Origin of the sequence: Burkholderia sp. BKH01 (assembly GCF_025685725.1) — a bacterium.
Taxonomy (GTDB): Bacteria; Pseudomonadota; Gammaproteobacteria; order Burkholderiales; family Burkholderiaceae; genus Burkholderia; species Burkholderia pyrrocinia_C.
This window is the reverse complement of the sequence record NZ_JAOTQT010000005.1, coordinates 166,896-223,777: the sequence shown is the minus strand read 5'-3', so window position 1 is coordinate 223,777 and position 56,882 is coordinate 166,896. Positions and strand designations below refer to the sequence as shown.

Genomic DNA, 56,882 nt, shown 5'->3' with positions numbered 1-56,882 from the left:
AGAACACGACCATCGACGCGGTGCGCGCCGCATTTGTCGCGCGTCAGCCGATGGGGCGCGTCGGTACGGCGGACGAGATTGCCGCGCTGGCAACCTATCTGGCATCCGACGAGTCCGCATTTACCACCGGCGCCATTCACCTGATCGACGGCGGCTGGTCAAACTGACCGTGTCAAACTGACCGCGCCTTCCTCCCTACTTTCCGTTCAGACAACCCCATGAAACTGCTGAGATTTGGCGACAAACACCATGAAAAACCGGGCCTGCTCGATGCGCAGGGCCACATCCGCGACTTGTCCGGCGTGATCGACGACATCGCCGGCGACGCGCTGTCGCCGGCCTCGCTCGCGCGGCTGCGCGACATTCCGCCGTCGTCGCTGCCGCTCGTCGAAGGCACGCCGCGGCTCGGCGCGTGCGTCGGCCGCGTCGGCAAGTTCATCTGCATCGGGCTCAACTATTCCGATCACGCGGCCGAATCGGGGATGGAAGTGCCGAAGGAGCCGGTCGTGTTCGGCAAGTGGACGAGCGCGATCTCGGGGCCGAACGACGACATCGAGATTCCGCGCGGCTCGGAGAAGACCGACTGGGAAGTCGAGCTCGGCGTGGTGATCGGCCAGGGCGGCCGCTATATCGACGAAGCCGACGCGCTGTCGCACGTCGCGGGCTACTGCGTCGTGAACGACGTGTCGGAGCGCGAATACCAGCTCGAACGCGGCGGCACGTGGGACAAGGGCAAGGGCAACGATACGTTCGGGCCGCTCGGCCCGTGGCTCGTGACGGCCGATGAAGTGCCCGATCCGCACGCACTGCGGCTGTGGCTCGATGTCGATGGCCACCGCTACCAGAACGGCTCGACCGCGACGATGGTGTTCCGCGTGCCGCACCTGATCAGCTACCTGAGCCGCTTCATGAGCCTGCAGCCGGGCGACGTGATTTCCACCGGCACGCCGCCGGGCGTCGGCCTCGGGCAGAAGCCGCCCGTCTACCTCCGCGCCGGGCAGGTGATCACGCTCGGCATCGACGGGCTCGGCGAGCAGCGCCAGCGCACCGTGCAGGCCTGATTTCCTTTAACGGACGGTTCGTCATGCCTATCATTCGATCGATGCGCGTCCTCGACGTGCGCTTTCCGACCTCGCGCCAGCTCGACGGCTCCGATGCGATGAATCCGGACCCCGATTATTCGGCGGCCTATGTCGTGCTCGAAACCGACCGCGACGGGCTCGAAGGTCATGGGCTCACGTTCACCATCGGGCGCGGCAACGAAATCTGCTGCGCGGCGATCGACGCAATGCGCCACCTCGTCGTCGGCCTCGACCTCGACTGGATTCGCGAGGACATGGGCCGCTTCTGGCGGCACGTCACGTCGGACAGCCAGTTGCGCTGGATCGGCCCCGACAAGGGCGCGATCCACCTGGCGACGGGCGCCGTCGTCAACGCGGTGTGGGATCTGTGGGCGAAGGCGGTGGGCAAGCCGCTGTGGCGGCTCGTCGCCGACATGAGCCCGGAGGAACTGGTGCGCGCGATCGACTTCCGCTACCTGACCGACTGCCTGACGCCGGACGAAGCGCTCGACCTGCTGCGCCGGCAGGCGCCGGGCAAGGCCGCGCGGATCGCGACGCTGGAGCGCGACGGCTACCCGTGCTACACGACGTCGGCCGGCTGGCTCGGCTACAGCGACGACAAGCTGCGCCGGCTGTGCCGCGAAGCGGTGGAAGCGGGGTTCGACTACGTGAAGCTGAAGGTCGGCGCGAACCTCGAGGACGACATCCGCCGCGTGACGATCGCGCGTGAGGTAATCGGCCCGGATCGCAAGCTGATGATCGACGCGAACCAGGTGTGGGAAGTCGACGAGGCGATCGACTGGGTGCGCGAGCTCGCGTTCGCGCGGCCGTGGTTCATCGAGGAGCCGACGAGCCCCGACGACGTCGAAGGGCATCGCAAGATCCGCAAGGCGATCGCGCCCGTGCAGGTCGCGACCGGCGAGATGTGCCAGAACCGCGTGCTGTTCAAGCAGTTCATCGCGCGCGGCGCGATCGACGTCGTGCAGATCGACGCGTGCCGGCTCGGCGGCGTGAACGAGATTCTCGCGGTGATGCTGATGGCCGCGAAGTACGGGCTGCCCGTGTGCCCGCATGCGGGCGGCGTCGGGCTGTGCGAATACGTGCAGCACCTGTCGATGATCGACTACGTGTGCATTTCCGGCACGAAGGAAGGGCGCGTGACCGAATACGTCGATCACCTGCACGAGCATTTTGTCGAGCCGTGCGTGGTGCGCGGCGCGGCGTACATGCCGCCGACGGCACCCGGTTTCTCGATCGAGATGAAGCCAGAATCGCTGGAGCAGTACCTGTTCCGCGGCTGAAGCACGGCGACGCACGACGCACGTTGTACGACGCGCGTCGTGCGCGGCGAAAACATGAACGACGGAGACGCGAAGTGGATTTGAACCTGCAAGACAAGGTCGTGATCGTGACCGGCGGTGCATCGGGCATCGGCGCCGCGATCTCGATGCGGCTCGCCGGCGAAGGCGCGATTCCGGTGGTGTTCGCGCGCCACACGCCCGACGACGCGTTCTGGCGCGAGCTTGTACAGAAGCAGCCGCGCGCCGTGTGCGTGTCGGTCGAGCTGCAGGACGATACGCAATGCCGCGATGCGGTCGCGCAGACCATCGCGCGCTTCGGCCGCATCGACGGCCTCGTCAACAACGCGGGCATCAACGACGGCATCGGCCTCGACGCCGGGCGCGACGCATTCGTCGCGTCGCTCGAGCGCAACCTGATCCACTACTACGTGATGGCGCACTACTGCGTGCCGCACCTGAAGGCGACGCGCGGCGCGATCGTCAACATCTCGTCGAAGACGGCCGTCACCGGGCAGGGCAACACGAGCGGCTATTGCGCGTCGAAGGGCGCGCAGCTCGCGTTGACGCGCGAATGGGCCGTCGCGTTGCGCGACGACGGCGTGCGCGTGAACGCGGTGATCCCGGCCGAAGTGATGACGCCGCTTTACAGGAACTGGCTCGCCGGCTTCGACGATCCCGATGCGAAGCTCGCCGAAATCGCCGGCAAGGTGCCGCTCGGCAAGCGCTTCACGACGGCCGACGAGATCGCCGACACGACCGTGTTCCTGCTGTCGGATCGCGCATCGCACACGACGGGCCAGTGGCTGTTCGTCGATGGCGGTTATACGCATCTCGACCGCGCGATCGGCTGAATGCACCGGAACCCCGACCCCATGCAACCCGACCCGAACCTGAACGCCGCGCCGCCGCTGATTGCGTTGAGCGGCATCGGCAAACGCTTTCCGGGCGTGCAGGCGCTCGACGACTGCCGTTTCGACCTGCATGCCGGCGAAGTGCATGCACTGATGGGCGAGAACGGCGCCGGCAAATCGACGCTGATGAAGATCCTCGCGGGCGTGTACCAGCGCGACGACGGCGAGATCCGGATGGATGGCCGCGCGGTGGAGATCGCCGATCCGCGCACTGCGCAGGCGCTCGGGATCGGAATCATCCATCAGGAACTGAACCTGATGAACCATCTGAGCGTCGCGCAGAACATCTTCATCGGCCGCGAGCCGCGCGGCCGCTTCGGCGTGTTCGTCGACGAAGACAAACTGAATCGCGACGCGGCCGCGATCTTCCAGCGGATGCGACTCGATCTCGACCCGCGTACGCCGGTCGGCAGGCTGACGGTCGCGAAGCAGCAGATGGTCGAGATCGCGAAGGCGCTGTCGTTCGACTCGCGCGTGCTGATCATGGACGAGCCGACCGCCGCGCTCAACAACGCGGAGATCGCCGAGCTGTTCCGCATCATCCGCGACCTGCGCGCGCACGGCGTCGGCATCGTCTACATCTCGCACAAGATGGACGAGCTGCGCCAGATCGCCGATCGCGTGACCGTGATGCGCGACGGCAAGTACGTCGCGACCGTGCCGATGGCGGAAACGTCGATGGACGCGATCATCGCGATGATGGTCGGCCGCCAGCTCGATACGGAGCACCGCACGCCGCCCGACACGTCCGCGAACGACGTTGCGCTCGAAGTGCGCGGGTTGTCGCGCGGCCGCGCGATCCGCGACGTCGGTTTCACGCTGCGGCGCGGCGAGATACTCGGCTTCGCGGGGCTGATGGGCGCGGGCCGCACCGAGGTCGCGCGCGCGGTGTTCGGCGCGGACCCGGTCGACGCGGGCGAGATCCGCGTGCACGGCAAGACCGTGACGATCCGCACGCCGGCCGACGCGGTCGCGCACGGGATCGGCTACCTGTCCGAGGATCGCAAGCACTTCGGGCTCGCGGTCGGGATGGACGTGCAGAACAACATCGCGCTGTCGAGCATGCGCCGTTTCGTGCGCCGCGGCGTGTTCCTCGATGCACGCGAAATGCGCGACACCGCGCAGGCGTACGTGCGGCAGCTCGCGATCCGCACGCCGTCGGTCGCGCAGCCCGCGCGGCTGCTGTCGGGCGGCAACCAGCAGAAGATCGTCATTGCGAAGTGGCTGCTGCGCGACTGCGACATCCTGTTCTTCGACGAGCCGACGCGCGGCATCGACGTCGGCGCGAAAAGCGAGATCTACAAGCTGCTCGACGCGCTCGCCGCCGACGGCAAGGCGATCGTGATGATCTCGTCGGAACTGCCCGAGGTGCTGCGCATGAGCCACCGGATTCTCGTGATGTGCGAAGGCCGCGTCACCGGCGAATTGCGCGCGGCCGACGCCACGCAGGAAAAGATCATGCAGCTCGCGACGCAACGCGAGTCGACCGTATTGTCCTGATTCAGACGCCTACCCGATCATGTCCAACGATACGCATCCCGTTCCGCCCCTCGCTTCCGGCGATTCGCCGGCCGGCGCATCCGGCTTCCGCGCCCGCTTCTTCAACCCGGCCGCGCGGCAGAAGCTGCTCGCGTTCGCGAGCCTCGTGCTGCTGATCGTGTTCTTCAGCATCGCGTCGCCGAACTTCCTCGAAGTCGACAACCTCGTCACGATCCTGCAGGCCACCGCCGTGAACGGCGTGCTGGCCGTCGCCTGCACCTACGTGATCATCACGTCGGGCATCGACCTGTCGGTCGGCACGCTGATGACGTTCTGCGCGGTGATGGCCGGCGTCGTGCTGACGAAGTGGGGGATGCCGCTGCCGCTCGGGATCCTGGCCGCGCTGCTGATCGGCGCGCTGTCCGGCTGCGTGTCGGGCTTCGTGATCGCGAAGATGAAGGTGCCGCCGTTCATCGCGACGCTCGGCATGATGATGCTGCTGAAGGGGCTGTCGCTCGTGATCTCGGGCACGCGGCCGATCTACTTCAACGACACGCCGGGCTTCACGTCGATCGCGCAGGATTCGCTGATCGGCAACCTGATTCCCGCGCTGCCGATTCCGAACGCGGTGCTGATCCTGTTTCTCGTTGCGGTCGGCGCATCGATCGTGCTGAACCGGACGATCTTCGGCCGCTACACGTTCGCGCTCGGTAGCAACGAGGAAGCGCTGCGGCTGTCCGGCGTGAACGTCGACGCGTGGAAGATCGCGGTTTACACGTTCAGCGGCGCGGTGTGCGGGATCGCGGGGCTCCTGATCGCGTCGCGGCTGAATTCCGCGCAGCCCGCGCTCGGGCAGGGCTACGAGCTCGATGCGATCGCGGCCGTCGTGATCGGCGGCACGTCGCTGTCGGGCGGCGCGGGCAGCATCGTCGGCACCATCATCGGCGCGTTCATCATGAGCGTGCTGACCAACGGCCTGCGCATCATGTCGGTCGCGCAGGAGTGGCAGACGGTCGTGACGGGCGTGATCATCATCCTCGCCGTCTACGTCGACATCCTGCGCCGGCGGCGCCGTTGACGTGCGCATGCATCCGCTTCACCGCCGGCATGGCCGGCATCCCAGCAGATACCAACCAAGGAGACGCGAAGTGATCAGGAGCAAGGTGTTGAACGCGATCGTCGGGCTGACGTTCGCAGTGGGCGTCACGGCCGGCGCGCAGGCGCAGGAAACCTATATCCCGTTGATCTCGAAGGGCTTCCAGCACCAGTTCTGGCAGGCCGTGAAATCGGGCGCGATGCAGGCCGCGAAGGACTACAAGGTGAAGGTGACGTTCGAAGGCCCCGAGACCGAGGCGATGGTCGACAAGCAGATCGACATGCTGTCCGCCGCGATCGCGAAGAAGCCGGCCGCGCTCGGCTTCGCGGCGCTCGACAGCAAGGCCGCGCTGCCGCTGCTGAAGAAGGCGCAGGCCGAGAAGATCCCGGTGATCGCGTTCGACTCGGGCGTCGACAGCGACATCCCGGTGACGACGGCCTCGACCAACAACAAGGCCGCCGCGTCGCTCGCCGCCGACAAGCTCGCCGCGCTGATCGGTGGCGAAGGCGAAGTAGCCGTGGTCGCGCACGACCAGACGAGCCGCACCGGCATCGACCGCCGCGACGGTTTTCTCGAACGGATGAAGGCGGCGCACCCGAAAGTGAAGGTCGTGACCGTGCAGTACGGCGAAGGCGATCAGTTGAAATCGACCGAGGTGACGAAGTCGATCCTGCAGGCGTATCCGAAGCTCAAGGGGCTGTTCGGCACCAACGAAGGCTCGGCGATCGGCGTGGTCAACGGCGTGCGTGAGATGAAGCGCAAGGTCGTGATCGTCGGCTACGATTCCGGCAAGCAGCAGAAGGACGCGATCCGCAGCGGGCTGATGGCCGGCGCGATCACGCAGAACCCGGTCGGGATCGGCTACAAGACGGTCGAAGCGGCCGTGAAGGCGATCAAGGGCGAGAAGCTGCCGAAGGTCATCGATACCGGTTTCTATTGGTACGACAAGACCAATATCGACGATCCGAAGGTCGCGGCGGCGTTGTACGACTGATTGGCGTGTCATGGCGTCGCCGCACGCGGCGGGTAGCGTGTGCGGCGGACGCGGCGGCGAGTGACGGCATGTGACGGCATGTGACGGCGGAGCACGAGGACACCATGGGCGCAGTGCGTATCGATTCCCATCAGCACTTCTGGCGTTATCGCGCGGCCGACTATCCGTGGATCGGCGCCGGGATGGGGGTGCTCGCCCGCGACTACCTGCCCGACGCGCTGTGGCCGCTGATGCACGCGCAGGCGCTCGGCGCGTCGATCGCGGTGCAGGCGCGCGCCGGGCGTGATGAGACGGTGTTCCTGCTCGATCTCGCGCACGACGATGCGCGCATCGCGGCGGTGGTCGGCTGGGAGGATCTCGGCGCGCCGCAGCTTGCCGACCGTATCGCCGAATGGCGCAGCCCGAAGCTGCGCGGCTTTCGTCACCAGGTGCAGGACGAAGCCGACGTGGGTGCATTTGTCGCGGATGCCGGTTTCAATCGCGGCGTCGCGTGGCTGCAGGCGAACGGCTATGTATACGACGTGCTCGTGTTCGAGCGCCAGTTGCCCGACGTGCGCGCGTTCTGCGCGCGGCACGACGCGCACTGGCTCGTGCTCGACCACGTCGGCAAACCCGCGCTGGCCGAGTTCGAGCGCGACGAAACCGCGCTGCCGCGCTGGCGCGCGGCGCTGCGCGAACTGGGCGCGATGCCGCATGTCGCGTGCAAGCTGTCGGGGCTCGTGACCGAAGCCGACTGGCGGCGCGGCCTGCGCGCGCAGGACATCCGGCATATCGAGCAGTGCCTCGATGCGGCGCTCGACGCGTTCGGGCCTCAGCGGCTGATGTTCGGGTCGGACTGGCCCGTGTGCCTGCTTGCCGCGTCGTATGACGAAGTGGCGTCGATCGTCGAGCGCTGGGCCGAATCGCGGCTGTCGGCCGCCGAGCGCAACGCGCTGTGGGGCGGCACGGCCGCGCAGTGTTACGGGGTGCCGGCGTGAGTGCGCGGCTTCGTCGGACGAATGCCGGCGGGCACCGTGGCATATCGATGGTTGCAGCCGCATCGATGCGCAGGCCGGCGCACGGGCCCCGGCATATAAAATAGGCGCGAACGGTCTGCGCGATTCGTCGGACCGAAACCGATTACCAGCGTCAAACGTATGTCCATCCAGCCGATTCAGAACCGCCGCCTCTACCAGCAGATCGCCGACAAGCTCAGTGCGATGATCGAGTCCGGCGATTTTCCGCCGGGCAGCTATCTGCCGCCCGAGCGCGAACTGGCCGAACAGTTCGGCGTGTCGCGCACGTCGGTGCGCGAAGCGCTGATCGCGCTCGAAGTGAGCGGGCTCGTCAGCGTGCGCGTCGGCGATGGCGTGAAGGTGCGCCACCCCGAAACGGCTGCCGCACCCGAACCCGATGCGAATGCCGCGCCGTTCACGATCGTCGAGATCGATCCCGAACTCGGCATTGCGCTCGACCTCGACACCGAAATCCCGCCGTTCGCGCTGCTGCAGGCGCGCCGGCTGATCGAGCCGGAAGCCGCGTCGCTTGCCGCGAAGCACGGCTCGGACGAGCAGATCGAAGGGATCCACGAAGCGTTCCTGCGCAATCAGGACGACAACCGCAGCGGCTCGCTCACGCATCCGGGCGACCGGCTGTTCCATATCCGCATCGCGGAAGCGAGCGACAACCCCGCGTATGCGCTGATGATCAAGCAGTTGCTCGCGCACAAGTACGACCTGATGTTCCAGCGGCTGCAGTCGCTGTACATGCCGAACGACATGCCGCACCGGTCGGAACTGGAGCACCGCGCAATCCTCGACGCGATCCGCGCGCGCGACCCGGAGGCCGCGCGCCGCGCGATGGCCGACCATCTCGACGAAGTGATCCGTATCTTCGGCCGCGCGCTCGACTGAGCGCGTGCGGGCCCGTGGCCTTCGCCGCTGCGCGCGCGTGATGGCGGAACGGTGGCTCATCGCCGTTTACGATTTCGGCCCCGAGCATTGCACCGAGGTCGCGCGTCTGTCGGGTGCAGCGATCCGCCAATCGATCAGGCGGATAGTGATCGATTGGCGACAGTGACGATTCATCGACGTCCGTGGTGCGTTATCGATCAGCGGTGCACCCACCTGTCGGAACGCGCTGTCGGAAATTCGAGTCGATAGCTGATCCGGACAGGCAAAAGTCATCAAATTTCTTTGTCCGGTCTCCGCCGGTACCGCTCAAATCCGGGGCGTACCTATGAAAAATATCTCCCGTTCATTTTCTGAATTTCACAACTTTTCTGAACGATTCGTGGTTTCATATAAATGATGGATTTTTATCTGTAAAGCACTTCATTGGTTAATAAAATAATGATGAAGGGGCATTCGGTAGCCTGGCGCACACACGCAAAAATAATTTTGTCCTAAATATGAATGTGAGCGGAGTAAATGCCAAGCAGGTTCTGATGCGACGGCATTTCGGTGTGGCGATTTCGCTGCCGCGGCAAGTCGAATGCGGCGGGAGTCTGTCGTTGCGATGACGATGCCGCCTTATTTCGTTTGAGTGTCGACCTATCTTTGATCGATTGAATGTGATCTCGTTATGCGGCGTCGATCATTCGGAGGAAATCGATCGTATCCGGATGGAAATGATGCGCGACCGATCGCTGTCCAATAAATGGAGGTGGTGCCGTGCGAAAGTACGAACAAAACTCATCGACAGTCAGTAACTCGCGGAGGTCATTTCTCATTTGGGTTCCTGCTTCGCTGTTGATGACGGCTTGCGGCGGAGACGACAGCGGATCGAATCCGGCGTCTTCGAAAAAAATCATGGCCGCGCTGTCAGGGCCTGCCGGAACGACGTGGAGCGGGATGGGCAAGGGCGGGATTTTCATTCAATCGCCGTACTCGACATCGGGCAATTTCGAACTTCTCGCCGGCGACGAATATGGCATGTTGCACTGCCTGACACGCGAGAGCGGCAATGGTGCTCAATGGATGGTCGCTGTCGGCGACGGCATCGGATCCAAGAGCAGCATCACCGGGTATTGCCAAACGTACAGCACGAATTACACGAATGTCGAGGCTGCGGTAGTCGATGCCGGCGCGGTCAAGACATACTTCCGGGGGCAGGGCGCGCCCTGGACGGCTCACAAGACGATATCGATCGGCGATGCGCAAGGATTCCCTGCCTACCTTCAATCGAATCGAGGTGGCGCGCTGCAGCTGGAGCTGGTGGTGGGCATGAGCCGCGGCGGCATGGCTCATTATTGGAGAGACGACAAAGACAATTTCACTTGGAAGCTGTCGAATATTTTCGGCAGCGGTCAGGTGAAGGGCGTTGCCGTCATTCAGGGCAATTACATCGGGCCCGACAACAACGCGAATCTCGAACTGGTCGCGTGGGTGGACGATCGTCTGGAATCCTGGTGCTGCGAGGGGCGTGCCTGGAGAAAGCTCGGCAATATCGCCGGCGGAGGTATCGCGGGGGTGCCCGCGCTGCGCCAGAGCAACTACGGAACCAAAGGGAACTTTGAGGTGCTCGTGCCGATCGCCGGCGGCGGCATCGCCCACTATTGGCGCGAGAACGATTCCGGTGGCATCCCGTGGCATTTTGCCGGGACTGTCGGCACGGGGTCCTATGTTGCAGCCGGATTGCTCCAGTCCCAGAACGGCACAAAAGGAGACTTCGAGGCGGTCGGGCTGCGCGCCACCGGTAAAGCAGACATTTTCAGGCGCGGCGACAATCTCGTATGGGAAAACAGCGCGACCGTAGCGCCGTTTTCGGAGGGGGCGGCGGCTGACATTGGCGCATCGTCTCACATAGTCGACGTCAACGTCACCGGTATCAATTCGGTGCTGTTGAAGAGCGGAAGCGTGCTGATGTTCGGCTTCTACAAGGGTGGCTCGGGGAACCAGACCATTCCGGCCTGCATCTGGAATCCGGTCAACGACCAAACGACGGACATCCCGTCCTTCCGCAACAATTTCTGTGCAGGGCAAACGACGATGCCCGACGGGAGAGTGCTGATTGTGGGCGGCCACATCGGGGATACCTTGAAGGATGTCGTGATGTTCGATCCCGGCACCAACACCGCGACGCTCATCGCTTCGATGGCGAAGGGGCGCTGGTACCCGTCGACCACCACGTTGCCTGACGGGCGGGTATTCATCATCAGCGGAACGGAGACCGCGGGCTGGAACACCTCGGTCAACGACACCTGGCAGCTGTATTCCGCCGACGGACTGACATCGCCTGAACCCGTGGTCTCACCGTTCTCGCCTTATTATCCGGCATCGCAGACGCAGATCGACCTGTACCCGTTTCTCTTTACGCTGCCGAACGGGAAGCTGCTCGTGCACGCGAGAAATACGACCCGCTTTCTCGACGTCGGCACCAAGGTGTGGAGTGAGACGCTCCACAAAACCGTCTCCGACAACAGCCGCACCTATCCGTTCATGGGGGGGACGGCCGTGCTTCCGTTGAAGCCGTCGGAGAATTACAGGGTCAGGGTGATTGTGGCCGGTGGCGGAGACAACTCGTCCCAGATCGCTATCGGCAACGATAGCCAATACGACAACAGCTTGCCCGGCATGACCAGTTGCGAATTGCTCGATCTCGGAGAGGCTGCGCCCGCCTGGAGAGCCGTTGGGTCTCTCAATGAGGGGCGGGTGATGTGCGACCTCATCACGCTGCCGGACGGCAAGCTGTTCGTGGTCGGCGGGAACAAAACCGGCAAGGCCGACTACGGACGCGGGCCGACCTATCGGCCCGAGCTCTACGATCCGGCGACGGAAACGTGGACATTGCTCGCGTCCACGAGAATCGCCCGCGGCTATCACTCCACCGCGCTGCTTCTCCCCGACGGACGGGTCGCCATTACAGGAAAGGACGGTGATTTTCAAGGCTCGGGGTTGCAGTACGCCGAGACGCGCGTCGAGATCTTTTCTCCGCCTTATCTTTTCAAAGGGCCTCGACCGGTCATCCAGTCATCGCCCACGTCGATCCACTATGGGAGCGGCTTTAGCGTCAGTTTGTCGAGCGATACCCAGTTGGCGGACGTCGGCTCGATCGTGATCGTTGCTTGCGGCTCCGCAACGCATCAGATCAATTTCTCGCATCGCGTCGTGGAGCTCATCTTCGCCGCGTCGGGCAGTTCGCTTACCGTCACTGCCCCCCCGAACGCGAACGTCGCTCCGCCCGGTTACTACATGTTGTTCGTGATGAGCAAGCTTGGCGTACCCAGCGTGTCGGCGATCTTGCACGTTGCCGCCAGTTCGACGCAGTCTGCCGCCGCGGCACCTGAAGCGTTGACCAGGCAGCCGCGCATGGCGGCTGTTTCCATCGAACAGGCCGGCGCCGCGCCCCGGTGTGTACCGCTGACCGTTGCGGAAAATCGGAAGATCGGCGGTTTGGGCTGAAGGGAAATTGCGATGAACAAAGAAAATGCGAAACGGCGTAGATTGTTAGGTATCCTGCTTTCTATCGCCATGGCAGGGAGGCTGGGCGGCGTGCACGCGTCCACGCCTTTCTATTCCATGTCATTGAGCAGCAACGAATGGAACAAAGGGTTCCGTCTGGCGGATCTGCATGGCCAAACGAGGACGCCGCAGGATTATCGTGGCAACGTACTGTTGCTCTTCTTCGGTTTCCTCAGTTGCCCAAGCATTTGCTCGACGACGATGCTTGAGCTGAGGCGTGCGAAGGAGCTGGTCGGGGCACAAGGCGATAAGGTCAAGATTGTCTTCGTCACGCTGGATCCGGAACGCGACACGTCGGCGGCCATGACCCGCTGGCTTGCCAGCTTCGGTAAGGACAACATCGGATTGCGCGACAGCGAGGAGAATGTCCGGAAGGCTGCGGCTGCATTGAGCCTCGAATACCACCGAGTCGAAGGAGATTTCCACGGATCCTATACTATCGATCACGGGGTTCAGACATATGCTTTCGACCCGCAGGGACGATTGCGACTGATTATCCGAGCCGGCATCGAACCAGAGTACGTGGCAAAGGATATTGTTCAATTGCTTGCCGGTCGTTAGCAAGGCGCAGAGCGATTCAGGCCGCGGCCGCGTGCGATGAAAGTCGCCGTGAGTGCCCACAACCGCTTGATAGTGCACGACGCCGCGACGTGCCTGCGCAGTCGTCGTGGAACGTGCGCGGTTCCGATGGCGGTAACGGGTTCGGTGCGCCGTGCACGCCATGTGCGGCATCGAACGGGCGAGTGCCGCTGCCGCGGCGCGTGCTCAGAAGCGGTCGGCGCGATACGGCGCCGGATCGGTGAAGGGTGTCTCGCCCGTCATCATCTCGGCCAGCAGGCGGCCGGTGACGGGGCCGAGCGTCAGCCCGTGATGGTTGTGCCCGAACGAGAACCACAGCCCGCGATGCGCGGGCGCGGGGCCGATCACCGGGCGCATGTCGGGCGTGCACGGCCGGAAGCCGAGCCACGGCTGCGGGTCGAGCCGCTCGCCGAAGCCGAACACGGGCCGCGCGACGCGTTCCGCGCGTTCGAGCTGCACGCCGGTCGGCGGCACGCCGCGCCGCGCGATCTCGACACCGGTGGTCAGCCGCAGCCCGCGCCGCATCGGCGCGATCACGTAGCCGTATTCGCGATCGACGATCGGCGCCGACGGCACGCCGCGTGCCGACGGCGCGTAGTGCATGTGATAGCCGCGCTTCTCGCGCAGCGGAATCTTGTAGCCGAACTTGCCGAACACCGTGTCGGACCACGGGCCGAGCGCGACGACGACGGCCGGCGCGGCGGCCATGCCGTCCTGCGTGCTGACCTGCCAGCCGGGCGACAACGCGTCGAGGCTCGCGGCGTCGCCGGTCAGCAGCGTGCCGCCGCCTTGCACGAAGAGCTGCGCGTACGCTTTGACGAGCGCGGACGGATCGACGACGCTTTTCGGATCGAGCCAATGCAGCGCGCCGCAGAAGCCGGGCGCGAGGCTTGGTTCGTGCGCGAGCAGCGCGGCGGCATCCAGCGGCGTGATGCCGAGCCCGTGGCGGCGCGCGGTGAGGCCGGCTTCGGCCACGCCGCGTTCGAACGCGGCCGGCGTGCGAAACGCTTCGAGCCAGCCGCTCGCGCGCACGAGTTCCCCGGCGCCGGCCCGCGCGATCAGCGCGTCGTGCTCGACGAGGCAGCGTTCGATCAGCGGCAGCATGTCGCGCGAGGCTGCTGCGTGACGCAGCGGCGCCGATTCCCACCAGAACCGCGCGAGCCACGGCGCGAACGCGGGCAGCGACGCGCTGTGCCAGTAGAGATCGGTCGAGCGGTTCAGCGCATAGCGCATCAGCGTGAACGGGCTGCGCGGGAACGGATACGGTTCGACCGACGAGCGCTCGATCAGCCCCGCGTTGCCGAAGCTCGTGCCTTCGCCGGGCGCGCCGCGATCGACGAGGGCGACCTTGCGGCCGCGATCCTGCAGGTGCAGCGCGGCGGAGACGCCGACGATGCCGGCGCCGAGAACGATTACGTCGAAATCCATCGGTGGTGGTGAAAGACGGTTAGCGGTGCGCTCGCCCGCAGTGCGGTGTGCGCGCCCAGGTTGGAGATCGTTCGAACCGCAAGCATACTCGCGGCGGCGTGGCTTACCAAGGGCAGGGCGCTACGCGACGGGACACGAGCGGGCGTTGCGTGGCGCCTGAGGATCGGCCCGGCGCAGCGGAACGGGAGATTGCACCGGGGCCGGCGTTCCTCGGTGGCGCGCGATGATCGTGCGGTCGAAACAGGCCGGCGCGGCGGAGGTGAAGCGTTTCCGCGTGAACGGCAATGTCTGGATCGCGGCGAACGAGGTGCCGACCGGCGTAGACATGCCGACGGCGTGGCGTGAATTGCTGACCGCACTTGCCCGTGCGCTTGCCGGTCGGCTGATGCGGATGTGGAGATGGGCCGGCGTCGTCGATCGTTTGCCGGCTGTCGCGCAGTTCTTCCGCAACACGCTCATGCGTGCGGCCGTCTTCGAGCGTGACGGTGGCGATACCGTGCTGCTTTATCCCTATTCGATAGCGCGCGACGAGTTGAATGTCTTCATCGGTTATCCGCCGACAGGCGGTAACGCTTGGCACCCCGAATGTGCCACAAAACGATCTGGCGTACCGCCTGAGAGCGTATGAAGTTTGAGCCGGCCGCGCGCCCAATCCGCTGATCAATTTGCCGACGTCGACACGCGATCGGCGTCGCGTACCACGTTCGCCCGCATCGTCGCGCACGGCGTCGATTCCGCATACTTTCCGACGTTTCTCGCGGGTGTTTCCCACTGGTTGATCGCGCGGCTTTGTACCTAAGATGAAGGAATCATGCGCGTGATACGGTGTCATGCACGCGCATGACTGAAGGCAGAGGGCAACGCCGGGGGGCAACGCCAGCGGATGTTTCCATCATGGATGCGAGAGTGTGCGCGGCGGCTGCCGGTCTTGCGACTGCAACGACGCCAACGGGCGCGGCGGCAATCGCCGCGCGGACGACGCCCGTCCGGCCCGGCCGGGCCGCGTCGCTGCGCGATGCGCTGATCGCAATCGTTTGCGCGCTGGGCGTGGTGCCCGCCATGCTGGCCGGGGCTCCTCTCGACGCGGACGATCCGCCCGACACCATGCGCATCGTCGCCACCGCGAGCCCCGCCGATCCCGCCATTTCGTCACACGACTCCGCCGTGCGTCAGGTCGTGCTCGGCATCATCAGCTTCACGCGCTGGCCGACGACACCCGTGCGCCTGCATCTGTGCGTGACGGGCCGGCCCGACTACGCGCGCGGCCTGACCGACACGCTGCAGGCCGGCTCGACGCTGCTCGACGTGCAGCGCGTCCGTTTCGACGATCCGTCGCTCGGCATGGCCTGCGATGTGGTTTATCTAGGCACCCTGAGCGACGATGAGAGAACGCGAGTGAGAACCGCGGTGGCCGGCCATCCGGTGCTGACGATCGCGGAACACGATCCGTCCTGCACCGCAGGCAGCATGTTCTGCCTCAACATCGACAGCGAGCGCATCTCGTTCGACATCAATCTCGACGCCGTGGCGCGCAGCGGTGTGCGCGTGCATCCGAACGTGCTCAATCTCGCGCGACGGCCGGGGGCGCCATGACACGGCTCGCGCCTCACTTTTCCCCCTCGCGCGCGTCGCGCCCGACGCTGCAAAGCGTATTGCGCCGTGCGCACCTGCGCCTCGCGTTCGTTGCCGTCGCGATGGCCGCCGTGTCGTTGATCGTCGTCGCCGTGATCGCATTGCGTGCGTATGCCGGCAACAACCTGAACCTGCTGGCGCGCTCGCTCGGTTATACGGTCGAGGCGGCACTCGTGTTCGGCGATCGCGTTGCGGCGAACGAGGCGATCGGGATGATCGCCAGCGACGAGGACGTGGCGCAAGTGGTGGTCACGGACAGCAAGGGCCAGCCGTTCGCGACGTGGCAGTTGCCTGCCGGAAACGGGGTCGCCCGGCTCGAGCGCGCCGTCGCCGACCTTGCGCTGCCCGGACCCGTGACGGTTCCGGTGATGCACGACGGCATCATCGTCGGCCACGTCATCGTGCGCGGCCGCGGGCACCAGTTCTTCGGCTTCCTGCTAGGCGGCGTCGGCGGCATTCTCGGTTGCCTGGCGGTCAGCGTGTTCGGCGCGTATGTCAGCTCGAAGCGTCTGCTGCGCAACATCGTTTCGCCGCTGCGCGCGCTGGCCGGCGTTGCGCACGCCGTGCGGCGCGAGCGCGCATTCGCGCAGCGGGTCGAGCCCGCCGCGATCGCCGAGTTGAACGAGCTCGGCGACGACTTCAATGCGTTGCTCGACGAATTCGAAGACTGGCAGAACACGCTGCGCGATGAAAACGCGTCGCTCGAACACAAGGCGACGCACGATGCGCTCACGGGCCTGCCCAACCGCGTGCAGTTCGAGTCGCGCCTCGCGCTTGCGCTCTGCGAAGCCGCGGTGACGGGGCAGCGGGTCGGCATCCTGTATCTCGACTGCGACCGCTTCAAGGAGATCAACGATTGCCTCGGCCATGACGCCGGCGACGCGGTGCTGATCGGCATCGCGGCGCGGCTGCGCACGCAGGTGCGCGAGGCCGATCTGGTCGCCCGCCTGGGCGGCGATGAATTTGCGGTGATGCTGGGGGCGGTGCGCGATGCGGGCAGCGTCTGTCGTGTCGCTGACGAGATATTGTCCGGCATGGCGCCGTCGATCGAGCTGTCCGACGGCCGCATGGTGGCCACCATGATGAGTGCCGGCATTGCGTTGTATCCCGACCATGCGTCGGACGCGAGCGGCCTGTTGCGCGCCGCGGATGCAGCGATGTACCGGGCCAAGCGCGCTCGGCCGGGGTCGTGGCAGTTGGCCGAAGGAGTCGCAGGACCGGTTTGATTGATCGCTTCGCGCTGCGGGCGAGGTCGCAGCAGCGGATTACAAAAAGTGCGCCCAACGCGGGCGCACTCGAAGGGGATGCGAAATGGACAACTCATTTCCTGTGAGCATGGGGCGGATGTGCGTCGCGAGCGCGCTGCTGCTGTGTGTGCTGCTGGGGGGCTGCAAGACGCCGCCGCTTCATCGTGGGCTGACGCAGACGCAGGTCACGACGCTCAAGTCGGCCGGTTTTCAGGAGACCGAACAGGGTTTCGAGTTCGGCTCGGCCGGGCCGATCCTGTTCGATTTCGACCGCTATAACCTCAAGCCGGATGTGCGGCGGATCGTCGAAAGGATCGGGCGCACGCTCCGGTCTGTGGGGATCAATGGGGTGAGGGTCTATGGGTACTCGGATCAGGAGGGAGCGGACGATTACGACTTCGAGTTGTCCAGGCGGCGGGCTGAGATTGTGGCGATCGAGCTTGTCGACGTCGGGCTGGATGCGCAGCGCATTGCGGTCGTCGGAAAAGGGAAGAACGATCCGGTGGGGGATAACCGGACGCCGGCCGGGCGGGCGCAGAATCGGCGGGCGGCGATTGTTGTTTCGCCCCGGTGAGGGGGAGGGGCGTCGCGCACTGGTACGTAACGATGACGCGGGCGTCGCACGTCGACAAGCAAGCCGCTCAGCCCGTTTCCTTCCTGCGCGATTGCGCAATTTCATGGCGACCTGACCAGCAAACAGACTGCGCCCCGTTTCATCCCCCGCGGCGCCAAACTGATCGCACCGGCCGGTCGCGAAGTATTTCGCATGACGGATGAAGTCGAGATTGTGCCGTTGACCGTCGCGGCGGTGCGTTACACGACGTCGGCGATTGCGCCGCGCGATGCGGCGTTGCTGTCCGACACGACCGGCTTGCTGACCGTCACGTTTGAGCTGACCTCGCCTGAAGCCACGTTCGCGATCGTGCCGGACAGGTTGCGTCTGCACTTCACCGGCGCGCGAGATCGTCGCGGCACTCACGGACGCTGTCCTGCTGTTTGCCGTACGCGGTTTCGCCGAGGCCGACGAATCCGGCCGCTGGAAGCGGCTTCCGGGCGCGGTATTCACGGCCGTGGGCCTCGAGCCGGCCGACGCGCTGCTCGATATGCCGCGTGACGATGCGCTCGGGCCGTTTCACCATGCTGATGGAGTGCTGCGCCGTCCCGGAGCGCTTCGATTTTGTCGAGCTGGATATGCGACCGCTCAAGCCGATCGCGGGCATCGCAAACTGGCGATCCGGCTGTCCTGTACCCAGGGCGATCTGTCCGCGATGCGGGAGTGCGAGCTGGCCTTGCGCGCGGGCGATCCGGTCGGGACGATCGCGCTGCTGAACCGGCCGACCCGGAGCCGGCCGCTGGCTTTCCGCTACGGCGAACTGTGCGATGTGTTGTCCTTGCTTGTGCCGCAGGTGATTCGTCTCGACAAAGGCGGTCTGGATCAACTGACGCAGCTCTGCGCCCGCTGGGCGGAATGCTCGGTCGACGCCGGGCGGCGCTTCGATGCGCTCGTCTCGTTGTTGACCGCACGGGTTCGCCGCTGGATGCCCGGCAAGCCGGCGTCGGCGATCGTGCAGGGGCTCGAAGTGCGGTTGGTGGTCGATGAACAGCGTTTCGCCGGGTTCAGTCTTGGCGGATTCGCGCACGTGATGGATCGGTTCTTCGCCCCCTACATTCCTGTCACCAACTTCGTGCAGATTGTGCTGTTCTCGGCGCAAACCGGCGCGCCGCTGCGCCGTGGCCAACCCTGCCCCGGCGTCCAACCGTTGGTCTAGTTTTTGATTTTCGGGGCTCGAACGAAAACGTTTGCGGGCGCCTTTCGCGCGGTCGGAATTTGTCCTACATTAACGGGGCTTTGGGCCGGCTAGCCGGCCCACGGAACCTGAGATCACAAGCAAGGAACAAGAATGAGTTTCGCTCCGAACGGGGGTATTCCCAATGGTTTGGGCGGTAGCGCGCTCGGCTCCTTGAGCGCACTCGGTGGCCTGGCAGGCCCGGTCGCCTCGAGTGTTGCCGGAAGCGTCGGGCCGCTCGCGGGCCTGGCCGGGCACGTCGATACCGTCCAGCGTGCGCTGCAGCTCGCGCAGACCGGCTTCTCGCTGATGGACAAGACGCCCGGCGCGGTTGCCGAAGCGATCAACGGCGCCGCCAACCCCGCGCGCCTGACCCAGCTCAATCGCTACGTCACGCTCGACACGCCGCTCGGCCCGGACGTGCTGCTGGTCAGCGCCGCCGTCGTCGACGAATACGTGAACCGGTTGCCGGAAATCCACCTCGACCTGCTGTCGCATCGCCACGACCTTCGCCCCGACGACCTGATCGGCCAGCAGGTCAAGATCCGGTTCGATCAGCAGGCGCGCTTGTCGACGCTCGAACGCGTCGTTGCGTCGGGTGCCGGCGAGAACGACCGTTACTTCGACGGCTACGTCGCGTCGTTCGACCGGGCCGGCAATCCTGGAAATGTCACGCAGTACCACCTGACGGCCGTGCCGTGGTTCTGGTTCCTGACGCGCTCGACCGACTGCCGGATTTTCCAGAACAAGACCGCGCAGGACATCCTCACCGAGATTTTCCAGGAGCACGGATTTTCCGATTTCGTGTTCGACATCCGGACGAGCCAGAAACCGCTCGAATACGTGGTGATGTACCAGGAGTCCTACTACAACTTCTGCGCGCGGTTGATGGAGCAGGAAGGGCTGGTCTGGACGCACCGCTACGAGAAGGACAAGCACATGCTTGTGATCGGCGACACGAATTTGCTGTTCCGCCCGATCGATGGGCTGGCAACTGTGCCGTTCGCTGCCACCGAGGCGAGCGAGGACAGCGGCATCGACCAGTTGCACGAAGGTCGGCGCTTCGGTGTCGGCAAGGTCACGTTCCGCGACTTCAATCATCAGAATCCGTCGTCGCCGCTGATGCTGGTGGAAGCCGGCCCGCAGAACCTCAAGCACGCGCGGCTCGACTCGACCGAGCGGTTCGAGCACCAGTCGCTGTACGACCACGGCGACGACGGCAACCGCTATGCGCGTTTTGCGATGGAGGCCGAGGAGGCGCAGGCCCATCGCTATACCGGCGGCGGCTACGCGTGGCGCATGACCACCGCCGGCGCCGTCAACGTGGCGAATCACCCGGTCCTCGAGAACAACCAGGAATACGTGATCCTGCACGTGCGTCACGAGGCGGTGAACGACTACACGCAGCACAGCGCAAAACTGCCGTACCGCAACAGCTTCGCGTTGCTGCCGAAGAAGATTCCGTATCGTGCGCCGCGCGGGACGCCGAAACCGGTGATTCATGGCACGCAGTCGGCGATCGTCGTCGGTCCCAAGGGCGAGGAAATCTACACCAACGGGAGCGCCGTGAAGGTGCATTTTCCGTGGGACCGGCGCGGCAAGAAGGATGGCTCCGACTCGATGTGGGTGCGCGTGTCGCAGCCGTGGGCGGGCGACGGTTGGGGGGCGGCTGCGATTCCGCGGATCAAACAGGAAGTGCTTGTCGCGTTCAATCAGGGCGATCCGGATAACCCCGTGATCGTTGGCCGTGTGTTCAACGGCGAGCAAGGCAACCCGTACCACGGGGCCGCCGGCCAGACGATGGGGATCAAGAGCCAGACGCACAAGGGGCAGGGGTCGAACGAGTTGCTGATGAGCGACGTCAATGGTGCGCAGATGCTCTACATGCATGCGCAGAAGGACATGCATACCGTTGTCGAGGACGCGCAGTGGACTCAAGTTCTCAAAGGCGACCGGACCGTCGAGGTCGGGAAGGGAAACCACACGACGGCTATCGCAGTCGGCAATCTGTCAGACGTTGTAGTGCAGGGAAATACGCTGCATCAGACTCCGCAGGGTGTGCATACGCTCGAAGCCAAAGAACTCTGGATCAAGATCGGCGGCGATGGCGGTACGCGAATCCACATGACGGCCGACTCGATCGACATCTATAAGGGCGAGTCAGTGATTCACCTTGACGACAGCAACATCAATATCCAGGCATCCCGGACCGACATCAACCCGAAGAACGGCTAACACCCATCAGGAAAACAAAGCATGTACCAGATGCAAGAAGGCACGTTGGCGCTCCCGGTGGAGTGGCAGGACAAGACGATGAACGTATTCGTGTCGGCAGCGACCGGCACGGAAGGCGTGAGTTTCGTGATCACGCGCGAGCGGCTGCCGTGGGGCATGAGGTTCAATGAATACGTGGCAAGCGAGATTAGGAAGGTGGCAAAGCAGGTGCCGGACTATGCCGAGGTGGCCAATGAAGATGCCAACGTGTCCGGGCGTGCCGCACACGTGCATGAGTTTACTTGGACGAACAATCAGGCGCCGATTCACCAGCGGCTGACGATGGTGGAGTACGGGCAGGTGGTGCTTATGCTGACCTTCACCGCGCCCGGTACGCTGAGCGATACCCAGCGCGAACAAATCCAGGCTGTGATCCAGAGCCTTCAGTTGCGCGATCCGATCTGAGGCCGCAATGTCGGACACGCCGAATTACAACGAGCCGAGCGGTAGCGCACAAGAGCGTCTCGATCAGATCGCCAAGCTGGAGGACGGTGAAGCTGCCAAAGCGACCGAGCAGCCGTTTTACGAGAACCTCAACTATGGGATGCTCGGTGCCGACGCAGGTCTGACTACGCTTGAGGGGACGGCCGCCGGGTTGAGTGCGGCGGGTACGGCGTTGGCGGGTGGCGCAACCGGCGGGGCGGCATTGGGCGCGGGTGCGATCGCTGCCGGTACGGCGATGCTGCCGCTGGCGATTGCAGTCGGTGGAGCTTGGGCGCTCGACAAAGTCGGCGTTACGGGCTGGCTCTCAAAGGAATTCACGCAGGTCGGTGATGCACTGGGCCTGACAATCGGCCGTGGCGATCCGCACCCCGCATGCATCGGTGATCGGATCGCGCACTCGTCGGGCTTTATGGGGATCCTCGCCGGCATTGCCGTAGGAGTTGCGATTGGCGTGGCAGTGGCAGCGACCGTGGCGACAGGTGGACTCGCCGGTGCGTTGATCGTCGGGGCGTGCATGGCGGGCGGCCTGACTCTGGGAGGTGCGCTGGCGTCGGCCAGCCAAAGTATGGGCAGCAACTGTGGCGAGATCGTCACCGGCTCGGGCAATGTGTATTTTGAAGGTAAAAAGGTTGCGCGCGTAACGGACCTGGTGAAATGCGATCACCATTCCGGCGTGCCGCAGGCACTCGTCGACGGTAGCAAAACCGTCTTTGTCAACGGCCTGCCGCTGGTGCGGATCGGCCACGAGACTCACTGTAGCGGCAAGGTCAACTCTGGGCGCAACAGCATCTGGATCGACAAGACGACGGGGCAGTATGGTCCGAAGAACCCGGAGTTGTCGGCGACTCAGGAGTTTCTGGCGGGTTTGCTCGGTGGGATCGTAGGTGGCGGAGTCGGGAAATTTGCCGGCAAGGGGTTGCGCGAAAAATTCAAGCCCGAGCCAACCCGATCCGCTGAACAAACGGGCATCAAGGATGAAAGTCGGCCGAAGTGCAAGGATCCGATCGATCCGGTATCCGGAGAAATGCTGGAGATCCGCACGGACCTCGCCATTCCCGGAATCCTGCCACTTGAGTTCAATCGACGCTATCGAACTCGATCGGACGATCACGGACTGCTTGGTCACCGTTGGTCGGACAACTGGTCGCAGCACCTGACATTCGACGGCGGCCGCTTCGTGAGATTCCACGACGGCGCAGGTCTTGTGACCGGTTTCGACGCGCCGGACATGGCGCTCGACGGCGTCAACTTGCGCGAGCCGCGTTATCGGCTGGTCGGAAGTCGACTCGAACCGCGCATCTTTGACCGCGATACGCGGCAACTGCGCATTTTCTCGCCTCTCGTCACGGGCCGTTCTTCTCGCCTCGAGCGGATCGAGGACCTCGACGGCAACGCGGTAGCCTTCTCATACGATCTCACGGGCCGTTTGAGCAACCTGACCCATAGTGATGGCTATCGGCTCGAAGTTGCCTATCACGAGCGCGACCGGCGACCGGAACGAATCGTTCTTCACGATGCGGACGGCGGCGTTCGAACGCTCGTGGACTACGGCTACCAGAACGGCATGCTTACCCATGTGGCGAGCTTCCAGTTTGGGCAGTTCCATTACGCGTACGATGAGCGCGGCTGGATGACCCAATGGCGGGATACGGACCAGACCGATGTCCGATATCGGTACGACACCGCCGGGCGCGTCGTCGAGACAGGCACCCGTCAGGACTATCACACCGGCCGGTTCGCCTACGAAGACGGCCGCACGCGCGTGATCGATGTCGACGGCGAATGGATCTACGACTATAACGACGAAGGTCTCGTCACGGCGGAAACCGATTCGCTTGGCCATTGCGTTGTCTCCGAATGGGAGCTCGGCCGCTTGATGGCACGGATCGATCCGCTTGGGCGCAAGACTGATTACCGCTATGACGATCTCGGTCAACTGGTTTCGGTCACGGAAAGCTCGGGGCGTACGATCGGCTTCGAATACGACGACGCGCAGCTTCTCACCTCGGTGGGCTTGCCGCACGGCGACCGGATCAAGCTTGAGTACGATCATCTGCGCCGGTTGATTGCGCGCACCGAGCCGGATGGCACCAAGACGACCTACCGCTACGGCCCGAATGGCGAACTGTTGCGCATCGTCGCAGGCGAGCGCGAAACCCGCCTCGACTACGACGACCGGTTGCGACTGACCGACATCGAATTGCCGACCGGTGCGCGTTTCCGGCGCAAGATCGACGTGCTGGGCCGGGTGCTGGAGGAAACGTCGCCCGACGGGCATGTGACACGCTTCGATTATGCCGACGGTCCTGGCAATCCGCGAGGCCTGCTGAGCGCGATCACGCGCCCCGATGGCTCAGTGTCACGCGTGCGATACAACAGTGAGGGCCTGCCGGTCGAGTGGACCGATCCGATTGGGCGCACGATCCAGCGAACCTATGGCCCGTTCGATCTGCTCACGGCGTCGATCGACGCGGCTGGCCATGCCACGCGTTTCGAGTACGACCATGCGACCCGGTTGACGAAGGTGATCAACGCACTGGGCGAGTCCTACACATACTGCTACGACGCGGCCGGGCGTCTTGCGGCCGAAATCGATTGGGGCGGCCGCACAACGCAATACGAGCGGGACGCTGGCGATCGCCTGCTCGTGAAAACGCTGCCGGATGGTGGACAGTGGCGTTACACGTACGATGGTTTCGACCGGCTCGTCGAGGTCGATGCCGGAGACGTGAAGCTCGCTTATCGGTACGACGTGGTCGGACGACTGGAATCGGCCGAGGTGCGAGGTGAGCGCTCTCATGTGACGCGCTTTGCCTACGATAGGAACGGACGCGTAATCGGCGAGGATCAGCACGGCGACCTGTTGCGGCACATCTACGACGCTGATGGACAGCGGCGCCTGAGGATGACGCCACGGCGTGAGACGGTCTACGCATACGATGCGTTGGGTGCCCTGACGCAGGTGGGCGGGCTAACGATCCAGCGCGACGGCCTGGGACGCGAAATCGGTCGGCAAGCGGGGGAGTTCGTTGCGCAGCAGCACTACGATGTGCTCGGTCGTATTCGCCGACAGATCGCAGGCCCTACCGCAGCGTTCGATGCTTTGCAAACCGACCCAGCCCGTGCGCTCGAGCAATTGACGCGGCAGGTCTATCACTACGACGCGGCCGGACAACTGGAGCGAGTCGACTCCAACGCAGATACGCTCACGTACCGGCGTGACGCACGTGGCCAGATCGTCTCTGCGGAAAGTCTGCTGCAGGCTGCTGAGCACTTTCGCTACGACGCGGCGATGAATATTGCCGCGCATGGGCGGCAAGCTCCGGTGGATGCTCACCATTACGGCCGAGGCGGCTTGCCGGAACGGATCGGCTATGCACGCTATCGGTACGACGCACGTGGCCGCACGATCGAGAAGACGGTCGAACAACCGGGGTTTCGGCCGAAGACGTGGCAATACACATGGGATGGCCTCAACCGGATCGTAAAGGTCGTGACCCCCGAACGAGGCGTCTGGCGGTATCGCTACGATGCCTTCAATCGCCGGGTCGAGAAACAGCAGATCGGCAGCCATGAAACCGTGAAGTTCCTGTGGGACGGTCCGACGCTGGCTGAGCGCTGGATCGAGCAGCGGGACGGTACGACGGGACAGGTGGTGACCTGGCATATAGAGCCTCGAAGCTTCTCGCCACTGGCACAGGAGACAAATGATGGTCTCTACCCTATCCTGACTGATCAGGTCGGCCAGGCGAAGGCGGTATTCGACATACGCGGCAAGACGGTCTTCAAAGCCTCTCATACGCTCTGGGGGAAAGTGTTGCCGGTACGAGGCGCCGCTAACGATGGTGATGTCGTGCCGATCGATGCGACGTTGAGGTTTCCGGGACAATGGTGCGACGAGGAAACGGGCCTGCACTACAACCTCCATCGCTATTACGATCCGGACTCGGCGCAGTACCTGAGCATTGACCCGCTCGGACTTGCAGGCGGATTCCGTACCCAGGGCTATGTTCATGAACCAAGCGAGTGGGTTGATCCGTTCGGATTACAGCAATGCCCGGAACGGGAGGTCAATGGGACGAAGATATACGGCAAGGGGCAAAAGGATGGAACGCCGGGACACGACCAGTTCTCGGAAGTGATCGCTAACAAGCTCGCGATGAGTGGGAAATTCAAGGAAATCTATCTGAACCGGTCGTACAATTTTGCTACGGATAATGCCGTTTCAGCACGACGCCCCGACATTATGGCGGTAGACGTCAATGGTAAAGTGCATGCTATCGAAATGGCATCCCGAACCGATATGGGCTCAAAACTGCGAACGCTAACATCGCGAAACTATGACGCGATGCAAAATCTTCCTCCAAGTGAGCGAGGTGACATCCTTGTATTTGAGCATCCGTATGACGCGCAGGCGATAAAGACTGATCTGGATAATTTGATATCAGGAATCTGAGAAGATATGAACGCAGGAATCGTAATTTACGGGACCGATCCGACTCAGGCCGCATCCGCTCTGTCAATGGCTGAAAACCTCTTTCTTCGATTTGGTGGGGAGGCAACGAGGGCGGTTTTTTTGGAATTTGTCGTCCAGAACGGCGAGCGATTTATTGACGATCGTGAAGCGTCTCTTGCTGAATTAAGGGGAAAAATTTCGACCGGAGAAGTCACTGCATTTCAGGTGCGTAACGACGAAGAAAAGGATGGTGCTCCGGCTATTTCATTTGGTTACAATGTTCCGGAGTACGGGGGGCTATCTTTTATTGATGTTCAGGTGGGTAAATCAATTTACGAAATAAATAAGGAAATAGAGGGATTTCTGGAAAATATCGCGATGCATATGCGTTTTAAGTATGCTATCGCTTACGATGCGGAAAATTCATCGCTCGCATATAAGTATTCGACTGGTGTCAATTTAATTAGAATTTTTACCTTTGAGAATACGTCTCTTTTCACCAGAGAGCTCCCTGGTAGGGTGCCGGGATCGGCGAGCTATGAAGGAACGAAACTCAGGATGATTTATCCTTTGAATGTTCTCAATGAGACGCACCTTGAAATTCGTGTCAACGATCTTTCATTGAAGGAATGGATCGGGTCTGATTCATCTCGAGGATCACTGACAAGTATTCCAAACAATATGTGGCTCTGGTCGGTCGAGAAGGCGGACCTGCTCGAAGTAAACAACGCGTGCGGAGAGGCAGGAATATTGCTGGCCTGGCAAAAAGCACCGGCGAATAGGCCAGCGCGAAAACTGCCGTGACCTCGTTTCCTGAACTACGCTAGTCGTAAGCGACTCGCTGGTTTTACATTCGTACGCGTGAAGAGAATGAGGTGATGGCGTGGGGAAGTCGAGGTGTAAGCGTCCGGTGAAGTTTGCAATTTACCACTCCGGGTAAGGCATGAGGTCGATTAAGGAAATCATCGATAGCATAAGATCCGACAGCAGATGCCAAGTGTTGCCAGTGGGCGGAAGTCTGCCACCCCTGCCAAGCTCTGACATGGCATATCCGAATGATCTTGTGGAATTCTATAGTCTCTGCGGTGGTGTAATTTTGTTTAGGGCGGGAAAGGATAATGTCTCATTCAAGATATTGCCTGCCGACGAAGTGCTGCAGACCAATATGCTTATTGTGGGGCGGCCGTGGGAGGGTGATATTTCTTTTTCCTGGTATGCCATCTGCAAAACGGATGGCGGGGATTACATATCTATAGATACGTCCAGGGAGAGGAATGGACGATGTTGTGATAGCAATTTCGAAATTCACGGCGTAGCTGGAAGCTGTCCAGTTGTAGCGCTGAGCTTTGCGGAGTTGCTCGGAGAGCTTTATAGAAGTTCAGGGGTTGATATTTTTTGGAAGGCGAAAAATTACGGTGATGCCTATGCATGACGCTGTAATAATCGACCAAATGGATTGACGTTCTGACTTGGCTGGATTTGATCTCTTAGGCTTGCAGGGATGTAAACCGATGGGAAAGAAGATCGGGTCTCGGGACTATGTCTATCGCGCAACGACGTGGCGCGCTGTCGAAATTTCTGAAAACAAGGCAGTATCAGTGTCTATAAAGGTGCAGGAATTTACATGTCGACAGACTACGTCGGGACGAATCAAGGCGTGCTGATGGACCGTGGCCAGGTTTTCAACATTGGGGAGCGCCAGACGTATTGTTGAAGATTCAGACATCGAAGCTATCTTCGGCAACCGTTCCGAGATCGCTTGGAGGAAAGCTGCCGGTTGGATGGGAGCTTGAGTCATCGTTCTACCCAGCGGACGGAGCCGGCGGACAGAATCGGTTCATGGGAACAACAAAATCGTGGTCTGACGACTGGATTGTTCCGGTCGGCAAATGGGTGTGAACGTCATGGATCAAGATGTTCAGAATATACTCCGCCGCTATCGCGATCAAGATATCGATTTGCAACAACTTCGCGCGTGGTTAGACAAAGAAGGAGTGCGTGTCGAGGCACAAATTCCACGAGGTCAATTACTGAAGATAAGACGAGGAAGCGAAGCTCAGAGTAATGGAGTGATCGCTCAGTTACTGCCGGCGTGCGCACGCTGCCGCAGTATCGGTTCGCCCAAGCAGTTCGTGTCACGCGTGGAATATCAGCAATATTCACAGCGCCGTGATGCCGCTGTTGCCAATGGATTTCTCGCGGAAATTTCTCCGCCGGTTTTCGATTTCGAGAGGGCAGGGTCGGTTGGTTCCACAATGTACTATCGCTGCACCCATTGCAATTCGATCTGGGCATTCGTCGAGCCGGAGAAGGCGGAAAACGGCTCATGGAATAGGATTATTTAGAGGTAGATTAAAATGGCTGCTTGATCCGTCTCAAGATACTCCAGCAGACGAGGGAGTATCCGAGTTTGAGAAATGCTTCGTGAATATCGCCCCGACGTTCGAAGCGAATGGGAAGACGGCGGAAGTTGTGTGGCCATGCGTGAGTACGTTTCACACCCCAGCGGAAATTTCCCAGACCGCTGCCGTGCTTTGTCCGACGCTTGGCAAGCCCCGGATTTGTGCCGCGCTCGCGAAGCTGCTGGGGATGCGCCTCCGAGTCCTAGCCACGGTCTGCGTAGATGACCGTGGATTGCTGAAGCGGCGGCTGGCCACGTACGCCGCGAATGGATGAAATGACGTCAAGCAGAGGCAGTAACTGGTGACGTCATTGCGATTCATGTTGATGAGGATTGCGCCGACAGGAATGCCGTTGGCGTCTTCGAGGATGTGGTGCTTAGAACTTGGGTGCGCGCGGTCCTCGGGTTCGGATCTGTTGGTCGCGAGTGACCGCTAGGGCCATAACCTGCCGTTTGGCGGTCAAAGAATCCTGACGTTGCATCGACGGGTTGAATCCGCACCCCAGAACCGCCATTCGCGGTCGCGTACCAATCGTGCGCCGGGATGAACGCACCAACGAGATTGGGAACCTTACCACGACAGAACGATTGCCAATTCAAACTCGGATTCAACCGGGGCCGTTATCCAAGATTGAAATGGCCCGAAGAAATCAGGCAGGTCAGGGAAATTGATGGCAAATTCTAGACTGACGATACGTCCTCCTCGCGCCCGAGTACTGAGGCTGGCACATTTCAGCCTTCAGAAGATCCGGGGATGCCGCGTCGCCATCGGCGCTTCGGGCATGTGCACTTCGAGGTTACGCCTTGAAGGATCGCGGTAGCGCCAATCCGTGCTTCCGGAACAGGCGGGCGAGATAGGACGGTGAATCGAGACCGACCGCTGCCGCCGCCATAACGACCGTCATGCCGGGTGATTGCAATAGCTGCGTGGCGTGATGCACACGCTGCCGCGATTGATAGTCGACGATGGATTCGCCAGTGACGTCGCGAAACAGGCGCGTCAACGTGCGCCGTGACAGACCGAACTCGTAGGCAATGCGATCGAGTCCCATCGATTGATCGAGTGTCGCGTCGAGAAATCCCCGAATGTCTTTCACGAGTTCACGGCGCGCGTCGATGGGTGTCAACGGCAGATGGCCCGCGATCAGTCCCGCTTCGACGCACGTGGCCGCCAACGTCTTGTTAGTCAGTTCCCGCCGATAGGCTGCGAGTTCGCCGACGTCGTGCTGACCGGTGTCGGTGGCGAGACGCATCGCGTTGAGCAGCGCCAACGGCGCGGACCGGATGGCAATCTTCGCGCACGACAGGCTTCTTTGCGCCTTGCGCTCGCAGAACGCGACGAAATCACTCGCCACATAGACGGCAACGTGTTCCTGCTCCTTCCGATAGCCGTGCGTATCGTGCAGGCGCTGCGGCGGCACCACGACAAACGACTTGGGCGCCAGGCGCAAGGGCGAGGCGTTCGATTCGACGTTCAGGATCAGTTGGCCGGTGCGCGGCAGCAAGAACATGTACTCGTCATGTTCGTGGGGCTGCGTGCGGTAATCGCCGATCGAAACCTGCCGAACATCGGCAATGCGATTTTCGGACAAGTGGGTATTGGCGGTCGGATAGTGCTTCACGAATTTACCCTTGGGCGCTCCATGCGGTGGGTAGCGACTGGCCATAGCGGGCCTTGTGGACCGCTGTATCAATGGGATGTCCCAGTATAGCGGTACAACCTTCCGTGCACGTAGCCGGGCACTCACGCAGCCAGCCAAGCCCGGTTCTCAGGGAAAACACGGGTGTGCGCGGACTCCCGCGCGGTGGGCCGGACGCCCGATTGGCCCGGTTGTGTGCTTGTCGTGGCCCAATAGGCGGCGAAACTTTGGTTCCCGTTCGGCATGCTGGCGTCACTTACACGCTGGAGCCAGTTCATGTCGGTCGAGAATGTCCCGTCCTTGTTGCCTCATTCCCCCAATGCCACATCCCGGTTACCCCCGCACGGTGGCATGCATTTCGTGCGCGTCTTTCCCGCAGGGCAGGGCGGCGGCAACCCCGCGCCCGTCGTACTGGATGCGGATTCGCTGTCGGCGGACGAGATGATGGCGATCGCCGCGCGCTACGGTCACGAAAGCGCATTCGTGTGCGCACCGCGTGATACGGGCAGCACGTATCGTCTGCGCTTCTTCGTCCCCCGGCACGAGATGGAGATGTGCGGTCATGCGACGCTCGGCGCATTGTGGCTTCTGCGGCGGCTTGGCCGCTGGACATCCCGCGTCGCGACGCTCGAGACATCGAGCGGCATCGTCGACGCTCGCTTTGACGAAAGCACGCAATCCATCGAAGTGAGCCAGCCCAAAGGCATCGTGCAATCGATCGAAGACGCGCGGCTGCACGCCGCGATATGCGATGTGCTGCGCATCGATGCTGACGATCTGGATGCTCTCGGCATCGTCAACGCCACGACGAGCCGGACCAAGACGCTGATACCGATTCGCTCGGTGCAGCGACTTCATGCACTGACGCCGTCCTTCGAAAAGGTGCAGGCGCTATGTGACCAGCTCGAATCGACGGGCCTTTATCCGTTTGCGGTCGAGCGTACACAACCTCTCGAGGTGCACGCGCGCCAGTTTCCGCGCTCGTCCGGGTATCCGGAAGATGCGGCGACGGGTATCGCCGCGGCCGCGACCCTCTACGGTGCGTTGCACTACGGCCTGCTCGCGCACGGCGCGTCGGGCATGACCGTGCATCAAGGGTACGCGATGGGCAAGCCGTCCAGCATCCGGGTCGAAATGCGAGACCCCGACAACGCCGACGCGGGCTGCTGGATCAGCGGCGCAGTCGAAAGCATGATGCTGGAGCCGCAGCAATGAAGATCTTTACCAACGACCAGATCGCGGCAGTGCTCGACGTGCGCCTCGCATCGGACGCCATTCGCGATGCTTATCTCGACCTGCAGAACGGCACAGCGGCCGTTCAGCCTCGCGCACGCATCGGCTTGTCCGACGTGAAGTTCAGCGCAATGAGCGCAATGCTGGGCCAGGCCAAGGTCGCGGCGATAAAGATGTACACGACGATCGACGGGCAGTTCCGCTTTTACATCGCGCTGTTTTCGCTCGTCGATGGCGGGCTCCTCGCGATGCTCGAGGGCGATGTGATCACGGGCGTGCGCACGGCCGCGACCACCGCGCTTGCGGCCCGACATCTGGCGCGTCCGGGGAGCCGACGCCTCGGACTGTTCGGCAGTGGCGTGCAGGCGCGGGCTCATGCCGAGGCCTTGGCCGGACGAGCCGGATTGCGCGAAGTGATGATTCACAGCCGCGATGCCGTATCCGCGCATGCACTTGCCGACAGCCTCGGGCATCGGTTCGGTCTCAACGTATCGGTGGTCGATGCCGAAGCGTGCGCCGCCGCCGACATCGTTGTCGTCGCAACGCGTGCATCCGAACCGGTCATACGCGGCGAGTGGCTACGACCGGGTGCATTCGTCGCGAGTATCGGCGCGACGCGTCCCGATCAACGCGAACTCGACGACGCGTCGTTGCTCGCGGCCTCGCGCATCGTCGTGGACTGGATGCAGCAGACGCCGTTCGAAACGGGTGACCTGCTGCGCCCGTCGCGTGCCGTGATCGACAGCAGGACGATCGTGGACCTTTCGACCGTCATCGGCGCCGACGAGCAGCGCGCACGGGACGCCCCCGACATCGTGATCTACAAGGCAGTCGGCATCGCCCTGCAGGACGCGGCCGTCGCGCATATGGCTTACCTGCGGCTTGGCGCGTGACGCCTCTCGTCAATGTCGTTTGTCAAAGATACGCTTGGAGACACTCATGAAATTTCCTCTTGCTGCACGCATTGTTGTCGGGATGGTGCTCGGCATCGCAACCGGCGTTGCCTGTCACGCGATGCTGCCCAACGCGGATGCAGCCAACCAGGTCGGCGGCTATTTCTCGCTTCTCGCCGACGTGTTTCTGCGCCTGGTCAAGATGATCATCGCGCCGCTCGTGTTCTGCTCACTCGTCATCGGTGTGACGAAGATCGGCGATGTGCGCGCGGTGGGCCGCATCGGGATCAGGACGCTGGGCTGGTTTCTCTTCGCGTCGTTCATCTCGCTCGCGCTGGGCGCGCTGATCGCCAACTGGTTGAAGCCCGGCAGCGCGCTCAACCTGCCGTTGCCCGCGATCAACGCCTCGACCGGGTTGAGCACGAGCGGGCTGTCGCCCAAGGAATTCGTGGTGCATCTAGTGCCCAGCAGCATTGTGGGGGCGATGGCGAACAACGAAATCCTGCAGATCGTGGTGTTCGCCGCCTTCTTCAGCGTCGGGCTTACGACGCTGGGCGACAAGGCGCAACTCGTCGTTCGCATGCTCGACCAGGTCGCTCACGTCATGCTGAAAGTGACCGGCTATGTGATGGCGCTCGCGCCGTTTGCGGTGTTCGGTGCGATCGCGAACGTCGTGACGACGCGCGGCGTGTCGGTTCTCGTAACCTTTGGCCGGTTCATGGGCGAATTCTACGGAAGCCTGATCGTGCTATGGCTTCTGATGGTATTGGCCGGTGGCGTGTTGTTCGGGCGCAGGGTATTTTCGCTTGTGCGTTTCATGCGCGTGCCGATGCTGATCGGCTTCAGTACGGCCAGCAGCGAGTCCGTTTATCCGAAGATGCTGGAACAACTGGTCCGTTTCGGTGTCCCCGAACGTATCGCGAGCTTCGTTTTGCCGATCGGTTATTCGTTCAATCTCGACGGCACGATGATGTACTGCACATTTGCCACGCTGTTCATTGCGCAGGCGTATGGCGTTCATCTGTCGTTTGTGCAGCAGTTGTCGATGCTTGCCATCCTGATGCTGACCAGCAAAGGCATGGCCGGGGTGCCGCGCGCCTCCTTGGTCGTCATCGCCGCGACACTGGGCCAGTTCAATATCCCCGAGGCCGGGCTGCTCCTTATCATCGGCGTTGATCATTTCCTGGACATGGGGCGCACGGCGACCAATGTGCTGGGTAATGCGGTCGCCTCGGCCGCCGTCGCGAAATGGGAAAACGTGCTCGCGCCGTCGTCCGCGGATGTTTCGGTCGATGATGCCGGCGGACATCACAAGGACGGGATTCGCTCGGACGACGAAGGGGCTATTGCGGGAGTGTGAGGCGCTGCTCCAACCACTCTATAAGCGTAGGCTGCCGAAAAGGCTGCGTTGTGATCTGCTGTGACGCTCGCCTTCCGCAGTGGCTAGAGTGTTGATTTTCACCGAGTCTTAACCCACCGGGGATGCGGACAAAATCGTGGACTACTTTGGAGGTAGTCCATGTATTCATACCAAGAACGCGTTCGGGCGGTCGAGTTGTATCTGCAACTCGGGGCGCGAAGCAAGGCAACGCCGCAAGATGCGGCCGCGCTGCGCGACGTCGCGCAGCGTGCCGGGGAGGGCTGCTGCTATCGGCCACCCCAGCGCATCACCACGCGATATTGCAAGACGACCGCGAAGTCCCCGCACCGCCGGTAGCTGTGCAATGCGCGCCCGCGCCGTTGTCGTAGAACGTGCGCGTCTCGGGTTGCGGCACAGACGGATCAAACGGATTCGGCGCGCCGTGAGGACCACGTGCGGCATCGTACGGACGAGCCGGCGCATACGAACCGCCACTACCAGCCGGTCGCGATCCGTTAGCCCGCAGATATTCATTCCAGTTCTGCTCGCGCTGTTCGTACCCGGGCAGCGCGCGCCCAAGACTATCGCTGCCACCCGCGCCGAGCGCGACGCGATTCGCGGGCAATACCAAATCGGGTTCGTGTTCAGGCGAAGGCTGGGGTGCCACAAGCGTATCGCCCGACACACGCAGCGGCCGCGTATCCGGCGTATCGAACGGACTCCGTTCCACGGGCGCTGCGTACTGCACGCGGCGTCGGCTCATACGTGTCGCATGCCCATCATCACGAGCAGCAGCTCGCCGCTCCGAGCGAAACACATTGGCACCCGCCGACCGATCGGCCAGCGTATCGCGGCCCGACGCATTGGCGGTGGAAACAGAAAGCGCACACGCAAACGCGGCGGCGGAAGTAAGACGGAAGGGATGATTCATCAGCGATCCAAATCAGGTGATGTGCAATGAAAAAAAACGGCAGATCACTGGCTGGCGGCTGGGCAACGGACGGCCGTCGAAGCGGCTCTGAAGCGGCTCCGAGGCGCGGCGGACGTGACTTGGAGGAAGGCTGGCTGGATTGCAGAGGCGAATTCGTATTATTTCACATTATTAACAAGTACCTTTCGTGAGAACGAAAACAGTCGGCAAACAGTATGTTTGAGCCGCTCCACCCGACGCACCGCAATGGTGCCCACCAAACCAATCATCAGTCGATTGAACCGCGACGATGCGACCCTTTACCCACTCCGACCCAAGCCGCACAAGCTCGCCTATCACCCGACCTCAATCCCGACAAGGCACAGCGCCAGAAAACCCACCCCGATAGCAACCAGATTGCACCGCCAGCAAACGTTGTCGACACCAAAAGGTTGCGCCGTCATTGCTACCGACTGTCACATCATCCCTACGTGTTTTCCCTCACTCGACCGGCATTTTTGACAGACGATTTAAAAACGCCCATATAATTTCGGCTGCCTTGCCAACGGCTGTCGGACCATCCCTCCGATCAAGCGGTTTGGCAAGCGGGGCAGGCGAAACGCTTGCGCAATGCAAGACGCATCACGATGTCTTTCCGAACCAGACGTCCCCTTCGGGGACTGCAAGAGCCGGGCCCCGCTACGCAACATTCCGCCGGAGTTCCGTCTTCTATGTGTCTCGGGCGTGTCCCATGTCCTCGCCCCGGGTGCTGTTCGATTGCGCAAGTCATGCCGCCTTTGCCCGTATGACTAAACAACATCGAGGAGCTCCCAGATGACGCTGTCCCGTCTTACGTCCATTTCCGTCGCCGCCGTGCTGTTCGCCGCGGGCGCCGCCGCCGCGCAAGCGGAAACCGTGAAGATCGCCATCGCTGGTCCGATGAGCGGCTCGGTCGCCCAGTACGGCGACATGGTGAAGGCCGGCGCGCTGACCGCGATCGAGCAGATCAACGCGGCAGGCGGCGCGGGCGGCAACAAGTTCGAAGTGGTGATGATGGACGACGCATGCGAACCGAAGCAGGCCGTCGCCGTCGCCAACAAGATCGTCAGCCAGAAGATCAAGTACGTGATCGGCCACGTGTGCTCGGGTTCGACGATTCCCGCGTCCGACATCTACGAAAACGAAGGCATCGTGATGGTCACGCCGTCGGCCACCGCGCCGCAGCTGACCGAAGGCAAGAAGCGCCACTTCATCTTCCGCACGATCGGCCGTGACGACCAGCAAGGCCCGGCCGCCGCGCATTACATCATCAACAACGTGAAGCCGAAGAAGGTCGCTGTCCTGCACGACAAGCAGTCGTACGGCCAGGGCATCGCGTCGTCGGTGAAGAAGGACCTCGAAGCCGCGAAGATCCCGGTCGTGCTGTTCGAAGGCGTCAACGCCGGCGATTCCGACTACTCGGCGATCATCACGAAGCTGAAGTCGCAAGGCGTCGATTTCGTCTACTTCGGCGGCTATCACCCGGAAATGGGCCTGCTGATGCGCCAGGCGCGCGAGCAGGGCGTGAAGGCAACGTTCATGGGCCCCGAAGGCGTGGGCAACAAGGACGTGACGGCGATCGCCGGCCCGGCTTCGGAAGGCATGCTCGTCACGCTGCCGGCCGACTTCTCGGCCGACCCGGCCAACGCGGCGCTCGTGAAGGCGTTCGCGGACAAGAAGCGCGACCCGAACGGCCCGTTCCAGATGCCGTCGTACGCAGCGGTGAAGATCATCGCCGACGCGATCGCGGGAGCGAAGACGACCGATCCGACCAAGGTCGCCGCGTACATGCACAAGACGACGTTCGACACGCCGATCGGCAAGGTGTCGTATGACGCACAGGGCGACCTGAAGGCGTTCAAGTTCGTCGTGTACACGTGGCACAAGGACGCGACGAAGACCGCCGCCAAGTAATACGGAGTACCCGCCCCGCGCACCCGCTCTGCCCGTCACCCGGGCGGAGCGCGTGCGCATTTGGCCGTTCCGCGGCCAACGGGCGGCCCGAGACGACACCGTGCGTTGCGCGCGGCCGCAGCCGTGATCCGGCTGTGGCAAGCGACGCGACGCCAACGGGAGCTTCCCGCACATGACTGACTTCTTTCCGCAATTCGCCCAGCAGCTGGTCAACGGCCTGACGCTGGGTGCGATCTATGCGTTGATCGCCATCGGCTATTCGATGGTCTACGGCATCATCGGCATGATCAACTTCGCCCACGGCGAGATCTACATGATCGGCGCGTACGTGGGCCTCGTGACCCTGACCGCGATCGGCATCTCCGCCGGTTATCCGCTGCCGCTCGTGCTCGGCGCCGCACTGATCGTGTCGGTGATCGTCACGGGCCTGTACGGCTTCGCGGTCGAGCGCGTCGCGTATCGGCCGCTGCGCGGCGGCCCGCGCCTCGTGCCGCTGATCTCCGCGATCGGCATGTCGATCTTCCTGCAGAACTACGTGCAGATCGGCCAGGGCGCGCGCGACGTGTCCGTGCCGGTGCTGATCTCCGGCGCGTTCGACATCCACCTCGGCGGCGACTTCGACGTGACCATCCCGTATTCGCGCCTGATGATCGTCTGCGTGACGGTCGTGCTGATGATCGCGCTCACGCTGTTCATCTCGCATTCGCGGATGGGCCGTGCGTGCCGCGCGTGCGCCGAGGACATGAAGATGGCGAACCTGCTCGGCATCGACACGAACCGCGTGATCTCGTTCACGTTCGTGCTCGGCGCGATGCTGGCCGCCGTCGGCGGCGTGCTGATCGGTCTGACGATCGGCAAGCTGAATCCGTATATCGGCTTCGTCGCGGGCATCAAGGCGTTCACCGCCGCGGTGCTCGGCGGGATCGGCAGCATCCCGGGCGCGATGCTCGGCGGCGTGCTGCTCGGCCTTGCCGAAACCTTCGCCGCAGGCTACATGCCGGCCGAGTACAAGGACGTCGTCGCGTTCGGCCTGCTCGTGCTGATCCTGCTCTTCCGCCCGACCGGCCTGCTCGGCAAGTCGGACATCGAAAAGGTTTAAGGGAGACGCAGATGAGTACAGTCATTTCCGTTCGCCGCCCGGCCGCCGACGCGTCGTTCGGCCAGGCGCTGAAGAATGCCATGGCCGCCGCATTCCTGACGGCGATCCTCACGATTCCCGTGCTCGGGCTGCAGTTGAAGCTCGACGGCTACCAGGTCGTGCTCACGCCGCACTGGCGGCCGGTGTGGATCGCGGTCGCGGCCGTGTTCCTGTTCCAGTTGTTCAAGCCGTGGCTCGTGCGCGCGAAATCGGCGGTGAAGCTGCCGGCGCTGCCCGCGATGGGCGCGCAGCAGCAGCGCGTGGTCGTGTGGGTGCTGCTCGCGGTCGGGCTCGTGTGGCCGTTCTTCGGCTCGCGCGGCGCGGTGGACGTCGCGACGCTCGCGCTGATCTACGTCATCCTCGGCCTCGGGCTGAACATCGTGGTCGGTTTCGCGGGGCTGCTCGATCTCGGTTATGTCGGGTTCTACGCGGTCGGCGGCTATACGTACGCGATGCTGAACCAGTATTTCGGGCTATCGTTCTGGGAATGCCTGCCGCTCGCCGCGATCGCGGCGGCGACGTTCGGCTTCCTGCTCGGCTTCCCCGTGCTGCGGCTGCGCGGCGACTATCTCGCGATCGTCACGCTCGGCTTCGGCGAAATCATCCGCCTGCTCGCGAACAACCTGACGAGCCTCACCGGCGGCCCGGATGGCATCTCGGGCATCGCGAAGCCAACGGTGTTCGGTTTCGAGATGGCGCGCTCGGCGAGCGTCGAAGGCGCGAAGACCTTCCATGAGCTGATCGGGCTGGAATACAGCGGCGAGCACATGGTGATCTTCCTGTACCTGATCGCGCTGGTGCTGGTCGGCTTCACGCTGTTCGTGACGAGCCGCCTGATCCGCATGCCGATGGGCCGCGCGTGGGAAGCGCTGCGCGACGACGAGATCGCATGCCGGTCGCTCGGCCTGAACCCGACGCGCATCAAGCTGTCGGCGTTCACGCTCGGCGCATCGTTCGCGGGGATCGGCGGTGCGTTCTTTGCGGCGCGCCAGGGCCTCGTGAATCCTGAATCGTTCACCTTCATCGAATCGGCGCTGATCCTCGCGATCGTCGTGCTCGGCGGGATGGGCTCGCAGCTCGGCGTGATTCTCGCGGCGATCCTGCTGACCGTGCTGCCGGAAGTCGCGCGCGGCTTCGCCGAGTACCGGATGCTGATCTTCGGTCTGGTGATGGTGTTGATGATGATGTGGCGTCCGCAGGGCCTGCTGCCCGCGAGCCGTCCCCACGTGGAGCTGCCGCAATGAGCGCGAATGCAGAACTGTTGAAGGTCGCCGGGCTGCAGATGCGCTTCGGCGGGTTGCTCGCGGTGGACGGCATCGATTTCGACGTGCGCCGCGACGAGGTGTTCGCGATCATCGGGCCGAACGGTGCGGGCAAGACCACGGTGTTCAATTGCGTCGGCGGCTTCTACAAGCCGACCTCCGGCGCGGTCGAACTCGACGGCCACCAGATCGCGGGGCTGCCGAGCCACAAGATCGCGGTGAAGGGCCTGGTGCGCACGTTCCAGAACATCCGCCTGTTCAAGTCGCTGACGGTGGTCGAGAATCTGCTCGTCGCGCAGCATCGCAAGGTGAAGGCGGGGCTGCTGCCCGGCCTGTTCTCGACGCCCGCGTATCGCCGCGCCGAGAAGGAAGCGCTCGAACGCGCGGCCGTGTGGCTCGACCGGATGGGGCTGAAGTCGGTCGCCAACCGGCCGGCCGGCACGCTGTCGTACGGGCACCAGCGGCGACTGGAGATCGCGCGCTGCATGATCACCGAGCCGCGGCTGCTGATGCTCGACGAGCCGGCGGCCGGCCTCAACCCGCAGGAGAAGATCGAGCTGCAGCACCTGATCGACAAGCTGCGCCGCGAGTTCGGCGTGTCGGTGCTGCTGATCGAACACGACATGAGTCTCGTGATGGGCGTGTCGGACCGCATCCTCGTGATGGAGCACGGCCGGCCGATCGTGATCGGCACGCCGGAAGCGGTTCGCAACGATCCGCGCGTGATCAAGGCGTATCTGGGGGAAGAGTGATGCTGAAGCTGGAACAGGTCCATACGCACTACGGCGCGGTCGAGGCGCTCGCGGGCGTGTCGATCGAGGTGAAGAAGGGCGAGATCGTCACGCTGATCGGCAGCAACGGCGCCGGCAAGACAACGCTGATGATGACCGTGTGCGGCACGCCGCGCGCATCGTCGGGCCGCGTGCTGTTCGAGGGCAACGACATCACCGCGATGTCGACGCACCAGATCATGCGGCAGGGGATGGCGATCTCGCCGGAAGGGCGGCGCGTGTTTCCGAGTTTGACGGTGCTCGAGAACCTGAAGATGGGTGGGTTCTTCGCGAGCCGTCACGAGATCGACGACGGCATCGAGCATGTGTTCAAGCTGTTTCCGCGTTTGAAGGAGCGTGCGATGCAGCGGGCCGGCACGATGTCGGGCGGCGAGCAGCAGATGCTCGCGATCGGCCGTGCGCTGATGAGCAAGCCGCGCTTGCTGCTGCTCGACGAGCCGACGCTCGGCCTCGCGCCGCTCGTGATCGCGCAGATCTTCGACATCATCCGGACGATTCGCGACGAAGGCGTCACGGTGTTCCTGGTCGAGCAGAATGCGAACAAGGCGCTGGGCGTGGCCGATCGCGGGTATGTGCTCGAAACCGGGCGCGTGGTGCTTGCCGATACGGGCGCGAATTTGCTCGCGAACGATCGGATCAAGCAGGCGTATCTCGGCGGTTGATGTACGATGCCGCCGGCCTGCAACGGGCCGGCGGCGCTGCCGACCTGCTTGCTGCGGTCTCGTACTTGCGATGCTTCCGCACGCTGGCCTGCAGAAAATAGGTAGCCGATTCGGCTTCGATCCTGGCCGATTCGGCTACATCTCAGTGGTCTGTCTGGATCGACGCAAATAGATGGCCATTGCTGCGTCGGATCTCAATCGCACTGCGGAGGACTCCGATGAAAGTCAAACGGATCGTCGCCAATATCGACACGCAATCGATCGACGACGCGAAGCGTTTCTATCAGCAGATCTTCGGTCTCGACCTGCTGATGGATCACGGCTGGATCGCGACGTACGGCAATGCCGAACAGATGGACGTGCAGATCAGCTTCGCATCGCAGGGCGGGTCGGACACGCCGACGCCCGACCTGTCGATCGAGGTCGACGATCTCGACGAAGCGCTCGCGCGTGTGCATGCGGCGGGCATTCCCGTCGAATACGGCCCGGCCGACGAGCCGTGGGGCGTGCGGCGTTTTTACGTGCGCGATCCGTTCGGCAAGCTCGTCAACGTGCTGGCGCATCGCTGACCCAAAACGGCGAACCGGCACCGGCGTTCACGCATGCAACGCCAGCCCCTTCACCGCTTTGTCCACGGCCTTCTTCGGCCCGTGCAACGCCAGTCCGACCAAATCGGGATTCGCCGCGTCCTCGGCGCGAAACACTTCGCGGTTGGCCGCGTCGTGCCCGGTCGAAAACATCGCGCGTACGTACGGCACGATCCGGAGTTCGCGCGACAGCGCCTGCCGGTGCGCGCCCTGCAATCCGTTCAAATCGGCCGCGAACACCAGCATCGGCTGGCCGAACATCCTGCCGTAGCGATTTCCGGCCGCGTCCTCGTAAGGCTCGCCGAGCGCTTCGCGCGCGCCGGCTGCGACGCCCGTCGCGAGAAACGCGACGACATTGAGTTTCTGCCACGCCGCGAGATCGTCTCGCACGATCAGTGCCACTTTCGTATCGAACATGCTTGCTCCTCATTGGGGCAGTCATGATCGGATGCCGCGCGCGATCAGTCTGGAACGTTTGTGCACATTTGCCGGTAGGCAGCCGGCGTGATCCGGTAAGCGCGGCGAAACCAGCGGCCCAGATGGCTCTGGTCGGCGAAGCCGACGTCCGCGGCCGCCTGCGCAGGCGTGCGACCGGCCGCCAGCAGCCGCCTCGCGGCCCGCAGGCGCAAGCGAACCAGATACGCGTGCGGCGATGTGCCGAACGCGCGTTGAAACAGCCGGGTCAGCCGAAACCGGTCGATCCCGGCGACGCTGGCGAGTTCGTCGAGCCCGAGGTTGCCGTCCATCTGCGCATGCAGCAGATCGCGCACGCGCGCGATCGCGGGCGGCACGACACCGCTTTCCAGCGCGAGCGGGCCGCGCAGTTCGCCGCCGAGTTGCGTCAGCAGGCGGTCGAGCGTCTGGTCGCGCGCGAGCCTGCCCTCATTGCCGTGGATCGCGAGAAACGCCTGCCGGATCGCGTCGACAAGGCCGCGGTCGTCGACGAGCGTATGGCCGAACGTGGCCTCGACGCCGCCCAGGCCCGGCAGATCCAGCCGGCGCGCCGCGCGCTCGACCCATGCTTGCGGCAGGTACAGCATCCCGTAGGTGAAGCCGCCCGCTTCGGGCGCATGGCCATCGTGCGTCGCGCCCGGCTCGATCAGGATCGCGCGGCCGGGCACGCTCGTATGCAGCGACCGATGGCACTGGAATTGCTGGACGCCCTGTTCGGTGAAGCCGACCAGCATGTCGTCGTGATCGTGCGCATCGTACGCATGGCCGTTGAAATGCGCATGCAGGCTTTCGATGCCGGTTTCCGGATCGCGGCGCGCGACGAGCCAGTGGTCGGTCGTGCCGATGTCCTTTGCCGTTGTCGTCATGGGATGCCTCGCGCGTCGTCGTTGCGTGACCGGTAGTGTACGCAGGTGCGAGGATGCTCGATGCGTCGGGGCCGATCACCCATGCGCAGGATGTTGCCGAAGCTGTGTGGCGCGCGGCGACGGATCCGTCGAGCCCGATGCGCATTCCGGCCGCTGCCGATGCCGAAGCGTGGGCGGCCGAAACGCGCTGATCGATCGGGAATCCGTCGCGCCGGTCGCTCGAACCGGCGCGACGAATCGCACGATGCGGAAAAGGGCGTTACCGCGCGGCGGCGTTACACCGCGCGTTCGATCGCCTGTCCGAGCAGCGACAGGCCGAGGTCGATCTCTTCCTCGCTGACGGTCAGCGGCGGTGCGATCCGGAACACACCGCCCATGCCGGGCAACTGCACGATGTTCATGCTGAGCCCGAGGCTCATGCACTCGCGCGTGATTTTCGCGCCGAGCCCGTCCGCCGGTTCTTTCGTGCGGCGATCCTTGACGATCTCGACGCCGAGCAGCAGCCCGCGTCCGCGCACGTCGCCGATGCAGTCGAACCGTTCCATCAGGTCGAGCAGGCCGCGCCTGAGCCGGTCGCCCATCGCGTTGGCCCGGGCGACGAGCCCGTCGCGCTGCACGACGTCGAGCACGCGCAGGCCGACGGCCGCGGGCAGCGGATCCGACACGTGCGTCGTGTAGAACAGGTAGCCGAGTTCGTGCGCGCGTTCCTCGATCGCCGCGGACGTCACGATGGCCGCGAGCGGCAGCCCGGCGCCGAGCGTTTTCGACAGCGTCAGGATGTCGGGCGTCACGCCGTCGCGCTGGCACGCGAACATCGTGCCGGTGCGCCCGACGCCCGTCTGCGCCTCGTCGAGGATCAGCAGCATCCCGCGCTCCTCGCACTTGCGCTTGAGCGCCGCCATGTAGCCTTCCGGCAATTCGATGATCCCGCCCGAACTGAGGATCGGCTCCGCGATGAACGCCGCGAGGTTGCCGCTCGACTGGCGATCGATCAGGTCGAACGCGTAGTCGAGTTCGGCAAGATGGTCGTAGGCGCCGTTGCGCTCGAAGCGCGGCCGGTACGTGAACGGCGCCGGAATCGCGAACGAGCCGACGGCGGCCGGGCCGACACCCTTGCGGCCGGCACTGTACGTTGCCGATGCGGCCGCGCCCGTCATCCCGTGCCACGACTGCGCGAAGCCGACGATCTCGTACTTGCCGGTGACGAGCTTCGCCATCCGGATTGCCGCTTCGTTCGATTCCGCGCCGGTGCTGAGCAGCAGCGCGCGGTCGAGCCCGTCGGGCGTGATGTCGGCGAGGCGCGTAGCGAGATCGACGACCGGCCGCGACAGCATCCCGCTGAACAAATGGTCGAGTTTGCCCGCGTATTCGCCGATGACGGAGACGATCTCCGGATGGCTGTGGCCGAGCACCGCGCTCATCTGCCCCGACGTGAAATCGAGGATCGCGCGGCCGTCCGCGTCGTAGACGAAGCTGCCTTTCGCGCGCTCGATGATCATCGGCTCGAACGTGCCGCCGTAGCGGACCAGGTGCTGCCTGGCGTTGCGCCAGAAGGTTGCGTCGTCGTTCAGGGACATCGGGCTTCTCCGGGCAAAGGGGGCAGGGATCGCTTGCAGTCTAGGCGCGCGTCTGGTTTGATGGAAACGAATAGTTCTTATGCAAGGTAGAAAAGGAGCTAATACCTTGGGACTCTCGCTCGAAATCGACCTGCTGCGTTCGTTCGTCGTGATCGCCGAGGTGCGCGCGCTCAGCCGCGCGGCCGCGCGCGTCGGCCGGACCCAGTCCGCGCTCAGCCAGCAGATGAAGCGGCTCGAGGATATCGTCGACCAGCCGCTGTTCCAGCGCACCGGCCGCGGCGTGGTGCTGACCCACCCGGGTGAGCGGTTGCTCGTGCATGCGCAGCGCATCCTGCGGCTGCACGACGAGGCGATGGCCGACCTGTGCGGCACGGGGTTGTCGGGGACCATCCGGTTCGGGTGCCCGGACGATTACGCGGAGGTGTTTCTGCCGTCGCTGCTGCGGCAGTTTTCGAGCCAGCATCCGCAGGCGATCGTTGAAATCGTATGCGGGCCGACGCCGCGGCTGCTCGAACAACTGGAGAAACGCGCGGTCGATCTCGCAATGATTTCATTGCCGGACGAAGGGCCGAACGACGACATCATTCGCCGTGAGCAACTGGTCTGGATCGGCTATCCGGGGCTCGAGCCCGCGCATTTCGATCCGCTGCCGCTCGCGCTTTCCGATCGCGATACGCTCGATCACATCGCGGCTTGCGAAGCATTGCATCGCGCCGGCCGCGCTTACCGCGTCGCGTATGCGAGCAGCAGTCTCGCGGGACTGATCGCGCTGGTGCGCTCGGGGCAGGCGTTCGCGGTGATGACGCAGACGGCGGTGCCGGCCGACCTGGCGATCGTCAACGGCGATCCGCGGTTGCCGCCGTTGCCGGCGGTGGGCATTACGCTGAGGTTCGACCGGAAACGGCCTTCGCATCTGACGACGGCGTTCGCCGAGCATATCCGCGCGGTGTTGCCGGTGCTGTGACAGGTGGGAATGTCGACCCGAACGCGCAAACCGGGAGCGATCGTTCCGCAGGTCGGTGGGTGCCGTCGCCGGTCGAAGCCTGATTCACGCGCGCACGGGCTTTTTCAGCATGTCGAGCACTTCGTCGACCATCGGGTGATGGCGTTGGGTGTTCCATACGGCTGCTGCCGTCACGACCATGACCTTTTCCTTCAGCGGGCGAACGACCACATTCTCCGGCGCCAGCTTGCGCATTGAAGCCGGCACGAGCGCCACGCCCTGACCGCAACCGACGTACGCAATTTGCGAAGTCACCGATCGAACTTCATGCACGACGCGCGGCGTCAGGCCATGCGTGCGGAAGACCGACATCAGCATGTCGAAGTAAACGGGGCTGACTTGCCGCGCCGACATGATCAGCTGTTCACCCATCAGCGATCGGAGCCGTACCCTGGGCATCGCGGCAAGGGGATGTTCCTTCGGTAGCGCCACGGCGAGGCGATCCTCCGCGAGCGGCAGCGTCGCGATGCCGTTTGCCACTTCGCCGTCGACGCGCACAAACGCGAGATCGAGCTCGCCGGCTTCCAGTGCGGGAATCGCGTCGACACTGTCGATCTCGTTGACGAATACGGTCAAATCCGGATGCGCGCGCTTGAGCGCATCCAGCAACGGCGGGACCGTATCGAGCATCGCGGACGTAATCGCGCCCACGTGCAGCACGCCCGACTGACCGGCCGCGACCTCACGCACCACGCGTTGCAACCGTTCGGCCTGTCCTGCGAATTGCCTGACGGCCGGCAGGATCGCGGCACCCGCGGGGCTGAGCTGCGTTCCCTGCCGCGAGCGATAGAACAACTGCAGCTTCAGCGATTGTTCCAGCACCTTGATCTGCTCGGTCAGCGGCGGTTGCGACATGTTCAGCCGCTTCGCCGCCCGTCCGAAATGCTGCTCCTCGGCGACGGCGAGGAACATCCAGAGTTGCCGGATCAGCCGGTAGTCGATCGTATTGCTCATGGCGGGTGCGTCCAGGGTGGAATGATGCCGATGCCGTCGCCGGAGCAGCCTACGTGACGACGCATTGTCGCCGCCGCCAGCCGGCGACGGTGCGCATTCGTATTCCTGAAATCGTATCAGGCAGATACGAAATACGAAATTTACATACCACGCTGCCGAGGCGACGATGGCCCCACTTGTCAACGGGGGACCAGCGTGATGAACCAGCCTTCCTTACTCGACCGCCTTGCCGCGCTGGACACGAACACCGTGTCGGATGCGCTCGACTTTCTGGGCCTGCCCGGTGCGACGGTCGGTTTGCGCCCGCTGTGGGCATGCCCGAGGATCGTCGGGCGGGCCAGCACCATCCAACTCGGTCCGAAGACGGATGCCAGGCCGACCGTGCATCTCATTTCGCCGGTCGTCGACGCCGTTGTCACGGACGACCGCGTGCTCGTGATCGCCGGCGGCGCGGACGGCATTTCCTGCTGGGGCGACATCCTGGCCAACGCGGCGACCGCCAGGCGGATCCGCGGCTCGGTGATCGACGGATCGAGCCGCGACATCGAAGGCAGCGAATCGATCGGCTACCCGGTTTACGGGCGCGGTATCACCATGATCAGCGCGCGTAACCGTGTGGTTCAGGTCGATTCCGGCACGCCGGTGCAGATGGCCGGTGTGACGGTGCACCAGGACGATTACGTGATCGCGGACCGCTGCGGCACGGTTTTCGTGTCCGCGATGCGCATCGCGGACGTACTCGATCTCGGCGAGCGTATCGCGAAGCGGCAGGACGGCATGGTGGCCGCGGTGCGCGCCGGCCGCCCGGTCGCTGAAGTGATGCATGACAAGGAATTCGAAGCAATTGCGGTGCGCTGAGCGCCGATCTTTTACCTGGAGTATTGGATATGACGAATCCGAGCAAGGCTCGAGCGGAAGACCGGGAACTGGTCGCGCTGTTCGCGGGCCTCGATACGCCCGGTGTGTCGGACGCGATGGACAAGCTGGGGCTGCACGGGCAGGCACTGGGTGTCATGCCGCTGACCGATTATCCGCACGTCGTCGTCGGCCCTGCGTTCACGGTCAAGTACGTGCCGGCCAGCGTGCCGCCCGGCACCGTCGGCGATTTCATCGACGACGTTGCGCAAGGCGATGTCGTCGTGATCGATAACGACGGCCGCACCGACTGCACCGTATGGGGCGACATCATGACCCAGTACGCGGGGCTGCGCGGCATCGCGGGCACCGTGATCGACGGCGTGTGCCGCGACGTGAACAAGGCGCTGCGCGACAACTACCCGTTGTTCACGGCCGGGCGCTTCATGCGTACCGGCAAGGATCGCGTGCAGGTCGAAGCGGTGAACGCCACCGTCGGGATCGGCACCGTGCGCGTGGCGGCACGCGACATCGTCGTCGCGGATGCCAACGGCGTCGTCATCGTGCCGCGCGGCCGTGCGCGCGAAGTGGCTGAAGTCGCTCGGCAGATCGAAGAAACCGAATCGCGCATTCGCGAACAGCTCGCACTCGGCAAGACGCTCGGCGAAGCGCGCGCCGCGCTCGGCTACCACACGCTGCAAAGGAAAGCCTGATGTCCACGATCAACACCTACCGTGCGGAAATGCTCGACCAGGCTCGCACGCTCGGAACTTCCACGCTCTACGAAGCGTCCGGCCTTGCCACCAGTTCGGTCGATCCCGCCATTCGCACGGTATGGCCGGGCGCGTCGGTCGCCGGCCCGGCCTATCCGCTCGAATGTTCGCCGGGCGACAACCTGTCGATCCACATTGCGATGGAGCAGGTGCCGCGCGGCAGCGTGCTCGTCGTATCGACCGGCGGCTTCGTGTCAGGCTATTGGGGCGAAGTGCTGACGGTGGCGGCCGAAGCGGCCGGCGTCGTAGGGCTCGTGATCGACGGCGGCGTGCGCGACATCGCGGCGCTGGTTGCGCGGCGCTTTCCGGTATTCACGCGCGGCATATCGATGCGCGGCACGATCAAGGCGAGCGCGCCTTCGGTCGGGCAGCCGCTCAGCTTTGCCGGCACGCCGGTGGCGGCCGGCGATCTGGTCGTCGCGGACGATGACGGCGTCCTCGTGATTCCGATGGCCCATGTAGAACGGACGCTGACCCACGGGCAGGCGCGTGCCGACAAGGAAGCGCGGATGATGGACGCGTTGCGCGCAGGCCGCAGCACGCTGGACCTGATGGGCCTGACGAACTGGAGGGCCGCGCGATGAACGCACCGATCGACACGCTGAACCGCTTCCTGGCCGCGGCGCGCCCGTCGGCCACCTACAAGGTGATGGACCGCGTGGCCGCACGGCGCGCCGGAGGTGCCGCGGTGATTTCGCTGAGCGCCGGCGAGCCGGACTTCGATACGCCCGAGCACGTGCGCGAGGCCGGCGTCGCGGCGATCCGTGCGGGCCACACACGCTACACGCAGGTGGCAGGGCTGCGCGCGTTGCGCGAAGCGATCGCCGACAAGTTCCGGCGCGAGAACGGGCTCGACGTGGATTGGCGCGACACGCTCGTCTGCAGCGGCGGCAAGCAGGTGATCTTCAATGCGCTGGCCGCGACCCTGAACGAAGGCGACGAAGTCGTCGTACCGGCGCCGTACTGGGTCAGCTATCCGGAGATCGTGCAGCTTTGCGGTGGCCGATCCGTTGCCGTCGCCTGCGGCGCGGAAAGCGGCTTCAAGCTCACGCCGGACGCACTGCAGGCGGCAATCACGCCGCGCACGCGGTGGCTGATCCTGAACTCGCCGTCCAATCCGACGGGTGCGGTTTACAGCCGCGCGGAACTGCAGGCGCTGGCCGGCGTCCTGCTTGCCCATCCGCATGTGCTGGTGCTGTCCGACGATATCTACGAGCACCTGATTTTCGACGGCATCGAGTTCTTCACGATCGCGCAGGTCGAGCCGCGCCTGCGCGAACGCGTGCTGACGATGAACGGCGTGTCCAAGGCCTACGCGATGACGGGCTGGCGCATCGGTTTCGGTACCGGGCCGCGCTGGCTGATCGATGCGATGGAGAAGCTTCAGGGGCAGCAGACGTCCGGCGCGTCGACGATCTCGCAGCACGCCGCATTGGCTGCGCTGACCGGGCCGCAGGAGTTCATCGTGCACTCCCGCGCCGCATTCCAGCGCCGTCGCGATCTCGTCGTCGAGCACCTCAACCAGGCGCCCGGGTTGCGGTGCGACGTCCCGCAGGGTGCGTTTTATGCGTTCGCGTCGTGCGAGGCACTGATCGGCAAGACGACACGTGCGGGCGTGCGACTCGAAAGCGACGAAGACGTGGTGAGTGCATTGCTCGACGAAGCCGGCGTCGCCACCGTGCATGGCAGTGCTTTCGGACTGGGTCCGTACATCCGGATCGCTTACGCCCTGGACGACCCGTCGTTGCAACGCGCATGCGCGGCGGTCCAGGACTTCTGCCGGACGCTGGCGGGTTGAACGTCGTTGCCAGGTTCCGGCAGTCCCGCCTTGGTCGGCGCGTGTCGCGCCGAGGCGGGCGCTACGCCATCTCTACTCGGGAATCGATTGGATGACTGATGAATTTTCCCCGTCGCGGTTTTCGTTCGCCGTCGACAACACCGAACTGGATGTGTCGGCCATTTATCGCGGCGGCGACAAGACGCCGATCGTGTTCCTCCACGGCTTCGGTTCGACGAAGGAAGACTACGCGGACATCGTGCGCTATCGCCAATTCGCCGGCCGGCCTTTCGTTGCATACGACGCGCCTGGCTGCGGCGAAACAAGGTGCGCGGACCTGTCGAAGATCTCGATCCCGTTCCTCGTCGAAACGGCATTGAACGTGATCGACCGGATGGGCTTCGAGCGATTCCATCTGGTCGGACATTCGATGGGCGGGCTGACGGCGCTGATGCTCGCACACCGGTATCCGGAACGCGTGCTGAGCTTTGTCGACATCGAAGGGAACGTTGCCCCCGAGGATTGTTTCCTGAGCCGCCAGATCGTCGACCATCCGCGCGACGGCGCAGACCGTTTCCTCGACGATTTCATCGAGCGAACCCGTCGTGCACCTGCGTATGCGAGCGCGCTGTACGCGGCCAGCTTGCGTCACAAGGTGCGCGCGGAAGCGGTTGGCGGGATATTCCGTTCGATGGTCGATCTGTCCGACAACGGCGACCTGATGCGTAAATTCCTCGGGCTGCCGTTCCCGCGGATGTTCATGTACGGCGAGCAGAACGCGTCGCTTTCGTACTTGAGCGCTCTCGAGGCACAGGGTGTCGCGCTATCCGAAATTCCGGATTGCGGGCATTTTCCGATGTATTCGAACCCGGTATTGATGTGGAAAGCCATCGCCGAATTCCATGCGCACGGAGGTTGACGCGGTGCGTCGAGGCAGAGCTGCGGACAGTAAGCGAGCGTTCGGACCGGATGCAGTCCGCTATGAGGCCGGCACGACGGCGGAGTCGTGTCGCGTGTCGCAGAGGATCTCGACGAGTTTGTCGCGAGATATTCTTGTCGCTTGGATTGCGCGGCACGCAGACCCGCGGATCCCGTTGCGACCAGGGTTCTTCGAGTTCGACGATGGCGAACTGTTGATGATCGCCCGGTTCGATGGCCGTTCGCGGCACGATGCCGATGCCGGCGCCGGATGCGACCAGTCGGGAGATCGCGCGATACCCGGAAACCTGGACGCTAACGTCCAGGCGTCCGCCGAGCGCCGCGGCGTGATTCATCAGGAACGTATGCAGTGCCGCGCCCGCAACGTCCTTTACGCGCGGGTCAATCGCCGTGCAGCCAGCAGCCCGAGCGCGAGCAGCACCGCGACATACGCGGCGACGCTCGCCCACGCGCCGTGTTGCCAGAACGATCCGCCGACCGAGCCGAGCACGCTCGACCCGAGATAGTACGCAAGCAGGTACAGCGATGCGGCGTGCCCTTTCGCCGATCCCGCGAGATGGCCGACCCAGCCGCTCGCGACCGCATGGGCGACGAAGAAGCCGATCGTGACGAGCACGATGCCGACGACGATCGCGACGAGCGAATGCGACAGCGTCAGTGCAAGGCCCGCCGCGAATACGAGAATGCCGCTGACCAGCACCGGTGCGCGTCCGAGGCGGTCGGCGAGCGCGCCGGCGCTCGATGAAGACACCATCCCGAACAGGTAGGCGCCGAAGATCAGGCCGCACTCGGTCGAGCTCAGGTTGAAAGGGGCCGCCGTGAGGCGGAACCCCGCATAGTTGTATATCGTCACGAACGCGCCCATCACCAGGAAGCCGATCGCGAACACGAACGGGAGCCGGGCGTGACGCAGTTGCGCGTTCCACAGCTGCAAATGGTGGCGCAGCGTCAGGTCGGTGCGCTTCACGAAGCGCCGCGATTGCGGCAGCAGCATCACGAAGGCGACCGCCGCGACGAGATCGACGACGCCGATCGTCAGCATCGCCGTGCGCCACGAGAAGTGCTCTTCCAGTGCGCTCATGCCGATCCGTCCGATCATGCCGCCGAACGCGGTCCCGCCGACATAGAGCCCCATCGAGAAACCGAGCCCCTCGGACGCGATTTCTTCCGCGAGATAGGCCATCGCGACCGCCGGGACGCCGCCCAGCGCGAAACCTTCGAGCGCGCGCCAGACCAGCAGAAGGTTCCAGTTGGGCGACAGCGCGGCGAGCACATTGAACAGGGCGGCCAGCGTCATCGACGCGAACATCAGCCCGCGTCGTCCGACGCGTTCGGACAGTGCGCCGGCGCACAAAATCGAGACCGCCAGCAACCCGGTCGACAACGACAACGACAGCGAACTCGACGCCGCGCCCAGCCCGAATTCCCGTGCGAACGCGGGAAGCAGCGGCTGGACGCAGTACAGCAGCGAGAAGGTGGAAAAGCCGGCGAGGAAGAGCGCCAGCGCGATGCGCTTGTACGCGGCCGAGCGCGGGGAAACGCCGGCAGGCAGCGCGTCGGGCGCGGCGTTCTGCGTTCCGGGCATGGGTCGGGAAATCGAAGGGGAGGACATGGAGCACTCGATGTGCGACGGAGTGCCTGAATTCTTGCGCACCGTCATGTATATGTCCAATATATGAAAGAAACCGCAGCGATATGTTTAACCACTGGCTGACGAGCCGGCCCGGCTCGCCGTGAGGTTACTAGCGAATGGAACTCAGGCATCTCCGATACTTTCTGGCCGTGGCGGCCACGTCGAATTTCACCAAGGCCGCTGAAACGCTCGGCATCGGTCAGCCGCCGTTGAGCCAGCAGATCAAGGCGCTCGAGAGCGAACTCGGCGTGGAGCTGTTCAAGCGGACCGCGCGCGGCGCCGAGCTGACGCTGGCGGGCGAGGTCTTCGCGGAAGAGGCGCGACGCGTGCTCGACGATGCCGAGCGTGCGGCACGGGCGGCAAGGCGGGCTGCGCGCGGGGAAACCGGCCATCTGCGGGTCGGCTTCACCGGGACGGCGGCGTTCAATTCGAAAGTGTCGGATCTGATTCGCCGATTTCGGGAGGCGTTTCCGGATGCGGAGCTGACGTTGCAGGAAGCGACCTCGGGCGTCCTGCTGGACGAGCTGGATGCAGGGCGCCTCGACGTCGCGATCGTGCGGCCGCAGCGTCGTGTCGCCGCGACGTTGCGGGTGTCCGAGTGGGACGAGGAACCGATGTTCGTCGCGCTGCCCGTCGCGCATCGGCTGGCGCAGCGTCGGCGCATCGATCTGGCCGAGCTGGCCGACGAATCGTTCGTGCAGGTGCCGCGGGAGGCTGGCAGCGCGCTGTTCGACGACATCGTCGCCGCATGCAACGCCGCCGGATTCGAGCCGCGCATGGCGCAACCTGCGCCGCAGATCACGTCCGCGGTGACGCTGGTCGCTGCCGGGCTCGGCGTGTCTGTCGTGCCGAAGGCGATTACGCAGGTGCAGGTTGCCGGGGTTGTCTATCGGCCGTTCGCGGGTCATGCGCTTCGTGCAAGGCTGGCCATTGCGTCGCGATGCGACGAGCCGTCGGCGGTCGTTCGCAATTTTCTGTTGCTGGCCTAGCGGTCGGCAGCCGCTGTGGGGAGAGCGGGCGTGCCGAATGTTGTGCTATTGCGCGTTGGGCAGGGTGGTGCTGCCCAACGGCGACGAGCCGCTCACTGTGCCGGCTGATGGCCCGCGTTCTGTCCGTTCAACGCTGCTACGCGTGCCTGGGCGGCCTGCAGGTTTTCCGGGAACGGTGTGCTTCTGGCCATGGACGGCTTATAACCCGCCCTTTCGATCTGAATGAGTTCGTTGCGAACTTCCGCACGGGTCTTCGCCGGCTGCTCCGGTTGGGCGAACGACACTGCGGGAACGGCGATCGTCGCCGCGATGGCAATAGCTTTAATAAAGGATTCCATAATAATTTACCTCCGATGCGGTTACGCGCGGCGCTCTATACCTTTTGTCAGCTGCCGATAAAAACAGTGTAGCTGAGACCGCATTGCGATGCTGGTAAAACATTATTGCTTAAGCGCGCAATTCGAGTTCTGCGCAGGTCACTTCGAAAAAATCGATCCATTCGATCGAAACGTTTGAGACATCGAGGAAGGAAAATGGCATAGCATCGACTGATCGAAGACATGCTGATTCGAAGGGCGCCCTGATCGACCGTCCGATAGAGAAGCCGGCAATGATCCGGATCGGGGCACCGGATGTTTTCCCCAGGCGGCGCGAGCTTCGCTCGAGTGATGAATCGGGTCGACCTGACCGCCTGCGTTCACTGCTGCGCAATGAATTGCTCGAGCAGATCCGGGCGATCGAACTTGTCTCGCCACCATTGCAACGCGCGTCCGGCTTCGTCGGTGCGCCAGGCCAGATAGCACTGGGCCGTTTCGCGCATCCCGGTCACGTGGCGCGTCACGAGCCTGCCTTCGTCGATCGCGCGGGCGGCAAGGCCTGCGGGAAGCGTGCCGACAGCAAGTCCTTCGCACTGCACCGCGAGCTTGGTCGCAAGGGTCGGTACCGCGAGGTAAGGTTGGGACGGTTGGAACGCCGCCGAGCGCAGGAGCGATTCGCGAGAAGGACCGCCGACCAGCGCGCAACGATATTGAGTCACGGCACTGAGCGTGATCGGTTCCGGCACTTTCGCGAGAGGGTGATGCGGCGCGACCGCAAACACATAACGCAGCGTGCCGATCGGGCGTGCGACGATGTCCGTCAGCGCCGGGGGCTCTCCCGTTGCGCCGACGACGAGATCCGCGCGCCCCGACACGAGCGCATCCCAGGTTCCGCCGAGCACCTCGGTCGACAAGCGCAAACGCGTGTCCATCTCGAGCGCGTCGAACTCATGCACGTAGGGCCAGAATCCTTCAAACGGCAGCACTTCATCGACGCACACGCGCAACTCGGTTTCCCAGCCATCGTGGATCCGCTGTGCTCTCAGTTCAAGTTGCTCGGCGGCAGCGAGCAGCCGGCGGCCTTCCTCGACGACGAAGCGCCCCGCGCGCGTCAGCTTCACGCGGCGGCCGCTGCGGTCGAACAAGGCGACCCCCAGGTCACTCTCGATCTTCTGCGCGAGATAGCTGAGGGTCGACGGCACGCGGTGCAGCAGGGGGGCCGCCTCGGCGAACGTGCTCGTCCGGTCGATCGCATCCAGTGCTTCGAGGGCTTCGAGTGACAGTTTCAATTCCGCTTTCCTCAGTGCAATAACGGGTGCATGTCCGACATGATTTCGTCGATCGTGGCCTGCCGCGAGCAGTCCGCGGCAGGTTATGCGGTGTGCAGCCGGTTCGATGGGCTGTCTGCTGTCGCTATCGTCATCGATCAGGAAAATTCAGGTGTCTTAATAAAAATAATCTTGCCGTCGTGTAACTTGTGAAGGCGTGAATCGGAGGAATCCACGATCGATACAAGTCGATCTGGCGCCGGCACGCAGTAGCTTGTCATTCGATCATCGACGAAAAGAGGAGAATCACATGAACAAGTCCAGCCTGAGGCCGCTCGCACTCGCGGTACTGACCGGAGTCGTGCTGCTGGGTGCACCGGTCGCGTACGCACAGGATTCGGATGCTGCGCCGGCAGCGGCCACTGCCCCGATGTCGAAGCAGGAGTTGAAGGCGCAACGCAAAGCGCAGCGCAAGGAGGCTCGGCTGAAGCGGAACCAGGAACTGCGGACGCTCGAGAAGAACGGCTATCGCGTGAGCAAGGACGATCACTATCCTCAGAGCCTCCAAAGGGCGGAGCACAAAGCCGCAGAACAGAAAGCCGCCGCCGGCGCGTCCGCGCCCGGGCAATAACAATTCGATGCCGCATCTGCTCCGCTGCCAGGCGGGGCAGGTGACAGCGTCCGCCTGCACCTGCTTGCGCGCACCTCGTGCGCTCGCATCACGCAACCGTCGGGAAACGCGCGATGCTTCGGAGCGCTTTTATGCAAACGGTTGCGTTCCACAGGATACCCATTTTCATCGCCTGATTCCCGTGGATTAGGGTTAACGCTCTATCTGTCCGAGCAAATCGACGGGTACCATTGAATCAACTTATGCAAACGGTTGCATGGAGGATGTCATGGCGGAACAGGCGGTATTGGGTGCAATTACCGACGATCCCGCGTCCGTTACCGCGATCGTCAAGGCGGCGATGGCGGGAACCCGGGACGCTCGGCTGAAGGAGATCGTCAATGCATTGGTCGATCACGGGCATGCGTTCCTGAAGCAGGTGAAGCTGACGGACGAGGAGTTCGAGCGCGGTCTCTCGTTTCTCCGTGCCGCGGGGCACGCATGCAACGAGCGGCACAACGAGGTCGTGCTTCTGTCGGATGTCCTCGGTTTTTCGACGCTGGTCGCATTACTGAACAATTCCGACTCGACCGAACGCACGCCGGGCGCGTTGCTCGGGCCGTTCTATCGCGGTGGTTCGCCGGCCTACGAAGACGGCCAATCGATCGCAAGCCCGGGGTCGCCTGGCTCGCCTCTTTTCATGCGCGGTCGTGTGCTCGACGTGTCGGGGCGGCCGGTCGGGAACGCGGCGGTCGATGTGTGGCAAGCGTCGCCGGTCGGTCTCTACGAGAACCAGGACCCGAGCCAGCCTGACCGCAATTTGCGCGGCCGCCTTCATACCGATGCGCAGGGGCGGTTCAACTTTCGTACCGTGCGTCCCGCCGGTTACCCGGTGCCCGTCGATGGCCCCGTCGGCACGCTGCTCGAGGCGCAGAACCGCCATCCGTATCGGCCTGCTCACATCCACTTCGTGATCGTCGCGGAAGGTCATGCGACGCTGGTGTCGCAGGTGTTCGCCGATGATTCGGAGCATCTCGACTCGGACGTCGTGTTCGGTGTGAATCGTCGCCTCGTCGGCAATTTCGAACGCCATGACCCGCGGACGGGGCCGTACGCGGAAACGGGCGAAGTGTATTACACGCTCGATTTCGAGTTCATCATGGCCGACGGTACGCCGACGTACCCGACGCCGCCCATCGACTGAACAGGAGGCGTCAGTGTCACGTAATCTGAACGAAAAAGTCGCTGTCGTTCTCGGCGGTACCGGAGGGATCGGCGTCACGACCGCAATGCATTTCGCGGAAGCGGGCGCGCGTGTTGTCGTTGTCGGACGAAGCGACCTGGACGCCACGCAGCGCATCGCCGACAAACTGCCCGGCGAAGGACACTCGGCCGCGCTCGCGACGATCACCGACAGCGCGACGCTCGCCGCGCTCGCCGAGGATGTGCGCAAGCGTTACGGGCGAGCGGACATCCTGGTGAATGCCGCCGGCTTCACGAAGCCGGTTCGCCATGCGGACCTCGACGCGCTGACGGACGACCTGATCGACGAGATCATGAAAGTCAACTGGCGCGGCCAGTTCGCGGCAATTCGGGCATTTCGTGCGCTGCTCGACGAATCGGGCGACGGGCTCGTCGTCAATGTGTCGTCCATCGCGGGTACGACCGGCAATGGCAGCAATGTGGCGTACTGCGCCGCGAAAGCGGGCATCGACGTGATGGCGCTGTCGCTGGGCCGCGCACTTGCGCCGCGCATTCGCGTCGTGAACGTGTCTCCCGGCGTCGTGGATACGCAGTTCGTTCCCGGGCGCGGCGATGATTTCAACGAGAAGGCCGCCGCGACGACACCGCTACGCCGGATCGGCGCGCCGGACGATGTCGCTGCTGCCATCGTCGCCTGCGCGACGA

At 63.7% G+C, this 56,882-nt stretch carries 52 protein-coding genes and 3 pseudogenes (2 of these 55 cut by a window edge); 43 read left to right on the top strand and 12 right to left on the bottom strand.

Annotated elements, in window-relative coordinates; all coding sequences use genetic code 11:
- The 9 genes from OEJ37_RS10950 to OEJ37_RS10910 all read left to right on the top strand — a co-directional run.
- On the top strand, positions 1–167 hold the 3' portion of the coding sequence (locus OEJ37_RS10950) for an SDR family oxidoreductase (protein ID WP_174417563.1). The gene continues 598 nt to the left of window position 1, outside the view; only the last 167 of its 765 coding nucleotides appear in the window; the start codon falls outside the window, past its left edge; the stop codon is at positions 165–167.
- A 51-nt stretch (positions 168–218) separates the two neighbouring features.
- On the top strand, positions 219–1,061 hold the full coding sequence (locus tag OEJ37_RS10945; protein ID WP_263344274.1) for an ureidoglycolate lyase: 843 nt from the start codon (positions 219–221) through the stop codon (positions 1,059–1,061).
- Between the two features lie 23 nt (positions 1,062–1,084).
- On the top strand, positions 1,085–2,362 hold the full coding sequence (locus OEJ37_RS10940) for an L-fuconate dehydratase (protein WP_263344273.1): 1,278 nt from the start codon (positions 1,085–1,087) through the stop codon (positions 2,360–2,362).
- A gap of 74 nt (positions 2,363–2,436) precedes the next feature.
- A complete protein-coding gene (locus OEJ37_RS10935) occupies positions 2,437–3,213 on the top strand; it encodes an SDR family oxidoreductase (protein ID WP_174417561.1) in 777 nt (258 codons plus the stop codon).
- Between the two features lie 21 nt (positions 3,214–3,234).
- Complete coding sequence (locus tag OEJ37_RS10930; protein WP_175944099.1) at positions 3,235–4,773, top strand: sugar ABC transporter ATP-binding protein; 1,539 nt, start codon at positions 3,235–3,237, stop codon at positions 4,771–4,773.
- Between the two features lie 19 nt (positions 4,774–4,792).
- Complete coding sequence (locus OEJ37_RS10925) at positions 4,793–5,830, top strand: ABC transporter permease (protein ID WP_263344272.1); 1,038 nt, start codon at positions 4,793–4,795, stop codon at positions 5,828–5,830.
- Between the two features lie 70 nt (positions 5,831–5,900).
- On the top strand, positions 5,901–6,842 hold the full coding sequence (locus OEJ37_RS10920; protein WP_263344271.1) for an ABC transporter substrate-binding protein: 942 nt from the start codon (positions 5,901–5,903) through the stop codon (positions 6,840–6,842).
- A 104-nt stretch (positions 6,843–6,946) separates the two neighbouring features.
- Positions 6,947–7,819 carry an amidohydrolase family protein gene (locus OEJ37_RS10915; RefSeq protein ID WP_263344269.1) on the top strand — a complete coding sequence of 291 codons (873 nt, stop codon included), beginning with the start codon at positions 6,947–6,949 and terminating at the stop codon, positions 7,817–7,819.
- A 159-nt stretch (positions 7,820–7,978) separates the two neighbouring features.
- Positions 7,979–8,734, top strand: a complete 756-nt coding sequence (locus tag OEJ37_RS10910) for a FadR/GntR family transcriptional regulator (RefSeq protein ID WP_174417558.1) — start codon at positions 7,979–7,981, stop codon at positions 8,732–8,734.
- A gap of 668 nt (positions 8,735–9,402) precedes the next feature.
- Here the strand turns inward: OEJ37_RS10910 and OEJ37_RS10905 are convergent.
- Complete coding sequence (locus OEJ37_RS10905) at positions 9,403–9,633, bottom strand: hypothetical protein (protein ID WP_217442986.1); 231 nt, start codon at positions 9,631–9,633, stop codon at positions 9,403–9,405.
- Between OEJ37_RS10905 and OEJ37_RS10900 the strand changes: the two genes are divergently transcribed.
- Together OEJ37_RS10900 and OEJ37_RS10895 are read left to right on the top strand one after the other, a co-directional pair.
- The gene (locus OEJ37_RS10900; protein ID WP_411859259.1) at positions 9,575–12,223 is read left to right on the top strand and encodes a galactose oxidase-like domain-containing protein; all 2,649 of its coding nucleotides are present in this window, start codon (positions 9,575–9,577) and stop codon (positions 12,221–12,223) included. The two genes, OEJ37_RS10905 and OEJ37_RS10900, sit on opposite strands and share 59 nt — an antisense overlap.
- Before the next feature lie 69 nt (positions 12,224–12,292).
- Positions 12,293–12,844, top strand: coding sequence for an SCO family protein (locus tag OEJ37_RS10895; protein WP_411859258.1), 552 nt, complete (start codon positions 12,293–12,295; stop codon positions 12,842–12,844).
- 204 nt (positions 12,845–13,048) lie between these two features.
- Here OEJ37_RS10895 and OEJ37_RS10890 read toward each other — a convergent pair whose 3' ends face one another.
- Positions 13,049–14,290, bottom strand: coding sequence for an NAD(P)/FAD-dependent oxidoreductase (locus OEJ37_RS10890; protein ID WP_174417555.1), 1,242 nt, complete (start codon positions 14,288–14,290; stop codon positions 13,049–13,051).
- A 223-nt stretch (positions 14,291–14,513) separates the two neighbouring features.
- On the opposite strand from OEJ37_RS10890, the gene OEJ37_RS10885 reads away from it, so the two are divergent.
- The 12 genes and pseudogenes from OEJ37_RS10885 to OEJ37_RS10830 all read left to right on the top strand — a co-directional run bounded on the left by OEJ37_RS10885 (position 14,514) and on the right by OEJ37_RS10830 (position 28,475).
- Positions 14,514–14,918 (top strand): hypothetical protein, encoded by a 405-nt coding sequence (locus tag OEJ37_RS10885; protein ID WP_263344265.1) that lies wholly within the window; start codon positions 14,514–14,516, stop codon positions 14,916–14,918.
- 266 nt (positions 14,919–15,184) lie between these two features.
- Positions 15,185–15,883 (top strand): YfiR family protein, encoded by a 699-nt coding sequence (locus OEJ37_RS10880; RefSeq protein WP_174417553.1) that lies wholly within the window; start codon positions 15,185–15,187, stop codon positions 15,881–15,883.
- The gene (locus tag OEJ37_RS10875; RefSeq protein WP_263344264.1) at positions 15,880–17,148 is read left to right on the top strand and encodes a diguanylate cyclase domain-containing protein; all 1,269 of its coding nucleotides are present in this window, start codon (positions 15,880–15,882) and stop codon (positions 17,146–17,148) included. The genes OEJ37_RS10880 and OEJ37_RS10875 overlap by 4 nt, the downstream gene beginning before the upstream one ends.
- A gap of 85 nt (positions 17,149–17,233) precedes the next feature.
- Positions 17,234–17,743, top strand: coding sequence for an OmpA family protein (locus OEJ37_RS10870; protein WP_175918462.1), 510 nt, complete (start codon positions 17,234–17,236; stop codon positions 17,741–17,743).
- Between the two features lie 78 nt (positions 17,744–17,821).
- Positions 17,822–18,283 (top strand): annotated as a pseudogene (locus tag OEJ37_RS10865) (type VI secretion system baseplate subunit TssF); the annotation flags it as partial.
- Entirely contained in the window at positions 18,240–18,938 is a 699-nt protein-coding gene (locus OEJ37_RS10860; protein ID WP_263344263.1) for a type VI secretion system baseplate subunit TssF, read from the top strand. The pseudogene OEJ37_RS10865 and the gene OEJ37_RS10860, both read left to right, overlap by 44 nt.
- 132 nt (positions 18,939–19,070) lie before the next feature.
- Entirely contained in the window at positions 19,071–21,191 is a 2,121-nt protein-coding gene (locus tag OEJ37_RS10855; protein WP_263344262.1) for a type VI secretion system Vgr family protein, read from the top strand.
- A 21-nt stretch (positions 21,192–21,212) separates the two neighbouring features.
- Positions 21,213–21,635, top strand: coding sequence for a DcrB-related protein (locus OEJ37_RS10850; RefSeq protein ID WP_175918458.1), 423 nt, complete (start codon positions 21,213–21,215; stop codon positions 21,633–21,635).
- A 7-nt stretch (positions 21,636–21,642) separates the two neighbouring features.
- Entirely contained in the window at positions 21,643–26,130 is a 4,488-nt protein-coding gene (locus OEJ37_RS10845) for a DUF6531 domain-containing protein (RefSeq protein WP_175918457.1), read from the top strand.
- Between the two features lie 6 nt (positions 26,131–26,136).
- Positions 26,137–26,934 (top strand): hypothetical protein, encoded by a 798-nt coding sequence (locus OEJ37_RS10840; RefSeq protein ID WP_263344261.1) that lies wholly within the window; start codon positions 26,137–26,139, stop codon positions 26,932–26,934.
- Positions 26,935–27,172: 238 nt separating this feature from the next.
- Positions 27,173–27,562, top strand: coding sequence for an SMI1/KNR4 family protein (locus tag OEJ37_RS10835; protein ID WP_263344259.1), 390 nt, complete (start codon positions 27,173–27,175; stop codon positions 27,560–27,562).
- Positions 27,563–28,034: 472 nt separating this feature from the next.
- Positions 28,035–28,475, top strand: a complete 441-nt coding sequence (locus OEJ37_RS10830) for a hypothetical protein (protein ID WP_263344258.1) — start codon at positions 28,035–28,037, stop codon at positions 28,473–28,475.
- A 7-nt stretch (positions 28,476–28,482) separates the two neighbouring features.
- Here the strand turns inward: OEJ37_RS10830 and OEJ37_RS10825 are convergent.
- Both OEJ37_RS10825 and OEJ37_RS10820 read right to left on the bottom strand, forming a co-directional pair.
- A pseudogene (locus OEJ37_RS10825) lies at positions 28,483–28,937 on the bottom strand (transposase); the annotation flags it as partial.
- A gap of 391 nt (positions 28,938–29,328) precedes the next feature.
- Complete coding sequence (locus OEJ37_RS10820) at positions 29,329–30,153, bottom strand: helix-turn-helix domain-containing protein (protein WP_263344257.1); 825 nt, start codon at positions 30,151–30,153, stop codon at positions 29,329–29,331.
- Positions 30,154–30,447: 294 nt separating this feature from the next.
- Here OEJ37_RS10820 and OEJ37_RS10815 point away from each other — a divergent pair, with 294 nt between their 5' ends.
- The 3 genes from OEJ37_RS10815 to OEJ37_RS10805 are packed head-to-tail and all read left to right on the top strand — an operon-like array spanning position 30,448 to position 33,657.
- Positions 30,448–31,386, top strand: a complete 939-nt coding sequence (locus OEJ37_RS10815; RefSeq protein WP_263344256.1) for a PhzF family phenazine biosynthesis protein — start codon at positions 30,448–30,450, stop codon at positions 31,384–31,386.
- Positions 31,387–31,415: 29 nt separating this feature from the next.
- A complete protein-coding gene (locus OEJ37_RS10810; RefSeq protein WP_263344255.1) occupies positions 31,416–32,297 on the top strand; it encodes an ornithine cyclodeaminase family protein in 882 nt (293 codons plus the stop codon).
- Positions 32,298–32,343: 46 nt separating this feature from the next.
- Positions 32,344–33,657 carry a dicarboxylate/amino acid:cation symporter gene (locus OEJ37_RS10805; RefSeq protein ID WP_263344254.1) on the top strand — a complete coding sequence of 438 codons (1,314 nt, stop codon included), beginning with the start codon at positions 32,344–32,346 and terminating at the stop codon, positions 33,655–33,657.
- Between the two features lie 307 nt (positions 33,658–33,964).
- Here OEJ37_RS10805 and OEJ37_RS10800 read toward each other — a convergent pair whose 3' ends face one another.
- Entirely contained in the window at positions 33,965–34,588 is a 624-nt protein-coding gene (locus tag OEJ37_RS10800; protein WP_263344252.1) for a hypothetical protein, read from the bottom strand.
- 813 nt (positions 34,589–35,401) lie between these two features.
- Between OEJ37_RS10800 and OEJ37_RS10795 the strand changes: the two genes are divergently transcribed.
- The 6 genes from OEJ37_RS10795 to OEJ37_RS10770 all read left to right on the top strand — a co-directional run bounded on the left by OEJ37_RS10795 (position 35,402) and on the right by OEJ37_RS10770 (position 40,942).
- Positions 35,402–36,520: a branched-chain amino acid ABC transporter substrate-binding protein gene (locus tag OEJ37_RS10795; protein WP_175944128.1), complete on the top strand. Its 1,119-nt coding sequence runs from the start codon at positions 35,402–35,404 to the stop codon at positions 36,518–36,520.
- 172 nt (positions 36,521–36,692) lie between these two features.
- On the top strand, positions 36,693–37,619 hold the full coding sequence (gene livH, locus OEJ37_RS10790; RefSeq protein ID WP_085038717.1) for a high-affinity branched-chain amino acid ABC transporter permease LivH: 927 nt from the start codon (positions 36,693–36,695) through the stop codon (positions 37,617–37,619).
- A gap of 11 nt (positions 37,620–37,630) precedes the next feature.
- The gene (locus OEJ37_RS10785; RefSeq protein WP_175918448.1) at positions 37,631–38,902 is read left to right on the top strand and encodes a high-affinity branched-chain amino acid ABC transporter permease LivM; all 1,272 of its coding nucleotides are present in this window, start codon (positions 37,631–37,633) and stop codon (positions 38,900–38,902) included.
- Positions 38,899–39,672 (top strand): high-affinity branched-chain amino acid ABC transporter ATP-binding protein LivG, encoded by a 774-nt coding sequence (livG, locus tag OEJ37_RS10780; protein ID WP_174417537.1) that lies wholly within the window; start codon positions 38,899–38,901, stop codon positions 39,670–39,672. The genes OEJ37_RS10785 and livG overlap by 4 nt, the downstream gene beginning before the upstream one ends.
- Positions 39,672–40,373, top strand: a complete 702-nt coding sequence (locus OEJ37_RS10775; RefSeq protein ID WP_263344250.1) for an ABC transporter ATP-binding protein — start codon at positions 39,672–39,674, stop codon at positions 40,371–40,373. The genes livG and OEJ37_RS10775 overlap by 1 nt, the downstream gene beginning before the upstream one ends.
- A 218-nt stretch (positions 40,374–40,591) precedes the next feature.
- The gene (locus tag OEJ37_RS10770) at positions 40,592–40,942 is read left to right on the top strand and encodes a VOC family protein (RefSeq protein ID WP_263344249.1); all 351 of its coding nucleotides are present in this window, start codon (positions 40,592–40,594) and stop codon (positions 40,940–40,942) included.
- A gap of 27 nt (positions 40,943–40,969) precedes the next feature.
- On the opposite strand, the gene OEJ37_RS10765 is transcribed toward OEJ37_RS10770, so the two are convergent.
- On the bottom strand, positions 40,970–41,377 hold the full coding sequence (locus OEJ37_RS10765) for a DUF2000 domain-containing protein (RefSeq protein WP_263344248.1): 408 nt from the start codon (positions 41,375–41,377) through the stop codon (positions 40,970–40,972).
- A gap of 44 nt (positions 41,378–41,421) precedes the next feature.
- Positions 41,422–42,279, bottom strand: a complete 858-nt coding sequence (locus OEJ37_RS10760) for an AraC family transcriptional regulator (RefSeq protein WP_263344246.1) — start codon at positions 42,277–42,279, stop codon at positions 41,422–41,424.
- Between the two features lie 47 nt (positions 42,280–42,326).
- Here OEJ37_RS10760 and OEJ37_RS10755 point away from each other — a divergent pair.
- Positions 42,327–42,470: pseudogene (locus OEJ37_RS10755) on the top strand (short-chain dehydrogenase/reductase); the annotation flags it as partial.
- 84 nt (positions 42,471–42,554) lie between these two features.
- On the opposite strand, the gene OEJ37_RS10750 reads toward OEJ37_RS10755, so the two are convergent.
- Positions 42,555–43,856: an aspartate aminotransferase family protein gene (locus tag OEJ37_RS10750; RefSeq protein WP_263344245.1), complete on the bottom strand. Its 1,302-nt coding sequence runs from the start codon at positions 43,854–43,856 to the stop codon at positions 42,555–42,557.
- Between the two features lie 79 nt (positions 43,857–43,935).
- On the opposite strand from OEJ37_RS10750, the gene OEJ37_RS10745 reads away from it, so the two are divergent.
- Positions 43,936–44,820, top strand: a complete 885-nt coding sequence (locus OEJ37_RS10745) for a LysR family transcriptional regulator (protein ID WP_174417532.1) — start codon at positions 43,936–43,938, stop codon at positions 44,818–44,820.
- An 84-nt stretch (positions 44,821–44,904) separates the two neighbouring features.
- Here the strand turns inward: OEJ37_RS10745 and OEJ37_RS10740 are convergent, their stop codons facing one another.
- Positions 44,905–45,813, bottom strand: coding sequence for a LysR substrate-binding domain-containing protein (locus tag OEJ37_RS10740; protein ID WP_263344391.1), 909 nt, complete (start codon positions 45,811–45,813; stop codon positions 44,905–44,907).
- Between the two features lie 198 nt (positions 45,814–46,011).
- Here OEJ37_RS10740 and OEJ37_RS10735 point away from each other — a divergent pair, with 198 nt between their 5' ends.
- From OEJ37_RS10735 to OEJ37_RS10715, 5 genes are all read left to right on the top strand, one after another.
- Positions 46,012–46,671: an RraA family protein gene (locus tag OEJ37_RS10735; RefSeq protein ID WP_263344243.1), complete on the top strand. Its 660-nt coding sequence runs from the start codon at positions 46,012–46,014 to the stop codon at positions 46,669–46,671.
- A gap of 29 nt (positions 46,672–46,700) precedes the next feature.
- On the top strand, positions 46,701–47,381 hold the full coding sequence (locus OEJ37_RS10730; protein WP_174417529.1) for an RraA family protein: 681 nt from the start codon (positions 46,701–46,703) through the stop codon (positions 47,379–47,381).
- Positions 47,381–48,025 (top strand): RraA family protein, encoded by a 645-nt coding sequence (locus OEJ37_RS10725; RefSeq protein WP_175918443.1) that lies wholly within the window; start codon positions 47,381–47,383, stop codon positions 48,023–48,025. The genes OEJ37_RS10730 and OEJ37_RS10725 overlap by 1 nt, the downstream gene beginning before the upstream one ends.
- The gene (locus OEJ37_RS10720) at positions 48,022–49,239 is read left to right on the top strand and encodes a pyridoxal phosphate-dependent aminotransferase (protein WP_263344242.1); all 1,218 of its coding nucleotides are present in this window, start codon (positions 48,022–48,024) and stop codon (positions 49,237–49,239) included. The genes OEJ37_RS10725 and OEJ37_RS10720 overlap by 4 nt, the downstream gene beginning before the upstream one ends.
- Positions 49,240–49,330: 91 nt before the next feature.
- The gene (locus OEJ37_RS10715) at positions 49,331–50,137 is read left to right on the top strand and encodes an alpha/beta fold hydrolase (protein WP_174417526.1); all 807 of its coding nucleotides are present in this window, start codon (positions 49,331–49,333) and stop codon (positions 50,135–50,137) included.
- A 390-nt stretch (positions 50,138–50,527) separates the two neighbouring features.
- Here OEJ37_RS10715 and OEJ37_RS10710 read toward each other — a convergent pair whose 3' ends face one another.
- A complete protein-coding gene (locus OEJ37_RS10710; protein WP_263344240.1) occupies positions 50,528–51,769 on the bottom strand; it encodes an MFS transporter in 1,242 nt (413 codons plus the stop codon).
- A 137-nt stretch (positions 51,770–51,906) separates the two neighbouring features.
- Here OEJ37_RS10710 and OEJ37_RS10705 point away from each other — a divergent pair, with 137 nt between their 5' ends.
- On the top strand, positions 51,907–52,779 hold the full coding sequence (locus tag OEJ37_RS10705) for a LysR family transcriptional regulator (protein WP_174417524.1): 873 nt from the start codon (positions 51,907–51,909) through the stop codon (positions 52,777–52,779).
- A 92-nt stretch (positions 52,780–52,871) separates the two neighbouring features.
- Here OEJ37_RS10705 and OEJ37_RS10700 read toward each other — a convergent pair whose 3' ends face one another.
- On the bottom strand, positions 52,872–53,117 hold the full coding sequence (locus OEJ37_RS10700; RefSeq protein WP_263344239.1) for a DUF4148 domain-containing protein: 246 nt from the start codon (positions 53,115–53,117) through the stop codon (positions 52,872–52,874).
- A gap of 359 nt (positions 53,118–53,476) precedes the next feature.
- Positions 53,477–54,385 (bottom strand): LysR family transcriptional regulator, encoded by a 909-nt coding sequence (locus OEJ37_RS10695; RefSeq protein WP_263344238.1) that lies wholly within the window; start codon positions 54,383–54,385, stop codon positions 53,477–53,479.
- A gap of 289 nt (positions 54,386–54,674) precedes the next feature.
- On the opposite strand from OEJ37_RS10695, the gene OEJ37_RS10690 reads away from it, so the two are divergent.
- The 3 genes from OEJ37_RS10690 to OEJ37_RS10680 all read left to right on the top strand — a co-directional run.
- Positions 54,675–54,995: a hypothetical protein gene (locus OEJ37_RS10690; protein ID WP_174417521.1), complete on the top strand. Its 321-nt coding sequence runs from the start codon at positions 54,675–54,677 to the stop codon at positions 54,993–54,995.
- 268 nt (positions 54,996–55,263) lie between these two features.
- Entirely contained in the window at positions 55,264–56,178 is a 915-nt protein-coding gene (locus tag OEJ37_RS10685; RefSeq protein ID WP_244130701.1) for a dioxygenase, read from the top strand.
- Positions 56,066–56,882, top strand: partial view of an SDR family NAD(P)-dependent oxidoreductase gene (locus OEJ37_RS10680; protein WP_263344237.1) — the 5' portion only. 59 nt of this gene lie beyond the right edge of the window; the window shows 817 of its 876 coding nt (coding positions 1–817); it begins with the start codon at positions 56,066–56,068; the stop codon falls past the right edge of the window. Before OEJ37_RS10685 ends, OEJ37_RS10680 begins: the two co-directional genes overlap by 113 nt.

What these genes read in the sequence shown, in the direction of transcription:
- OEJ37_RS10945 (WP_263344274.1), top strand. Translation starts at nt 219, where the DNA reads ATGAAACTGCTGAGATTTGGCGACAAACACCATGAAAAACCGGGCCTG.
- OEJ37_RS10940 (WP_263344273.1), top strand. Translation starts at nt 1,085, where the DNA reads ATGCCTATCATTCGATCGATGCGCGTCCTCGACGTGCGCTTTCCGACC.
- OEJ37_RS10930 (WP_175944099.1), top strand. Translation starts at nt 3,235, where the DNA reads ATGCAACCCGACCCGAACCTGAACGCCGCGCCGCCGCTGATTGCGTTG.
- OEJ37_RS10925 (WP_263344272.1), top strand. Translation starts at nt 4,793, where the DNA reads ATGTCCAACGATACGCATCCCGTTCCGCCCCTCGCTTCCGGCGATTCG.
- OEJ37_RS10915 (WP_263344269.1), top strand. Translation starts at nt 6,947, where the DNA reads ATGGGCGCAGTGCGTATCGATTCCCATCAGCACTTCTGGCGTTATCGC.
- OEJ37_RS10910 (WP_174417558.1), top strand. Translation starts at nt 7,979, where the DNA reads ATGTCCATCCAGCCGATTCAGAACCGCCGCCTCTACCAGCAGATCGCC.
- OEJ37_RS10900 (WP_411859259.1), top strand. Translation starts at nt 9,575, where the DNA reads ATGACGGCTTGCGGCGGAGACGACAGCGGATCGAATCCGGCGTCTTCG.
- OEJ37_RS10905 (WP_217442986.1), bottom strand. Translation starts at nt 9,633, where the DNA reads ATGATTTTTTTCGAAGACGCCGGATTCGATCCGCTGTCGTCTCCGCCG.
- OEJ37_RS10895 (WP_411859258.1), top strand. Translation starts at nt 12,293, where the DNA reads ATGGCAGGGAGGCTGGGCGGCGTGCACGCGTCCACGCCTTTCTATTCC.
- OEJ37_RS10890 (WP_174417555.1), bottom strand. Translation starts at nt 14,290, where the DNA reads ATGGATTTCGACGTAATCGTTCTCGGCGCCGGCATCGTCGGCGTCTCC.
- OEJ37_RS10885 (WP_263344265.1), top strand. Translation starts at nt 14,514, where the DNA reads ATGATCGTGCGGTCGAAACAGGCCGGCGCGGCGGAGGTGAAGCGTTTC.
- OEJ37_RS10880 (WP_174417553.1), top strand. Translation starts at nt 15,185, where the DNA reads ATGGATGCGAGAGTGTGCGCGGCGGCTGCCGGTCTTGCGACTGCAACG.
- OEJ37_RS10875 (WP_263344264.1), top strand. Translation starts at nt 15,880, where the DNA reads ATGACACGGCTCGCGCCTCACTTTTCCCCCTCGCGCGCGTCGCGCCCG.
- OEJ37_RS10870 (WP_175918462.1), top strand. Translation starts at nt 17,234, where the DNA reads ATGGACAACTCATTTCCTGTGAGCATGGGGCGGATGTGCGTCGCGAGC.
- OEJ37_RS10855 (WP_263344262.1), top strand. Translation starts at nt 19,071, where the DNA reads ATGAGTTTCGCTCCGAACGGGGGTATTCCCAATGGTTTGGGCGGTAGC.
- OEJ37_RS10850 (WP_175918458.1), top strand. Translation starts at nt 21,213, where the DNA reads ATGTACCAGATGCAAGAAGGCACGTTGGCGCTCCCGGTGGAGTGGCAG.
- OEJ37_RS10845 (WP_175918457.1), top strand. Translation starts at nt 21,643, where the DNA reads ATGTCGGACACGCCGAATTACAACGAGCCGAGCGGTAGCGCACAAGAG.
- OEJ37_RS10840 (WP_263344261.1), top strand. Translation starts at nt 26,137, where the DNA reads ATGAACGCAGGAATCGTAATTTACGGGACCGATCCGACTCAGGCCGCA.
- OEJ37_RS10835 (WP_263344259.1), top strand. Translation starts at nt 27,173, where the DNA reads ATGGCATATCCGAATGATCTTGTGGAATTCTATAGTCTCTGCGGTGGT.
- OEJ37_RS10830 (WP_263344258.1), top strand. Translation starts at nt 28,035, where the DNA reads ATGGATCAAGATGTTCAGAATATACTCCGCCGCTATCGCGATCAAGAT.
- OEJ37_RS10815 (WP_263344256.1), top strand. Translation starts at nt 30,448, where the DNA reads ATGTCGGTCGAGAATGTCCCGTCCTTGTTGCCTCATTCCCCCAATGCC.
- OEJ37_RS10805 (WP_263344254.1), top strand. Translation starts at nt 32,344, where the DNA reads ATGAAATTTCCTCTTGCTGCACGCATTGTTGTCGGGATGGTGCTCGGC.
- OEJ37_RS10800 (WP_263344252.1), bottom strand. Translation starts at nt 34,588, where the DNA reads ATGAATCATCCCTTCCGTCTTACTTCCGCCGCCGCGTTTGCGTGTGCG.
- OEJ37_RS10795 (WP_175944128.1), top strand. Translation starts at nt 35,402, where the DNA reads ATGACGCTGTCCCGTCTTACGTCCATTTCCGTCGCCGCCGTGCTGTTC.
- livH (WP_085038717.1), top strand. Translation starts at nt 36,693, where the DNA reads ATGACTGACTTCTTTCCGCAATTCGCCCAGCAGCTGGTCAACGGCCTG.
- OEJ37_RS10785 (WP_175918448.1), top strand. Translation starts at nt 37,631, where the DNA reads ATGAGTACAGTCATTTCCGTTCGCCGCCCGGCCGCCGACGCGTCGTTC.
- livG (WP_174417537.1), top strand. Translation starts at nt 38,899, where the DNA reads ATGAGCGCGAATGCAGAACTGTTGAAGGTCGCCGGGCTGCAGATGCGC.
- OEJ37_RS10775 (WP_263344250.1), top strand. Translation starts at nt 39,672, where the DNA reads ATGCTGAAGCTGGAACAGGTCCATACGCACTACGGCGCGGTCGAGGCG.
- OEJ37_RS10770 (WP_263344249.1), top strand. Translation starts at nt 40,592, where the DNA reads ATGAAAGTCAAACGGATCGTCGCCAATATCGACACGCAATCGATCGAC.
- OEJ37_RS10765 (WP_263344248.1), bottom strand. Translation starts at nt 41,377, where the DNA reads ATGTTCGATACGAAAGTGGCACTGATCGTGCGAGACGATCTCGCGGCG.
- OEJ37_RS10760 (WP_263344246.1), bottom strand. Translation starts at nt 42,279, where the DNA reads ATGACGACAACGGCAAAGGACATCGGCACGACCGACCACTGGCTCGTC.
- OEJ37_RS10750 (WP_263344245.1), bottom strand. Translation starts at nt 43,856, where the DNA reads ATGTCCCTGAACGACGACGCAACCTTCTGGCGCAACGCCAGGCAGCAC.
- OEJ37_RS10745 (WP_174417532.1), top strand. Translation starts at nt 43,936, where the DNA reads ATGCAAGGTAGAAAAGGAGCTAATACCTTGGGACTCTCGCTCGAAATC.
- OEJ37_RS10740 (WP_263344391.1), bottom strand. Translation starts at nt 45,813, where the DNA reads ATGAGCAATACGATCGACTACCGGCTGATCCGGCAACTCTGGATGTTC.
- OEJ37_RS10735 (WP_263344243.1), top strand. Translation starts at nt 46,012, where the DNA reads ATGAACCAGCCTTCCTTACTCGACCGCCTTGCCGCGCTGGACACGAAC.
- OEJ37_RS10730 (WP_174417529.1), top strand. Translation starts at nt 46,701, where the DNA reads ATGACGAATCCGAGCAAGGCTCGAGCGGAAGACCGGGAACTGGTCGCG.
- OEJ37_RS10725 (WP_175918443.1), top strand. Translation starts at nt 47,381, where the DNA reads ATGTCCACGATCAACACCTACCGTGCGGAAATGCTCGACCAGGCTCGC.
- OEJ37_RS10720 (WP_263344242.1), top strand. Translation starts at nt 48,022, where the DNA reads ATGAACGCACCGATCGACACGCTGAACCGCTTCCTGGCCGCGGCGCGC.
- OEJ37_RS10715 (WP_174417526.1), top strand. Translation starts at nt 49,331, where the DNA reads ATGACTGATGAATTTTCCCCGTCGCGGTTTTCGTTCGCCGTCGACAAC.
- OEJ37_RS10710 (WP_263344240.1), bottom strand. Translation starts at nt 51,769, where the DNA reads ATGTCCTCCCCTTCGATTTCCCGACCCATGCCCGGAACGCAGAACGCC.
- OEJ37_RS10705 (WP_174417524.1), top strand. Translation starts at nt 51,907, where the DNA reads ATGGAACTCAGGCATCTCCGATACTTTCTGGCCGTGGCGGCCACGTCG.
- OEJ37_RS10700 (WP_263344239.1), bottom strand. Translation starts at nt 53,117, where the DNA reads ATGGAATCCTTTATTAAAGCTATTGCCATCGCGGCGACGATCGCCGTT.
- OEJ37_RS10690 (WP_174417521.1), top strand. Translation starts at nt 54,675, where the DNA reads ATGAACAAGTCCAGCCTGAGGCCGCTCGCACTCGCGGTACTGACCGGA.
- OEJ37_RS10685 (WP_244130701.1), top strand. Translation starts at nt 55,264, where the DNA reads ATGGCGGAACAGGCGGTATTGGGTGCAATTACCGACGATCCCGCGTCC.